Below are 54890 nucleotides of genomic sequence, written 5' to 3'. Positions count from 1 at the left end.
GCCCCCCCCGCCTTCGGCCCGGGGCCCCACCCCCCCGCCGCCGGGGGGGCCGGCGCCGCGGGGCCCGGCGCCCGCGCGGGCAAAGGGGGGGGCCCCCCCCCGGGGGGGGGCGCCCCCCCCGTCGTCCGCGCGTCCCCTACAGCGTGCCCAGCTTGATCAGGCCCAGGAGCGCCACCAGCTGGATCGCCGACGCGCCCAGGGCCTTCGGCCAGGGGAGGTCGTGGGAGCGGCTCACCATGGCGGTGAAGAGCACGCCCGCCGCCAGCCAGGTCAGCCAGCCGATGACCTGGACCAGGCCGTTCTCGCCGCCGAGGAAGAGCGCGAAGACCAGCCGGGGCGCGTCCGTGAGGGACATGATCAGCATGGACAGGCCGACGGTCGGCTGCCACATCCCGTCGCCGCCGAGCTGGCGGGCGAGGGTGTGGGTGACCGCGCCCAGGACGAGGCCGCCGACGACGAAGCCGAGGGCGACCATCAGGACGTACGGGATCACCGTCGACAGGGTGGCGTTGATCGCCTCCTCGCGGGCCGTGTCGAAGCCGAAGATCGCCAGCAGGCCGTAGAGGGAGGTGACGATCAGGGCCGGGCCCCAGACGGCGTGGTCCCGCATCCGCAGGAACGTGTCCGCCGGGCGCAGCACGATGCCGCTCAGGAGCGCCTTCCAGGGGAGCCGGGGGCCCATCGGGGCGGGCGCGGCGCCGGACGGGTGGCCCGCGGCCGGGCCGTACGGGTCGTCCACGCTGAACATCTGCGTGTGGCCCGGGTTGTTCGCCGCGGCCGCGTGCGGGTGCTGCGGCTGGTGCCCGTAGGGGTCGCCGAAGTACTCCGGCTCCTCGTGGGAGTGCTGTCCCTGCCGGCCCTGCTGTCCGTACCCCTGCTGCCCCGGCCCGTACCCCTGCTGCCCGTACGGCGCGGGGCCCCGGCCCTGCGGGGGCCACGGCTGCCGCGCGTGGGGCGGCGGCGGGGCCGCGTCGTACCCGTACGGCGCCTGCTGCGGTTGTTGTTGCGGGGGGCGGTTGTCCCGGCCGCGTCCGTTCCTGAATCCAGCCACGTCATTGAACGTACCCGCTCCCGCCGCCGGGGTGCTCCTTTGCGGCCGACCTGTGACATCCCCTAGGGGGCGGGGGCGGGAACGGCGACGGCCGCCCCGCACGACGTGTGCGGGGCGGCCGTTCTCCTACGGGTGCCGGGGGCGGGTCACGCGGCGGGCTCGGGCTCCGGCTCCGTCTCCTCCGCCGGCTCCGGGTCGACCGGGGTCTTCACCGAGTCGAGGAGCAGCTGGGCGACGTCCACGACCGTGACGGACTCCTTGGCCTTGCCCTCGTTCTTCTTGCCGTTGACCGAGTCGGTCAGCATGACGAGGCAGAAGGGGCAGGCGGTGGAGACGATGTCCGGGTTGAGGGACAGGGCCTCGTCGACGCGCTCGTTGTTGATGCGCTTGCCGATGCGCTCCTCCATCCACATCCGGGCGCCGCCGGCGCCGCAGCAGAAGCCGCGCTCCTTGTGGCGGTGCATCTCCTGCTGGCGCAGGCCGGGGACGGCGGACATGATCTCGCGCGGCGGCGTGTAGACCTTGTTGTGACGGCCCAGGTAGCAGGGGTCGTGGTAGGTGATCAGGCCGTCGACCGGGGTCACCGGGGTCAGCCTGCCCTCGTCGATGAGGTGCTGGAGCAGCTGGGTGTGGTGGATGACCTCGAACTCGCCGCCGAGCTGCGGGTACTCGTTGGCGATGGTGTTGAAGCAGTGCGGACAGGTGGCGACGATCTTCTTGGCCGACTTCGGCTTCTTCGTCGACTCGTCCTCGTCGTCCTCACCGAACGCCATGTTCAGCATCGCGACGTTCTCCTGGCCGAGCTGCTGGAACAGCGGCTCGTTGCCCAGGCGGCGGGGGGAGTCACCGGTGCACTTCTCCTCGCCGCCCATGATCGCGAACTTGACGCCCGCGATGTGGAGGAGTTCGGCGAAGGCCTTGGTGGTCTTCTTGGCCCGGTCCTCCAGGGCACCCGCGCAGCCGACCCAGTACAGGTAGTCGACCTCGGTGAGGTCCTCGACGTCCTTCCCGACGATCGGGACCTCGAAGTCGACCTCCTTGGTCCACTCGACCCGCTGCTTCTTCGCCAGGCCCCAGGGGTTGCCCTTCTTCTCCAGGTTCTTGAGCATCGTGCCCGCCTCGGACGGGAACGCGGACTCGATCATCACCTGGTAGCGGCGCATGTCGACGATGTGGTCGATGTGCTCGATGTCGACCGGGCACTGCTCGACGCAGGCGCCGCAGGTGGTGCAGGACCACAGGACGTCGGGGTCGATGACGCCGTTCTCCTCGACGGTGCCGACGAGGGGGCGCTCGGCCTCGGCCAGGGCCGACGCCGGGACGTCCTTCAGCTGCTCCTCGGTCGCCTTCTCGTCGCCCTCCATCGTCTTGCCGCCGCCCGCGAGCAGGTACGGCGCCTTGGCGTGCGCGTGGTCGCGCAGCGACATGATGAGGAGCTTGGGGGAGAGGGGCTTGCCGGTGTTCCAGGCGGGGCACTGCGACTGGCAGCGGCCGCACTCGGTGCAGGTGGAGAAGTCCAGGAGGCCCTTCCAGGAGAACTGCTCGACCTGGGAGACGCCGAAGACGGCGTCCTCGGCCGGGTCCTCCCAGTCGATCTCCTTGCCGCCGGTGGTCATCGGCCGGAGCGCGCCGAGCGCGGTGGAGCCGTCGGCGTTGCGCTTGAACCAGATGTTGGGGAAGGCGAGGAAGCGGTGCCAGGCGACGCCCATGTTGGTGTTGAGCGAGACCACGATCATCCAGATCATGGTGGTGCTCAGCTTGATCATGGCGAAGAGGTAGACCAGGTTCTGCAGCGCGGCGACGCTCAGGCCCTTGAAGGCCAGGACGAGCGGGTACGAGGCGAAGTACGCGGCCTCGTAGTGCTCGACGTGGTGGATCGCGCCCTCCAGGCCGCGGAGCACGTAGATCGCGAGGCCGATGGTGAGGATGACGTACTCGACGAAGTACGCCTGGCCGGCCTTGGAGCCGGCGAAGCGCGACTTGCGGCCCGCCCGGCCCGGGAGGCTCAGGAGGCGGATCACGATGAGGGCCGCGATGCCGAGGATCGTCATCGAGCCGATGAACTCGATGTACAGCTCGTACGGCAGGAAGCCGCCGATGACCGGCAGTGTCCAGTCGGCCCGGAACAGCTGGCCGTAGGCGGTGACGATCGTCGGCGGCAGGGTCAGGAAGCCGACCGCGACGAACCAGTGGGCGAATCCGACGATGCCCCAGCGGTTCATGCGCGTGTGGCCGAGGAACTCCCTGACCAGGGTCACGCTCCGCTGGTACGGGTTGTCGGTCCGGGTCCCGGCCGGGACGGGCTGGCCGAGCTTGAAGTAGTGGACGAACCGGCCGATGGCGCGAGCGAGCAGGGCAACGCCGACCACGGTCAGCGTCAGCGACACAATGATCGCGGCGAGTTGCATGACGGGCTCCTCGAGCGGGCCCGCTCAGTGCCTGAGCTGAGCCTACTAAGCGGTAACTTATCTAGTCCGTGCTGAGATTACCCGTTCGGGGCCCGTGGCGCAGCGGTCCTCGCGGTGATCTGTGTCGCTCAGGCGACCCTTGCCACGCGCGCCCGCGCGGGACGCCGCGCGGCGTCGGCGGACTGCTGGAAGCGTACGCGCCAGGACGGCCAGATCCATCCCGAGCCAGTGGTGGTCCACGTAGTGGAGGTCGAGCAGCTCGCGCTCCTCCCACGGCAGGTCCGAGCGCCCGCTGATCTGCCACGGTCCGGTCAGCCCCGGGCGTACGGAGAGCCGGCGGCGCCCCTCGCCCGCGCACTCGCGGTGGCCCGGGGTCAGCGGGCACGGCCCGACCAGCGACATCCGGCCCGCCAGGACGTGCAGCAGCAGGGGCAGCGCGGCCAGCGGGCTCCTCGTGCGGAAGGTCAGCATCGTGAAGGGCCGCCCCTCCAGGCCCGCCACCGTCCGGCGGCGCAGCACCGCGCCGCCGGGGGACGCCGAGCCGAGGGCGACCGACAGGGCGACGGCGGCGAGCAGCGGGGAGAGGACGGCGAGGAGCGCGAGGGCGCCCAGGACGTCGAACGCGCGCTTGGCCGTCATGCGCCGCTCCCTTCCGCGCGGGACGAGCGTTCGCCGCACGCCTCCGGACGGGGCGGGTGCTGCCCGCCCTCTCCGGGGGACGAACGGGAATCGTCGGATATTCATGGAATATGCCTGCTATGCCCGGGAAGGGGCCCCCGGACTCTCTCACGGGGCACCCCGCCAGGGCGGGGAATGACGCGCGCCCTCCCGTCGTAGCGGCTCTTTGAGCGAATGAAGGGGCGAAGAGTTGAGTCGACCAGACTCACGTCTGTTGACTCGACGCCGGGTGTGGTGCATCCTTGAGTCCGTACCACTCAAGTCAGGCAGCTGGAGGAATCGAAATGGCACGTGCGGTCGGCATCGACCTGGGCACGACTAACTCCGTCGTCAGCGTTCTGGAAGGCGGCGAGCCCACCGTCATCACCAACGCCGAGGGCGCCAGGACCACGCCGTCCGTCGTCGCCTTCGCGAAGAACGGCGAGGTGCTCGTCGGCGAGGTCGCCAAGCGCCAGGCGGTCACCAACGTCGACAGGACCATCCGGTCGGTCAAGCGCCACATGGGCACCGACTGGAAGATCGAGATCGACGGCAAGAACTTCAACCCGCAGCAGATGAGCGCCTTCATCCTGCAGAAGCTGAAGCGCGACGCCGAGGCGTACCTGGGCGAGAAGGTCGTCGACGCGGTCATCACCGTTCCGGCCTACTTCAACGACTCCGAGCGCCAGGCCACCAAGGAGGCCGGTGAGATCGCGGGCCTCAACGTCCTGCGCATCGTCAACGAGCCGACCGCGGCCGCCCTGGCCTACGGCCTCGACAAGGACGACCAGACGATCCTCGTCTTCGACCTCGGTGGCGGCACCTTCGACGTGTCCCTCCTGGAGATCGGCGACGGCGTCGTCGAGGTGAAGGCCACCAACGGTGACAACCACCTCGGTGGTGACGACTGGGACCAGCGCGTCGTCGACTACCTGGTGACGCAGTTCCAGAACGGCCACGGCGTGGACCTGTCCAAGGACAAGATGGCGCTCCAGCGCCTGCGCGAGGCGGCCGAGAAGGCCAAGATCGAGCTCTCGTCCTCGACCGAGACCACGATCAACCTGCCCTACATCACGGCCTCCGCCGAGGGCCCGCTCCACCTGGACGAGAAGCTCACGCGCGCCCAGTTCCAGCAGCTCACCCAGGACCTCCTGGAGCGCTGCAAGGTGCCGTTCCACAACGTCATCAAGGACGCGGGCATCCAGCTCTCCGAGATCGACCACGTCGTCCTCGTCGGCGGCTCGACCCGCATGCCGGCCGTCGCCGAGCTGGTCAAGGAGCTGACCGGCGGCCGCGAGGCCAACAAGGGCGTGAACCCGGACGAGGTCGTCGCCATCGGCGCCGCCCTCCAGGCCGGTGTCCTCAAGGGCGAGGTCAAGGACGTCCTGCTCCTCGACGTCACCCCGCTGTCCCTCGGCATCGAGACCAAGGGCGGCATCATGACCAAGCTCATCGAGCGCAACACCACGATCCCGACCAAGCGGTCCGAGATCTTCACGACGGCCGAGGACAACCAGCCGTCCGTGCAGATCCAGGTCTACCAGGGCGAGCGCGAGATCGCGGCGTACAACAAGAAGCTCGGGATGTTCGAGCTGACCGGTCTGCCGCCGGCGCCGCGCGGCGTCCCGCAGATCGAGGTCGCCTTCGACATCGACGCCAACGGCATCATGCACGTGACCGCGAAGGACCTGGGCACGGGCAAGGAGCAGAAGATGACCGTCACCGGCGGCTCCTCGCTGCCGAAGGACGAGGTCGACCGGATGCGCCAGGAGGCCGAGCAGTACGCGGAGGAGGACCACCGCCGCCGCGAGGCCGCCGAGTCCCGCAACCAGGGCGAGCAGCTCGTCTACCAGACCGAGAAGTTCCTCAAGGACAACGAGGACAAGGTCCCCGGTGACGTCAAGACCGAGGTCGAGGGCGCTCTCGCCGAGCTGAAGGAGAAGCTCAAGGGCGAGGACACCGCCGAGATCCGCACCGCCACCGAGAAGGTCGCGGCCGTCTCGCAGAAGCTCGGCCAGGCGCTGTACGCCGACGCGCAGGGCGCGCAGGCCGCCGGCGGCGACGCCGGTGCCGGCCAGGCGAAGGCGGACGACGACGTCGTCGACGCCGAGATCGTCGACGACGAGCCCAAGAAGGGCGGCCAGGCGTGACCGAGGAGACCCCGGGCTTCGAGGAGAAGCCCGACGTCCCCTCCGGCGCCACCCCTGACGACGCCGCCGAGGCCGTCGAGAACTCCGCCCAGGAGGACGCGACGGCCCCGGCCGGGGACGCAAGCAGCCAGAAGCCGGCCGGTGACGCGGGTCTCGTGGCCCAGCTGGACCAGGCCCGTTCCGCGCTCGACGAGCGCACCGCGGACCTCCAGCGGCTCCAGGCCGAGTACCAGAACTACCGCCGCCGCGTGGAGCGGGACCGGGTCGCGGTCAAGGAGGTCGCCGTCGCGACCCTCCTGTCCGAGCTCCTTCCCGTGCTCGACGACGTCGGCCGGGCCCGGGACCACGGAGAACTCGTGGGCGGGTTCAAGTCGGTGGCCGAATCGCTGGAGACCGTCGTCGCCAAGATGGGCCTGCAGCAGTTCGGCAAGGAGGGCGAGCCCTTCGACCCGACGATCCACGAGGCCCTGATGCACTCGTACGCGCCGGACGTCACCGAGACGACCTGCGTGGCGATCCTGCAGCCCGGGTACCGGATCGGCGAGCGGACCATCAGGCCCGCCCGCGTGGCCGTCGCCGAGCCCCAGCCGGGCGCGGCCCCGGCCAAGGACGAGAAGAAGTCGGCCGACGAGGAGAGCGGTGCCCCCGAAGAGGGGTGACGCAACGATCGTCCGGAAGGAGGGACGTCGATGAGCACGAAGGACTTCGTCGAGAAGGACTACTACAAGGTTCTCGGCGTCCCCAAGGACGCCACCGAGGCCGAGATCAAGAAGGCGTACCGGAAGCTCGCCCGCGAGAACCACCCGGACGCCAACAAGGGCGACACCAGGGCCGAGGAGCGCTTCAAGGAGATCTCCGAGGCGAACGACGTCCTCGGTGACCCCAAGCGGCGCAAGGAGTACGACGAGGCCCGCGCGCTCTTCGGGAACGGCGGCCTCAGGGCCGGCGGTCCCGGGGGCGGCTCGTTCAACTTCGACCTGGGCGACCTCTTCGGAGGCGCCCAGGGCGGGCCCGGCGGGTTCGGCGGTGGCGGCATCGGGGACGTGTTCGGCGGACTGTTCAACCGGGGCGGGGGCGGCGCGCGCACCCAGCCGCGGCGCGGCCAGGACATCGAGTCCGAGGTGACGCTCAGCTTCACCGAGGCCATCGAGGGCGCGACCGTACCGCTGCGGATGTCCAGCCAGCAGCCGTGCGCGGCCTGTTCGGGCACCGGCGACAAGAACGGCACGCCCCGGGTGTGCCCGACCTGCGTCGGCACCGGGCAGGTGTCGCGCGGCAGCGGCGGCGGCTTCTCCCTCACCGACCCCTGCGTGGACTGCAAGGGGCGCGGCCTCATCGCCGAGGACCCGTGCGAGGTCTGCAAGGGCAGCGGCCGGGCCAAGTCCTCCCGCACCATGCAGGTCCGCATCCCGGCGGGCGTCTCCGACGGGCAGCGGATCAGGCTGCGCGGCAAGGGGACGCCGGGCGAGCGCGGCGGGCCCAACGGCGACCTGTACGTCGTCGTGCACGTCGACGCCCACCCGGTCTTCGGCCGCAAGGACGACAACCTCACCGTCACGGTGCCGGTCTCCTTCACGGAGGCGGCGCTCGGCGGCGAGATCAGGGTGCCGACCCTCGGCGGTCCCGCGGTCACGCTCAAGCTGCCCGCGGGCACGCCGAACGGCCGGACCATGCGCGCCCGGGGCAAGGGCGCGGTCCGCAAGGACGGTACGCGCGGCGACCTCCTCGTCACGGTCGAGGTCGCCGTGCCGAAGGAGCTGGACGAGAAGGCACGCGAGGCCCTGGAGTCCTACCGCGAGGCGACCGCCTCCGAGGACCCGCGGGCCGAGCTGTTCCAGGCCGCGAAGGGAGCGTGACCCGGTGGAAGGGCGCCGACGCAATCCGTACGAACTGACCGACGAGTCGCCGGTGTACGTCATCTCGGTGGCGGCCCAGCTCTCCGGTCTGCATCCCCAGACCCTCCGTCAGTACGACCGGCTCGGCCTGGTCTCCCCGGACCGCACGGCCGGCCGGGGACGGCGCTACTCGGCCCGTGACATCGAACTGCTCCGCCAGGTGCAGCAGTTGTCGCAGGACGAGGGGATCAACTTGGCCGGGATCAAGCGCATCATCGAGCTGGAGAACCAGGTCGCGGCGCTCCAGAGCCGGGTCGCCGAGCTGTCGGCGGCCCTCGACGGCGCGGCGGCGGCGATGCGGCAGCGCGAGGCCCAGGTGCACGCCTCGTACCGGCGCGACCTCGTGCCGTACCAGGACGTGCAGCAGGCGAGCGCGCTGGTGGTCTGGCGCCCCAAGCGCGGCGAGTAGTCCCCGCGGTACGCGTGAGGCCCCCTCCACGACGGTGGAGGGGGCCTCACGCGCGTCCGGGTCAGGGGATCAGTCCGGAGACGATCTCGCCGACCGTCTCGAACCAGGGCGCGGCCCCCGTGCCGAACGCGGCGGCCAGGGCGGTGCCGAGGGCGATGTCGAGGGGGGTCGCGCCGGGCTCCCACGCGTCGATGACCCGGCCGTCGCCCGAGGAGGTCAGGGTGCCGGTCCGCCGCCCGTTCCGGAGGAACCGGCTGTCCTGGTGGCCGCAGGGGACCAGCCGGTGGCGGACGCCGCCGGTCCGTACGTCCACCCGGTAGGAGCGCCGCAGCAGCCGTCCCCGGGCGGGCCGGATCGCGGCGGGCTCCCCGTCCACCGTCAGGGTCAGCAGGGCCGCGCTGCGGGTCCCTATCGGGGTGTGGGCGTCGGGCCGGGTTCCGGGGGCCCGCACGAGTTCCACGGTGGGCATCCCGTGTCCGGAGACCCGCAGGGTGCCGGCGGGGCCGTCGAGTTCGGTGTGCGCGTACACGGCGGTCAGCCCTCCCGTTCGAGGAGGCCGGACTGGGCGATGAGGTAGCCGAGCTGGGCCCGGCTCCCGCTGCCGAGGGCGGTGGCGAGCTTGGCGATGTGGGCCCGGCAGGTGCGCACGTTCATCCCGAGCCGGCGGGCGATGGCCTCGTCCACGTGGCCCTCGACGAGGAGTTTGGCGATGGAGCGCTGGACGCCGCCGATGCCGTCCACGGACGGGCTGTAGGGGATCTCCTCCTCCCAGGGCACGCCGTGCAGCCAGAACTGGTCGAAGACGCCGACGAGGTACTGCACGAGCCCTTCGTGGCGCAGCTCCAGGGCGACCTGGCGGTCGCTGCGCGCCGGGACGAAGGCGACCTTGCGGTCGACGATGATCAGGCGGTCGATGATCTCCTCGAGGGTGCGGACCTCCAGGCCGTGGGGGCTGATGCGCTCCACGTACCCCATGGTCGCGGAGTGGTGGCGGGCGGTGTGCTGGTAGAGGGTCCGCATGCGTATGCCGCGCTCCACGAGCGGTTCCACGCGGCGCAGTCCCGCCTGGACGACCTCGGGCTTGCGTCCGCTGCCGGGCTGGATGGTGAGGAGTTCCTCGGCGCACTCGTTGATGACCCGGTCGAGGGTCGCGTTGATGAGGCTGAGGCCTTCGAGGACGGTGATGACCTGGGTGGCGGCCGGGTCGGGGGCGTGGATCGTCATGAACGGTTCGAACGTGTCGGCCAGGGATATGGCCTCCTGGCGCCGTCGCTGTATCTCCTGCTCGATGGGGTGGATCAGCTTGTTGAGCGCGATGGAGGGCGGGACGGGCCGCAGCCACTGGCTCTCGTCCGGGTCCGGGTGCAGCAGGGCGAGGTCGACCAGGCAGGGCGCCCGTTCGGCGTCCGTCCGGGAGACGCGGCCCGCTCTCAGCGCGGCGGCATAGAGGAGCCTTCCCGCGTCGCACAGCTCTTCCGGGCCGTGTTCGCTGCCCTTTTCGCAGCGTTTGGGCTCCATTTGCGCCCCCCTCAGGGTCCTGAATTACAGGAACATGATGCCTGGCGCTTCTGGTGGAAGGGTTCGGAGTGAGCCATCGTCTTATCTGCGGGGGAGGTAATGATCAAAAGAGGTGGAGATCGGCCATGACCAGGATGGTTCGTGCACTTGGCGGCATAGCTTTCGCGGCCGCGGCTACTCTCGGAATCTTCGCCGTGGGGGAGCCGACGTGGGACACGCCGCCCGCGGGCACCGTCGTCGCTCTTCCGGGTGAGCCGACCTGGGACGTCGCGCCGGCCAGGGGCTCGGAGCCGACGTGGGACGTCGTCGCCGCCGGTTACCCGGAGCCGACGTGGGACGCCCCGCCGGCCAGGGGTTCCGAGCCGACGTGGGACGTCGTCGCCGCCGGTTACCCGGAGCCGACGTGGGACGCCCCGCCGGCCAGGGGCACCGAGCCGACCTGGGACTCCGTCCGGGCGGGTGCGGAAGCGTGACCGTCCCACCGGACGACCGCAGGTTCCGCCGGGAGATGGCGTCGGCCTACCGCTCCGGCTGGCACTTCGTCGATCTCGCCACGGCCATCCCCCACCGCGGCGACTCGCTGAGGATCACCCTGTTCGGGGAGCCTGTCGTGGTCGCGCGGGAGCAGGACGAGGACGTCCGCGCGTACCGGTGCCTGCGCCGCCCGCGCGGCGCGCCGCAGCCCATCCGCTGTGCCGTCCGGTACGGCATGATCTTCGTCAACCTCGACCAGCGGGACCACCAGCTGATCGAACCCGAGACCATCACCGCCACCCCCCGCAGTGCCTGAGCGATCCCCCCGTCGTCATAGGTCGCCCAGGCACTTCCCCCACACAGCGGCGCCATCGCGGACCTGAAACGCGATGGCGCCGCTGTGCTGCGCGCGCCCGCCGGGGCGCCCTCCCGTTCGCGCGGCCCCGGCCCGTACGTCCGCCGCGTCCGGGGCCGCCCTGTCCCTATCCCCGTCCCCGCGCCCCGTCCCGCCGGATCAGGCGCGGCCCATCGCGCGGGTGAGGGCGATCTCGAGGACGACCCGGTCCGGGTTCGGGGACGGCGTGCGCCCGTACCGCTCGGCATAGCGGGCGACGGCGTCCGCCACCGCCTCCGGCTCCGTGCGGACGCGGGCGACGCCCTCCAGGGTGGCCCAGCGCCTCCGGTCGACCTGGCAGACCGCGACCCGCGCGCCCTCCGCGCCCGCCTCCAGGACGTGGGCGACCTTCCGGCTGTTCCTGTTGGTGATCACGCGCGCGTACCCGTTCTCGGGGTCGTACGTGACGCCGACCGCCACCACGTGCGGCGTGCCGTCCGGGCGGGGGGTGGTCAGGGTGCACATGTGGTGCTCGCGCCAGAAGGCGAGGTACGAGTCGGTGGGGTTCCTGGGGTCCGTTGCCATGACTGGAAACTACCCGGGCGGAATTCCCTCCTCCGACTTGAGCGAGCCTGACTCAAGTTTGTGTACTCTGTAAGGGTCATGGAAGTCGTGGATCCGTCACGGAGACCACGGAGGGGCCCGCACGCCGAGGAGGAGCACCGCACATGGACGCCGAACTGACCAACAGGAGCCGGGACGCGCTCAACGCGGCCGGCGGCCGTGCCGTGTCCGAGGGGCACTCGGACCTGACCCCGGCCCACCTGCTGCTCGCCCTCCTCGCCGGCCGGGACAACGAGAACATCACCGACCTGCTCGCCGCCGTCGACGCCGACCAGGCGGCCGTGCGCTCGGGCGCCGAGCGGCTGCTCGCCGCCCGGCCGAGCGTCACCGGCTCCACGGTCGCGCCCCCGCAGCCCGACCGCGAACTGCTCGCGGTCGTCGCGGACGCCACGCGGCGGGCCGGGGAACTCGGAGACGAGTACGTCTCCACCGAACACCTGCTCATCGGCATCGCCGCCAAGGGCGGCCGGGCCGGTGAGCTCCTCGCAGAACAGGGCGCGAGCGCCGAGAAGCTGCTCGCCGCCTTCGAGACGAACAGGGGAGGACGCCGGGTGACCACACCCGACCCGGAAGGGCAGTACAAGGCGCTGGAGAAGTTCGGCACGGACTTCACCGCCGCCGCGCGCGAGGGCAGGCTGGACCCGGTCATCGGCCGCGACCACGAGATCCGGCGCGTGGTCCAGGTGCTCTCCCGCCGCACCAAGAACAACCCGGTCCTCATCGGGGAGCCCGGCGTCGGCAAGACCGCCGTCGTCGAGGGGCTCGCCCAGCGGATCGTGAAGGGCGACGTCCCCGAGTCCCTGAAGGACAAGCGGCTGGTCTCGCTCGACCTCGGCGCGATGGTCGCCGGCGCGAAGTACCGGGGCGAGTTCGAGGAGCGCCTGAAGACCGTCCTCTCCGAGATCAAGGAGAGCGACGGCCGGATCATCACCTTCATCGACGAGCTGCACACGGTCGTCGGCGCGGGCGCGGGCGGCGACTCCGCCATGGACGCGGGCAACATGCTCAAGCCGATGCTGGCCCGCGGCGAGCTGCGCATGGTCGGCGCGACCACCCTGGACGAGTACCGCGAGCGGATCGAGAAGGACCCCGCCCTGGAGCGCCGCTTCCAGCAGGTCCTGGTCGCCGAGCCCACGGTCGAGGACACCATCGCGATCCTGCGCGGGCTCAAGGGCCGCTACGAGGCCCACCACAAGGTGCAGATCAACGACTCCGCCCTGGTGGCCGCCGCGACCCTCTCCGACCGGTACATCACCTCCCGCTTCCTCCCCGACAAGGCCATCGACCTCGTCGACGAGGCGGCCTCCCGGCTCCGCATGGAGATCGACTCCTCCCCCGTCGAGATCGACGAGCTCCAGCGCTCGGTGGACCGGCTCCGCATGGAGGAGCTGGCCCTGAAGAACGAGACGGACGCGGCGAGCAGGCAGCGCCTGGAGAAGCTGCGCCGGGACCTCGCGGACCGCGAGGAGGAGCTGCGCGGCCTCACCGCCCGCTGGGAGAAGGAGAAGCAGTCCCTCAACCGGGTCGGCGAGCTGAAGGAGCGCCTGGACGAGGCCCGGGGCCGCGCCGAGCGCGCCCAGCGGGACGGCGACTTCGACACCGCCTCCAAGCTGCTGTACGGGGAGATCCCGGCCCTGGAGCGGGAGCTGGAGGAGGCGTCCGAGGCCGAGGCCCGGCAGGAGTCCGCGAAGGACACCATGGTCAAGGAGGAGGTCGGCCCCGACGACATCGCGGACGTGGTCGGCTCCTGGACCGGCATCCCCGCCGGCCGCCTCCTGGAGGGCGAGACGCAGAAGCTGCTCCGTATGGAGGACGAGCTGGGCAAGCGGCTCATCGGCCAGAGCGAGGCCGTGCGGGCCGTCTCCGACGCCGTGCGCCGCACCCGCGCCGGGATCGCGGACCCCGACCGGCCCACCGGCTCCTTCCTCTTCCTCGGCCCGACCGGCGTCGGCAAGACCGAGCTGGCGAAGGCGCTCGCGGACTTCCTCTTCGACGACGAGCGGGCCATGATCCGCATCGACATGTCGGAGTACGGCGAGAAGCACTCCGTCGCCCGGCTCGTCGGCGCGCCCCCCGGCTACGTCGGCTACGAGGAGGGCGGCCAGCTCACGGAGGCGGTCCGCCGCCGCCCGTACAGCGTGGTCCTCCTGGACGAGGTGGAGAAGGCGCACCCGGAGGTCTTCGACATCCTGCTCCAGGTCCTGGACGACGGACGGCTCACCGACGGGCAGGGCCGGACGGTGGACTTCCGCAACACCATCCTGATCCTGACCTCGAACCTGGGCAGCCAGTACCTGGTCGAGCCGACGACCTCGGAGGAGGTCAAGAAGCAGCAGGTCATGGACGTGGTGCGGGCCAGCTTCAAGCCGGAGTTCCTCAACCGGCTGGACGACCTGGTGGTCTTCTCGGCCCTCGACCGGGCCGAGCTGGGCCGGATCGCACGGCTCCAGGTCGACCGGCTCGCCGGACGGCTCGCGGAGCGGCGCCTCACCCTGGACGTCACCCCGGAGGCCCTGGAGTGGCTGGCCGAGGAGGGCAACGACCCCGCGTACGGCGCCCGGCCGCTGCGCCGCCTGATCCAGACGGCGATCGGCGACCGGCTCGCCAGGGAGATCCTGGCGGGCGAGATCCGGGACGGCGACACGGTCCGGGTGGACCGCTCCGGGGACGGTCTGGCCGTGGGCCCGGCCCGCTGACCCCGCCGGGTCAGGTGTCGAACGCCTCGACGCGTACGAGGGCGGTCTCCCCGTCCTCGTACGCGATCCGGACGTGGACGTACAGCTCCTGGCCGTACGCCACGTCCACGCACACGTCCTGCTCGCAGGAGGGCGCGGGCTTCCCGGCCGGGTAGGTCGCGGCCAGCCAGGCCCCGGCCACGGCCCGCCCCGTACGGAATTCGGCCACGGCCCGCGTGTCCTGCCAGTGGGCCGCCGTGCACCGGGCGTCCCGGGCGTCCGCCGGGAGCCTCCCCCGGGCGAAGGTCATCACTTCGGAGCAGTCGGCCGGCTCCGGCTTCCCGATGTCGTCCCAGGCCATGGCGCCCCACACCAGCAGGGCCAGCGGCCCGCCGCAGACCACCGTCGCCAGCGCCGACGCCCCGATCCAGATCCGCCGGCGCCGCTTCGCCGGCTTCCGTCCCGCCCCCGTGTCGTCCCCCATGGGCACCGGATCCTGTCAGCTCGCAGCGGATCGCGGTAGGCGGGGGTTGCCACGGACCGCCCGGGATGGGGGAGGATGGCGGGCATCCGTACGAAGGGAAATACACGGTGAGCATCGACCCGTCCTCGATTCCGAATTTCGGGGGTCAGCCCCAGCCTCAGGCCGCAGGACCGGCGGGCCCCGTCGTCCCCGACCAGGACCTCGTCAAGCAGCTCCTCGACCAGATGGAACTGAAGTACGTCGTCGACGACGAGGGCGACCTCGCGGCTCCGTGGGAGGAGTTCCGCACCTACTTCATGTTCCGCGGCGAGGACGAGCAGCAGGTCTTCTCGGTCCGGACGTTCTACGACCGCCCCCACTCGGCCGACGACCGCGTGAAGATCCTCGACGCGATCGACGACTGGAACCGCCGCACCCTGTGGCCCAAGGTCTACACCCACCTGCACGAGGAGGAGGACGGTTCCGCCACCCTCCGCCTCATCGGTGAGGCCCAGATGCTGATCGGCACCGGCGTCGCCCTGGAGCACTTCGTGTCCTCCACGGTGAGCTGGGTCCGCGCCTCCATCGAGTTCGACAAGTGGATCGTGGAGCAGTTCGGCCTGGAGACTCCGGAGGACAAGGCCGGGGACGACGAGGCCTGAGCCTCCGGCACCCGGCACGGGAGCCCGGTCCCCCTCCCGCCGGGAGGGGGACCGGGCTCCTTCGCGTTCCGGTACGGCCGGACGGCGCTTCCCGGGCGCGGGTTCAGCCCGCCAGGCGCCGCAGCCGGCCGACGGCCTCGTGGAGGACGTCGTCCCGCTGGCAGAGGGTGAAGGCATGCGGCTCAAGGTCCGCCGATCACTGGAAATCAGACTGTGGTCTGAGTACAGTCTGAGTATGAGCGTTACGCAGCTGGGAGCTGAGCCGGAGTCCGTCTCCTTCACCGATCTGTCCCGGAACCCGAAAGCTGTGGCTGCCCGGGCCGCTGCCCTCGGCTGCCTCCGCGTCACCCATCGGGACGCGCCAGACATGGTGCTGACCACGGCGATACACGCTGAGCGCACGGAGGAGAACCTGACGACCGCGTCGCGGCTCTTCCTTGCGCTGATGAAGCACGACGACGGGGCCCGATCACTGCTGCTCGCGCTGCCGGAGGTCTTCCCCTGGGTGCGGCATCTGGACGACGAGGAGATGCGCGCGTTCACGGTGGAGTTGCTCGAAGCGCTTTCCGACGCCGCCGAACTCGGGGCCAGGGAGGCCGTGCACCGCACGCTTGTGTCCTGGAGGGCGACAGCCCGCGTCAATGCCGATCCGGCGCAGCTCAGGGAAGCGCTACGCCCCCTTGACGGCGACGACCTGGGCCCGGTCGAGGTGCGCGGGTGAGCCCGAAGAAGGGCGATCGGGTCAGCGTTCCGCCCTTGAGTGGATGGAACGTGGTCTTCGGGACGACCGAGGCCGTGACGGGCTGGGAAGAGCTGTGCCGAGCCGCGCTGCCGAACGCACACCGCTGCCTGGAGGCGTTGCGCACCGACCCGCTGTCGCGTGACAACTGGAATCGTCAGCATCAACTTCGGGGAAGGCACGCGACCAAGGAGTGGAAGGGTTCCGCCCTGGAACAGTGGGAGTACGAGATCACCAGCGGTGGCCGGGTGCGATACCTGGTCAGCCCGGAGACCTCGACCGTCATCCTCGTCCATGCCTCGACCAGGCATCCTAAGGACACCGAGTAATTCGCCGTTCGGTACACGGCCCGGCTTCCCTCAGCGAGCGGATGCCGGGCCCTTCGTCCGCGGGAGCCGTCCGGCTCGCTTTCAGAGAGCGAGCCGCTGGAGGCGGGCTACTGCCTCGTCCAAAACCTCCTTCCGCTTGCAGAAGGTGAAGCGGACCTGGCCGCGGCCGGTGGCGGGGTCGTCGTAGAAGACGGAGTTGGGGATGGCGACGACGCCGCAGCGTTCGGGGAGGGAGCGGCAGAAGGCGTGGGCGTCCTCCTCCCCGAGCGGGGTGATGTCGGTGGTGATGAAGTACGTGCCCCGGGGCACGTAGACCTCGAACCCGGCCGCCCGCAGGCCGTCGCCGAGCAGGTCGCGCCTGCGCCGCAGGTCGGCGCGGAATCCGTCGAAGTACGCGTCCGGCAGCCGCAGCGCCTCGGCGATCGCGTACTGGAAGGGGCCCGCGCTCACGTACGTCAGGTACTGCTTGGCGGTGCGGACGGCGGCGATCAGCGGGGCGTCCGCGACGGCCCAGCCGACCTTCCAGCCGGTGAACGAGAACGTCTTGCCGGACGACGAGAGGGTGACCGTGCGCTCCCGCATGCCGGGGAACGTCGCGAGCGGCACGTGCTCGGCGCCGTCGAAGACCAGGTGCTCGTAGACCTCGTCCGTGACCACGAGCAGGTCCCGCTCGACCGCCAGCTCCGCGACGGCGGCCAGCTCGGCCCGGGTGAGGACGGTGCCGGTGGGGTTGTGCGGGGTGTTGAGCAGGATCAGCCGGGTCCGGTCGGTGACGGCGGCCCGCAGCTCGTCCAGGTCGAGGACGTAGGAGCCCTCGTGGGGGCGGAGGGTGACGGGAACGCGGGTGCCGCCGGCCATCGCGACGCAGGCCGCGTACGAGTCGTAGTACGGCTCCAGGGCGATGACCTCGTCGCCCGGCTCGACCAGGGCGAGCAGCGCCGCCGCGATGCCCTCGGTGGCGCCCGCCGTGACCAGGACCTCCGTGTCGGGGTCGTACTCCAGGCCGTACCGCCTCCGCTGGTGGTCCGCGATCGCCGTCCGCAGCTCGGGGACGCCCGGACCGGGCGGGTACTGGTTGCCCCGGCCGTCCCGCAGGGCGCGCACCGCCGCCTCCCGGATCTCCTCCGGGCCGTCGGTGTCGGGGAACCCCTGGCCGAGGTTGATCGCCCCGGTCCTGGCGGCGAGCGCGGACATCTCGGCGAAGATCGTCGTGCCGAACCCGGCGAGGCGGCGGTTGAGCGGCGGTCGTGTCATGCCCGTCATCCTGGGGCCAAGCTCTGGACTTGCTCAAGTGCGCTTTGGCGCCCCGGCGGCATGGGAATCTCCCTCGCACAGAAGAACGGGGGACACACACATGGGAATCGTCATCGGCATCGTCGTCGTGGGGGCCCTGGCCGTCATCGGCCTCGTCGCCACCGCCGAGAAGCGCCGGGAGGCCGCCGCCCGGCGCGCCGAGATCCGCCGCGCCCTCGCCGCCTACCGCACCGCGTCCGCCCGGGGGCCCGCCCCCCGGCGCGGGGGACGGCGCGGGAAGCGGAACCGCGGGAGCTGGGCCGACGGGGGCGGGGGTTCCGGCGGGAGCTGCGCATCCGCCAGTTCCTGCGGTTCCGGATGCGGGTCCGGCTGCGGCGGCAGCTGAGCACACGGATGGGCCGGCCGGCGGGCGCGCAGGTCGATTCCGATTGAACAAGTGAACTGTGGGGACCCCGAAGGGGTTGGAAACCACGGCAAGTTGGGTAAAACCGCTGCGACTCTTCCGATGAGCGTGGTTCTCTCGCTCCTGACAGAGACAGCCCTCGGACCGTGTGTGGACCCGAGCCGGCGATTCCCCACCCCCGTTGAACCCTTCACCGGGGCGCCCCGGCCCACCCGCCAAACCGTGTTTGCGGAGCCGACCCATGCTCACCACCCTGAAAACCTCCTACACCGACACGCGCGCGGCCGACCTGGCCTGGGCCCTCGGGCGGGAACCACTGCCCTCGCTCGCCGTGCTCGACCTCGAACTCACCGGCGCGAAGATTCAGTTGAGGCTCCTGGGAGCCTCCCATCAGGTCCTCCTGGAGGAGGAGGGGCGCACCTGTTCGGAGACCGTGGCGTGCATGCCCGGCAGCAGCACCCCGCTCCCGCTCGGCGTCTCCAAGCGCGTCAACGGGTGGGAGTACGAGTTCGCCGCGCGCGTCGAGACGCTCTCCAGCGGCTCCTTCGCGGGCCGCGCCCAGGAGTTGCTCGCCCTCGTCTCCGATCACCCCCACGGGCTCGCGGGCACCTTCCCCGGTTCCCCGCACGCCTTCACCGCGATGCTGGCCCACCGCCACGAGGGCCAGGTGCGCTGGCGCACCTGGCACGCCTATCCGCAGGAGGGGCAGTTGGTGGTGACCAGGACCAGGGTCGGCGCGCGGATGCCGTCGGTCGTGTCCTGAGCGGGGGCGCCACCGGCCGCGCCGTGGGCGAGGCGCTGCCGGTCGTGTCCTGAGCGGAGACGTCATCGGCGGTGTCCCGGAGCGGGGGCGCCGCCGGCCGTGTCCCGGACGAGGCGCCGCCGGCCGTGTCCCGGACGAGGCGCGGCCGGTGGTGCCCCGGTCGGAGGCGCCGCCGGCCGTGTCCCGGCATCCGCGTACGCCGTTCTCCGGCGCGTATGCGTGGCGCACTCCGATGCGCCCCCCGATGCGCCCGGTGCACACGCGTGGGTGACAAGGAGCGTACGGGGTGTGACGTAGCGTTACCCGCATGATCGAGCCGACCACGACCATGCCGCCCGGGCGGGTGGGGCGGCCGCCCACCCGCCCGCCCGCCCGGAGGCCCGCACGACCCCGTGGGACGGCGCGGTTCCCGGTCCTCGCGGTGGTCTTCGTCTGCGCGGCCTGCGGCCTGGTCTACGAACTCGAACTGGTGGCGCTCGCCTCCTATCTGATCGGGGACTCGGTCACCCAGGCGTCCGTCGTGCTCTCCGTGATGGTCTTCGCGATGGGAGTGGGTTCGCTCCTCGCCAAACGGCTGCGCTGCCGCGCCGCCGTCGGCTTCGGCCTGGTCGAGGCCGGGCTCGCGCTCGTCGGCGGCTGCTCGGCGATGGCGCTGTACGCGGCCTTCGCCTGGCTCGGCGAATCGCGGTACGTGGTCGTGGCGTTCTCGCTCGCCATCGGGGTGCTCATCGGCGCGGAGATCCCGCTCCTGATGTCGCTGATGCAGCGGACCGGGCGGCGGGCGGGACCGGGGGAGCCGGACGACGCCGCCGGGACGGTCGCCGACCTCTTCGCCGCCGACTACGTCGGCGCGCTGGCCGGCGGCCTCGCCTTCCCGTTCCTGCTGCTGCCCTGGCTCGGCCAGCTCACCGGCGCGCTCGTCACCGGAGCGGTGAACGCGGTCGCGGGCGGCGGCCTCGTCCTCCGGGTGTTCCGCCACGACCTGACCGCCCGCTCCCGGACCCTGCTCCTGGCCGTGAACCTGTGCGTCCTGGCCCTCCTCGCCACCGCGACCGTGCTCGTGGACGACTTCGAACAGGCCGCGCGCCGGGCCGTGTACGGGGACCACGTGCGGGTCGCCGTCCACACCGACGTCCAGGAGGTCGTGGTGACGGGGGGCCCGGAGGGGCCGCCCGACCTGTTCCTCGACGGCCGGCTCCGGGTGGCCGGCCAGGACGAGTACCGCTACCACGAGGCGCTCGTCCATCCCGCGATGAACGGCCCGCACGCGCGCGTGCTGATCGTCGGCGGCGGGGACGGGATGGCCGTCCGCGAGGTGCTGCGCCACTCCGGGGTCCGCTCCGTGACCGTCGTGGAGCTCGACCCCGGAGTCGTGCGCCTGGCCAGGACCGACCCGGCGCTCGCCCGGCTCAACGGGAGGGCGTTCCGGGATCCCCGCGTCCGGGTGGTCCACGCGGACGCCTTCCACTGGCTGCGCGGCGCCGCCGACCGGGCGCGGGAACGGTACGACGTGGTGGTCTCCGACCTGCCGGACCCGGGGATCACCCCCAGCACCAAGCTGTACTCGCAGGAGTTCTACGGACTCGTCGCCCGGGTCCTGTCCGGCTCCGGGCGGCTCTCCGTCCACGCCGGCTCGGTCACCGACCGCCCCCGCACCTACTGGACGGTCGACGCCACCCTGCGCGCCGCCGGCTTCGCCACCCGCCCTTACAGCGCGAGCGGCCGCGCCCCCGGTTTCGCCGCCGGCCCCGACCGCGCCGACCGGCGCAGCGGCACGGGCGGCCCCGGCGACTGGGGCTTCCTCCTGGCGGCCCCGGGCACCCGTCCGCCCGTCCTCGGCCTCGCCCCCGACGCGCCCCGGCCGCGTTCGCTCGACGCGGACGTCCTGGAGGCCGCCGCGCTCCGCGCCGAACGGACCCGGGGCGCCGGACAGCCGCCCTCGACCCTCGTCCATCCGCGCTACGGCGACTGAGCGGCCGGGGCACGCGCGTCCCGGTGCGGGTCGAACGGGCGACGCGGCGCCCCGGTCTGAGTAGGCTCGGCTCCCATGGAGCATGAGGTGTTCGTCCCGGTCCCGGCCGAGGCCCTGCGCGCGGCGCTCACGGACCCGGCCCGCGTGGTGCGCTGCGTCCCCGGCTTCCAGCGGGACGCCGACGCGGAGGCGGACCCCCTCACGGGCCGCCTCCGGGTCAGGGTCGGCGGCAGCACCATTACCTACCGGGGCGCGCTGCGGATCGTCGAGCGGGACGGTGCCATCACCTACGAGGGCGAAGGCGTCGAGGTCCGGGGCAAGGGCGGGTCGGAGCTGTCGCTCACCGTCGTCCTCACCCCGGTGGCCGGGGGCACGAGCATGGGCTTCACGGGCGCCCTGACGGCGACCGGCCGGCTCGCCGACACGACGGACGAGGTCCGGTCCGCGACGGGCGCCCGGCTCCTCGGCCGGTTCGTGGAGGCGGTGGCGGGGCTCGCGGGAGAGCCCGGCGAGGTCCTCCCGGAGGCGCGGGAGGAGACGGCCGCCCCGGACGGCGGCGCGGAGGAGCCCCCGGGTCCCGGCGCCGGGACCGGTGCCGCCGCCGACGGCGTGGACGACGGGGTGGAGGAGCCCGGTGTCCTCTTCGACGTGCCGGTGTCGCCCCCCGTCCCCGGCCCCCTTCCCGACGACGGGGACCTCGACGGCACGCCGCTCGCGTTCCCCGCCCCGCAGCCCGCCGCCGAGGCCGCCCACGCCCGCCGGACCATGATCGGGAGAAGCGCCGAGGAGGTCGACCACGCCCCGCCGCGCGGCCGGTACGCCCCCGTTCCCGCGCCCGAGGCGGCCGGCGCCGGTGCCGCCCTGCGCTGGCTCGCGCCGGCGGCGGCCCTCGCGCTCGCCTCCGCCGTCGTCGTCGGCCGGGCCCTGCGGCGACGCCGCTGAGGCGGCCGGCCGCGTTCCGCGCCTCGCGGGATTAGGGTCGGGGGGGTGAGCATGCAGACACGATTGACGGCGGGCGACGCCGAGTTGACCATCAGCCCCGAGAACGGCTGCCGGATCGAGAGCCTGCGCATCGGCGGCACCGAGGTGCTGCGCCAGGGCGAGCGGTACGGGTGCTTCCCGATGGCGCCCTGGTGCGGGCGGACCGAGAACGGACGCTTCCGCAACGGCGCGACCGTCCACCAACTGCCGGTCGACGCACCCCCGCACGCCATCCACGGCACCGTCCGCCACCGTGCCTGGAAGACCGTCCGGTCCTCCGCCACCGAGGCCGTCCTCGTCTGCGAACTCGGCGACCCGTGGCCGTACGGGGGCAGGGTCACCCAGGTCTTCGAGCTGGCCGAGGACTCCCTCACCCTGCGCTTCGGCGTCGAGGCGTACGACGACTCCTTCCCGGCCCAGGCCGGCTGGCACCCGTGGTTCCTGCGCAACCTCGGGCAGGGCGGCCAGGACGTGCGGCTCGACTTCGCCCCCGCCTGGCAGGAGGAGCGCGGCGAGGACCACCTCCCCACCGGCCGCCGGATCACCCCCCTCCCCGGCCCCTGGGACGACTGCTTCGGCATGCCCGGCGGCGTCGACGCCACCCTCACCTGGCCGGAGGAGCTGGAGCTGAGGATCACCTCCCGCTCCGAGTGGGTCGTGGTCTACGACGAGCAGGCCGAGGCGGTCTGCGTCGAGCCGCAGTCCGGTCCCCCGAACGGCCTCAACACCCACCCGCGCCTGGTCACCCCGATCGACCCCCTGGAGATCGAGAGCACCTGGAGCTGGCGGCGTCCGTGATCCGGCGTCCGCGCGCGGCGGCGCCCCGCCCGGGAGGAGCCGGCGGACGGGCGGCCCCTTAAGCTCGGGGCCATGACTGACGTACGCGCTGACCTGCTCCAGCAGATCAAGGACAAGGCCGTGGTGCACGGCAAGGTGACCCTCTCCTCGGGTCGGGAAGCCGACTACTACATCGACCTGCGCCGGATCACGCTGGACGGTCGCGCCGCGCCGCTGGTGGGCCAGGTCATGCTCGACCTCACGGCCGACCTGGACTTCGACTGCGTCGGCGGTCTGACGCTGGGCGCCGACCCGGTCGCCACCTCGATGCTGCACGCCTCCGCCGCGCGCGGACAGCGTCTGGACGCCTTCGTCGTGCGGAAGGCGCAGAAGGCGCACGGCATGCAGCGCCGCATCGAGGGGACGGACGTCAAGGGCCGTCGCTGCCTCGTCGTGGAGGACACCTCGACCACCGGCGGTTCGCCGCTGACCGCCGTCGAGGCCGTCCGCGAGGCGGGCGGCGAGGTCGTCGCCGTGGCCACGATCGTGGACCGGGGCGCCGCCGACGCCGTCGCGGAGGCGGGACTTCCGTACCTCACCGCCTACCGGCTCGCGGACCTCGGCCTGGCGTAACCGCCGCGAAGCCGTGACGCGGGTCGGCGGCCGGACCGGATTCGGCTCTGACCTGCTGCTTTGTCCTGGGGCGGGGTGTTTCACGTGAAACACCCCGCCCCTCGGCGTACCGGGCCCGTGGGAGCCCGGGGAAGAGTCTGGAAGGATGGGGGTGACGATGACGTCGCCCCCAGGTCAGGGACAGCAACAGCACACACCCCGCACATCACAAGGAGCGGACGAATGCCCATCGCAACCCCCGAGGTCTACAACGAGATGCTCGACCGGGCGAAGGCAGGCAAGTTCGCCTACCCGGCCATCAACGTGACCTCGTCCCAGACCCTGCACGCCGCGCTGCGCGGTTTCGCGGAGGCCGAGAGCGACGGCATCATCCAGATCTCGACCGGCGGTGCCGAGTTCCTGGGCGGTCAGTACAACAAGGACATGGTCACGGGCGCCGTCGCCCTGGCCGAGTTCGCGCACATCGTCGCCGCGAAGTACGACATCACGGTCGCCCTGCACACCGACCACTGCCCGAAGGACAAGCTGGACGGCTACGTCCGTCCGCTGCTCGACATCTCCGCCGAGCGCGTCAAGGCCGGCGGCGACCCGCTGTTCCAGTCGCACATGTGGGACGGCTCCGCCGAGACCCTCGCGGACAACCTGGCCATCGGCCAGGAGCTGCTCGCGAAGGCCGCCGCCGCCAAGATCATCCTCGAGGTCGAGATCACCCCGACCGGTGGCGAGGAGGACGGCGTCAGCCACGAGATCAACGACGAGCTGTACACCACCGTGGACGACGCGATCCGCACCGCCGAGGCCCTGGGCCTGGGCGAGAAGGGCCGCTACCTGCTCGCCGCCTCCTTCGGCAACGTGCACGGCGTCTACAAGCCGGGCAACGTCGTGCTCCGTCCCGAGCTGCTCAAGGACCTCCAGGCCGGCGTGGCCGCGAAGTTCGGCAAGGCCGACCCGTTCGACTTCGTCTTCCACGGCGGTTCGGGCTCGACGGCCGAGGAGATCGCCACCGCCCTGGAGAACGGCGTCGTGAAGATGAACCTCGACACCGACACCCAGTACGCCTTCACCCGCCCGGTCGTGGACCACATGTTCCGCAACTACGACGGCGTCCTGAAGGTCGACGGCGAGGTCGGCAAGAAGTCCACCTACGACCCGCGCACCTGGGGCAAGCTGGCCGAGGCCGGCATGGCCACCCGCGTGACCGAGGCGTGCGCCGCGCTGCGCTCGACCGGTACGAAGCTGAAGTAACGAAGCGACCGTGCGGACGGAGGGTCCGGTGCCTCGCGGGGTGCCGGACCCTTCGCGCGTCGGCGAGGGGGACCGATGTACGACTTCGACCGGGAGATCGACCGGCGTGGCACCTGGTCGGTCCAGTGGGACGGGACGGCGGCCCGCTTCGGCGTGTCCGACCTGCTGCCCTTCACCATCTCCGACATGGACTTCGCCTCCCCGCCGGACGTCCTCGCCGCCCTCCGCGAGCGCGTCGACCACGGGGTCCTCGGCTACACGGACTGGCGGCTCGGCGGCTTCCGCGAGGCGGTGCGCCACTGGTACGCGAGCCGGCACGGCACCGGGATCGATCCGGACTCCCTGGTGTACGCGCCCTCCGTCCTCAGCCAGCTCTCGCAGCTCCTCCGGATGTGGACCGGCCCCGGTGACGGCGTGGTCGTCCACACCCCCACGTACGACGGCTTCCGCAAGGCCGTCACCGGTCTCGGGCGCGAGCTGCGCGGGGTCCCGGTCGGGGACGCGGAGGCCCTGGAGCGCGAGCTGGCCCGGCCGGACAGCCGGATGCTGCTGCTCTGCTCCCCCCACAACCCGACCGGCCGGGTGTGGACGGAGGAGGAGCTGACCTCCTTCGCCGCCCTCGCCGAACGCCACGGGGTGAGCGTCGTCAGCGACGAGATCCACGCGGACCTGACCGCCGACGGACACCGCCACGTGCCGTGGGCCCGGATCGCGGAACCGGGCCGGGGCCGCCGCTGGGCGGTGGTCACCTCGGCCACGAAGGCGTTCAACTTCCCCGCCCTCTCCGGCTCGTACGGGATCATCGGCGATCCCGCCGAGCGGGAGGCCTTCGTCCGGCGCGTGGAGACCGGGGAGGGGCTCGCCTCGCCCGCCGTGCTCTCGCTGACCGCCCACATCGCCGCGTACCGGCACGGCGCGGCCTGGCTGGACGAGCTGCGCGGCTACGTCGCGGGCACGATGGAACTGCTCCGGGAGCGGCTGTCGGAGGGGCTTCCCGGGGTGGTCTGGGAGCCCCCGCAGGCCGGCTACCTGGCCTGGATCGACCTGCGGCCCCTGGGGATCGAGGAGACCCGGCTCCAGGAGGAGCTGGTGACGGTGGAGAAGGTCGCGATCATGCCGGGCGGGACGTACGGCACCCCGGGCTTCGTCCGGCTGAACGTGGGCTGCCCCCGCGCCAAGGCGGAACGGGGCGTGGACGCGCTGGTCAGGGCGGCGGGACGGCTGCGGACGGCCTGAGACCGGCCCGTCCCGGGGCGGGGCCCGGGGGAGCGGGCGGAGGCGCGGGCGGAGAGCCCGTCCGGGAGGCCGGACCGGGGGAGGCCGCCGGGCGCCGGGTCCGGGTCCGCACTGAGGCAGACTGGCCCCATGGCCATCCACGAGAACCTGCTGGGGGGACCGGCCCCCACCCACCTGCCCGACGAGCCGGGACCGCGCGAACTGCTCGCGAACGGTACCGATCCGGCGGAGGTCGCCGCGAAGTACCCGACCTCCTCGCTCGCCTGGGCGCGCCTCGCCGACGACGCCTACGAGGGCGGACGGGTCGTCGAGTCGTACGCCTACGCCCGCACCGGCTACCACCGGGGACTGGACGCGCTGCGCCGCAACGGCTGGAAGGGCCACGGCCCGGTGCCGTGGGAGCACGAGCCGAACCGGGGCTTCCTGCGCGCGCTGCACGCCCTGGCGCGGGCGGCCGGCGAGATCGGGGAGAAGGAGGAGTACGAGCGCTGCACGACGTTCCTGCGGGACTCCTCGGAGACGGCGGCGGAGACGCTGGGCTGACGTCCGCGAAAACGGCGCGCGCGGGAGCGGCGTCCGCGAAAACGACCACGTGAAAGCGGCGTCCGTGAAAGCGGCGTGCGCGGGAGCCCGGGGCGGTCGCCCCGGGCTCCCGCGTGTTTCGTTCCGGGCGCGTGTGCGACGCGTTCCGGACTCCTGGGCGTTCCGTCCCGGACTCGCGCGCGTCGCACTCCGGGCTTCCGCGTGTCGCGTCCCGGGCTCGCGCGCGTTTCGGCACGGACTCGCGCACGGGGCACGCTGGGCTTTCGCGGGGCGCGCCGCCGGGGCCCGCGCGTCCCGCGCCCGGGGAACGGACCCGTACAAACCGCCCCGCGTCATTCGAGCGTATTCGAACGGGCCGGTACGATCCCCGGGACCGCAGCAAAGAAAAAGCCGGTACCGAGGCCCCACTTCCTCTTCCCCCACACCGGCCGAGCAGGGGAGAAGTCTGTCGTGGGCAAGCGCTCCGTATCCGCAGGACAGCGACGAACACAGAGCCGGCGGCGGGGCGGGGCCAGACGCGGTCCCGTACGCCGGCTCGTCCTCCCCGCCCTGATCCTGGCGTCCCTCGCGCTCGGCGGCGGCGCCGCCCTCGCCCACTTCCACGGCACGGAGACCGGTGCCACGGCGGCTCCGCCCGCGCCCGGCCCCATGGCGGGGGAGGCGGACCCGACGACCGCCGCGCCCGCCACCACCCCGCCGGAGCCGAAGGCGAAGCCCACGCCGACGACGCCCCCGGCGACGACCGCCCCGAAGAAGCCCACCGTGCCGAAGTCCGGCCCCGGGACCTTCACCACCGCGCGGGCCGCCGGCGCCGTCACCGGCGACCGCGGGGTCCTGCGCCGCTACCGGGTCCAGGTCGAGGACGGCATCGACCTCTCGGCACGCCAGGCGGCCGACGAGATCCAGCGCATCCTGGCCCATCCGCGCAGCTGGGCGGCGCACGGCCGGGGCCGCTTCCAGCTGGTCTCGGAGAACGCCGACTTCGTCATCCGGATCGCCACCCCCGACACGGCGGACGCCCTCTGCCTCCGCCAGGGACTTGACACCCACGGCGAGCTGAACTGCGAGACCACCGACGGCGTCGTCGTGAACCTCAGGCGGTGGATGCTGGGCTCGCCGACCTTCGCGGGCGGGGCCGCCGAGTACCGCCACCTGATCATCAACCACGAGGTCGGGCACGAGATCGGCATCCGGACGCACATGGCCTGCCCGGGTCCGGGCAAGCTCGCCCCCGCGATGATGCAGCAGATCAAGGGCCTGAACGGCTGCCGGTCGAACGCCTATCCGTACGACGAAGACGGGAACTACATCACGGGCCCGACCGTGTCATGATGCGTCTGGGACGGCACGCGACGGAGCGGGCCTCCCGAGGGGACCGGAGCTCCCGTGTCGCACGCGGTGCCGCACGGAAGGAGCGGACCGCTACCCGGTAGAACGTTTCGAGGAGACAGAAATGTCCACCTTCCCGGGTTCTCCCGATGCCTCCGCAGACGACCGGGCCGACCGGGCCGAGCAGGCCGACCAGGCCGTCGAGGATCCCAACCTCGACTTCGCGGGCACGACGCCGTACGAGGACTACGTCCAGGCGGACGTCCTCACCCACCTCCAGCACCTCCGCTCGGACGATCCCGGCGAGATGGTCTTCCTGGTCACCACCCAGGTGATGGAGCTGTGGTTCACGGTGATCGTCCACGAGTGGGAGACCGCGAGCCGTGCCCTGCGCGAGGACCGCGTGCCGGTCGCGATGGACGCGCTCAAGCGCTCCGTGCGCGAGCTGGAGGCGCTGAACCACTCCTGGCGGCCGCTCGCCCAGCTCACCCCCGCCCAGTTCAACGCCTACCGGGGCGCCCTGGGCGAGGGGTCCGGATTCCAGTCCGCGATGTACCGGCGGATGGAGTTCCTGCTCGGCGACAAGTCCGCGTCCATGCTCGTGCCGCACCGGGGCGCGCCCCGTGTCCACGCCGAGCTGGAGAAGGCCCTGCACGAGCCGAGCCTGTACGACGAGGTCCTCGGCCTGCTCGCCCGGCGCGGCCTGCCCGTGCCCGCCGCCGTCCTCGGCCGCGACCTCTCGCAGCGGTACGAGCCCTCGCCCGAGGTCGAGGCGGTCTGGGCCGGGATCTACGCGGACCCCGACCAGAACGCCGAACTGGTCCGGCTCGGCGAGGCCCTGAGCGACGTGGCCGAGCTCGTCTGGCGCTGGCGCAACGACCACCTGGTGGCGACCCGGCGCGCGATGGGCGCCAAGACCGGCACCGGCGGTTCGGCGGGCGTGGCCTGGCTGGAGAAGCGGGCCCGGAAGAACGTGTTCCCCGAGCTCTGGACGGCCCGCAGCCATGTCTGACCCGCTGGAGGGCAAGGCCCTCGCCCTCGACGCGGCCGACGAACTGGCCGGGCACCGGAAGAGGTTCGTCCTCGACGAGGACACCGTCTACCTCGACGGCAACTCGCTCGGCGCGCTGCCCGCCCACGTTCCCGCCCGCATGGCCGACGTCGTCGCCCGCGAGTGGGGTGAGCTGCGCATCCGCTCCTGGGAGGAGTCCGGCTGGTGGACCGCGCCCGAGCGGATCGGCGAGCGGATCGCGCCGCTCGTCGGCGCCGGCCCCGGGCAGGTCGTGGTCGGCGACTCGACCAGCGTGAACGTCTTCAAGGCGGTCGTCGCCGCCGCCCGCCTGGCCGGCCCGGGACGCGACGAGATCCTGGTGGACGCGACGACCTTCCCCACGGACGGGTACGTCGCGGAGTCGGCGGCGCGGATGACGGGCCACCGGATCGTGCCCGTCGCCCCCGCCGGGATGGCGGAGGCGGCCGGTCCGCGCACGGCCGCCGCCCTCGTCAACCACGTCGACTTCCGCAGCGGCAGGCTCCACGACCTGCCGGGCACCACCGCCGCCCTGCACGCGGCGGGCGCGCTCGCCGTCTGGGACCTGTGCCACAGCGCGGGCGCCCTGCCGGTCGGCCTGGACGCCCACGGGGTCGACCTGGCGGTCGGCTGCACGTACAAGTACCTGAACGGCGGCCCCGGTTCGCCCGCGTACCTGTACGTCGCGGAGCGCCACCAGGCCGCCTTCGACTCGCCGCTGCCCGGCTGGAACTCGCACGCCGACCCGTTCGCCATGGCCCCCGGGTACGAGGCGGCCCCGGGCGCCGCGCGGGGCCGGGTCGGCACCCCCGACATCCTCTCCATGCTGGCGCTCGAAGCGGCGCTCGACGTGTGGGACGGGGTCGCGATCGAGGACGTGCGGGCCAAGTCCCTCGCGCTGACGGACTTCTTCTTGGAGTGCGTCCGGGCGTACGCCCCCGGGGGCCGGGTCGAGCCGGTCACGCCGGAGGCGCACGCCGAGCGCGGCAGCCAGGTCGCGCTGCGCTGCGCCGAGGCCCCGGCGGTGATGGCCGAGCTGATCCGGCGCGGTGTCGTGGGCGACCTGCGCCGCCCGGACGTGCTGCGGTTCGGCTTCACGCCGCTGTACGTCGGGTTCGCGGACACCGCGCGGGCGGCGCGGGTCCTCGCGGAGGTCCTGGCGGACGTACCGGCGGGGACGGGCGCTCCGGGGGCGTAGCTCCCCGGGCCCCCGGGACCTGCCGGACCCCGCCGGGGCCCGCCGGAACCATCAGGTCCCGGCGGGCCCCGGACGGGCCGTCCGCCCCGGCGGCCCCCCGTGCACCCGGACCCTCCCCGGGGCCCGAAGGCCACCCGCTCGCGCGGTCCCGATCCTGGTACCGTCCCCGCAGGTCAGGCCAGTTCGGCCCCGTACCGGAGAGGTTGGAGCAGCCCATGGACCCCGCCGCGCGCGACGCCGCCGAAGAGGCGTCGGCCTTCTCGCACCCGGCCGTCGCCCCGGACGCCTCCGCCGCGTACGGCGACCACCCGGACCAGGTGGTCGACTTCTACGCCCCGCGCGACGGGCGCGTCCGGGCCCCGCTCGTCGTCGCCCTGCACGGCGGCGCCTGGCGGGCTCCGTACGACCGGCGGCACCTCTCCCCGTTCGCGGACTTCCTGGCCCGGCGCGGCTTCGCCGTCGCCAGCGTCGAGTACCGGCGCGGCGGCACCCTCCCCCGCCAGGGGGGTGCGGCCCCGGTCGCCGGGCGCTGGCCCGAGACCTTCGACGACGTGGCCGCCGCCCTGGACGCCGTGCCGGAACTCGCCGCCGCGCACCTGCCGGGGGCCGATCCGGGCCGGACGGTGCTCACCGGGCACTCGGCCGGCGGCCACCTCGCCCTGTGGGCCGCGGCCCGGCACGTCCTGCCCGCCGGTTCCCCCTGGCGGCTCCCGGCCCCGCCCCCGCTGCGCGGTGTCGTCGCCCTCGCCCCGATCGCCCACTTCGGGCGGGCGGTCGAGCTGGGGGTGTGCGGCGGCGCGGTCACCGAACTCCTCGGCGGACCCGGCGCGTACGAGGAGCGGGCGGCCCGCGCCGACCCCGCCCGCCTCCTCCCGACCGGGATCGCCACCACCGTCGTCCAGGGCCGTGAGGACGTCGTCGTGCCGCACGCCGTCGCCGACGCGTTCGCGGAGGCGGCCGCGGAGGCGGGCGAGACGGTCGGCCTGACGCTCCTGGAGGAGGCCGGCCACTTCCCGCTGATCGACCCGTCGGCGGACGCGTGCGCGGTGGTCGCGGAGGAGATCGCCCAGCTGGCCTGGTGACGGGACCGGCGCCGCGTCCGGGAGGCCCGGCGCCGGCGCGGGGGACTCCGTAGTACTCAGGGGGGACGGGGAAGGATCCGTACGCGGTGGGACGACCCGTTTCCCCCGCCCCCGTACCGTGATCCGCGTGACTCAGACACAGACCCCCGGGACGAGCCGCGCCCCCGAGTTCCACCTGGTACAGGTCGTCCTCGGCGGGCTGCGGCAGGAACTCTTCCACGACGCCCTCGCCTACCGGCCGATGCCTCCCGTGGAGGTCACCAGCCGGCTGGCGCGCCTCCTGCCGCGGCGGATACGGGCGCACGCGGGGTTCTTCCCGCACGCGGTCGTCGCGTTCCTCGCCGCGATCGCCTTCGCCGCGGGGTACGAGACCACCGACACCCGCTTCCCCCCGCTGACGCTGGTGATCTCCTGCGCGCCGCCCGCGCTCGTGCTGCTCACCCTGGTCCGGCCGGTCCTCGCCTTCTGGGCCTCGCTCGGTTCGGCCCCCTTCATCGGCTACCTCACCGACTACGACGCCGGCTGGCCCTGGTCGCACACGACGTTCTTCTCCCACCTGGTGGTCCTCGCCGTGGTCGCCGCCCGCACCCGGCCCCGCGCGGCGGTGTGGATGTGGCTGGTGACGGGGGCCTTCAGCCTCTTCACCGGGATGTTCCTCGGCACGGGGAACGACTCCGAGGCCGTCGCGATGATCTTCGTCTCGGCCCTGGTCCTGCTCACCGTCACCGTCTTCCAGGTCCGCCGCGAGGCCGACCGCGAGGTCACCGCTCAGCAGACCGTCACCGAGCGGGAGCGGTCGAAGCGGACCCTCCTGGAGGAGCGCACCACCATCGCCCGCGAGCTGCACGACGTCGTCGCCCACCACATGTCGGTGGTGGCCATCCAGGCGGAGGCCGCGCCGTACCGGGTCGAGAACCCGCCGCCGGAGCTGGAGCAGGCGTTCCTCACCATCCGCGAGAACGCGGTCGCCGCGCTGACCGAGCTGCGCCGCATCCTCGGCGTCGTCCGGGCCGAGGACTACGAGGCGCCCGACGCCCCGCAGCCGACCCTCGCCGACCTGGACGCCCTCGTCGCCAACGTGCGCGAGGCCGGGCTCGACGTGGAGAAGACGGTGACCGGCGCGGTGCGCGAGCTGCCGCAGGGCGTGGAGCTCTCCGCGTACCGGATCGTCCAGGAGGCCCTGTCGAACGTGCTGCGGCACGCGCCGGGCGCGGCGGCGAAGGTCGAGGTCAGCTATGTGCTCGGCGGCCTCGGCCTGCGCGTCGCCAACGGGCCCGCGCGCGGTCTCGTGAAGCCCTCCCCGGGCGCCGGGCACGGCATCACCGGCATGCGGGAGCGCGTGGCGATGCTGAGCGGCGAGATGACGGCGGAGGCGACCGGCGACGGCGGCTACGAAGTGACGGCCTTCGTCCCCGTGAGCCGTGAGGAGGCGGCGGAATGAGCATCAGGGTGCTGATCGTCGACGACCAGATGATGGTCCGGGAGGGCTTCTCGGTGCTGCTCGGCGCGATGCCGGACATCGAGGTCGTCGGGGAGGCCGTCAACGGCCGGGAGGCGATCGCCCAGGTCGCCGCCCTCCGCCCCGACGTGGTCCTCATGGACATCCGGATGCCCGAGCTGAACGGCATCGAGGCCACCCGGGAGATCGTCGCCGCCGACGCGGACGCGAAGGTACTGGTCCTGACCACCTTCGACCTGGACGAGTACGTGTACCAGGCGCTGCGCGCCGGGGCCTCCGGCTTCCTTCTCAAGGACGCCTCGGCCCGGCAGCTCGCGGAGGGCGTGCGGGTCGTCGCGGCCGGCGAGGCGCTGCTCGCGCCGACCGTCACCAAGCGCCTGATCACCGAGTTCGCGAAGGCACCGGGCTCCTCCCCGCGCCCGCCCGCGACGGCGAGGGTCGGGGAGCTGACCGAGCGCGAGACGGAGGTCCTCGTCCTCATCGCGCAGGGTCTGTCGAACGCCGAGATCGCGGACCACCTCGTCGTCGCGGAGTCCACGATCAAGACCCACGTGAGCCGCGTCCTGGTGAAACTGGGCCTCCGCGACCGGACGCAGGCGGCGGTCTTCGCGTACGAGGCGGGCCTGGTGCGGGCCGGAGGTTGAGGCGGGGCGGGGGCTGAGGCGGGGCCGGCCGGTACGGCTCCGGCCCGTACGGGCCCGGCCCGGCGGTCGAAATCCGGCCGGGAAGCGGTCCGGCGGCTGGAGGAAGTCGCGGGCGGGTAGCGTCCGTCCATGGACGCCACCGACACCGCGTACGACCCCTGGTCCGCCGAGTTCGTCGCGGATCCGTACCCCGCCTACGCCGAGCTGCGGGCGGCGGGCCGCGCCCACTGGTACGGACCGGCCCGCCAGTGGCTGATCCCGCGCCACGAGGACGTCTCGGCGCTCCTGCGCGACCGGCGGCTCGGCCGGACGTACACCCACCGGTTCACCCACGAGGAGTTCGGCCGGGAGGCCCCGGACCCGGCGCACGAGCCCTTCCACACGCTCAACGACCACGGGCTGCTCGACCTGGAGGGGGCCGACCACACCCGCATCCGGCGGCTCGTCTCGAAGGCGTTCACGCCGAGGACGGTGGAGGGCCTGGTCCCGACGGTGCGGCGGCTCGCCGCCGATCTGGTCGGGGGGCTGGTGGCGGAGGGCGGCGGCGACCTCCAGGCCGCGGTCGCGGAACCGCTGCCGGTGGCGGTGATCGCGGAGATGCTGGGCATCCCGGAGGAGGACGAGGAGCGGGCGCGGCTGCGGCCCTGGTCGGCGGCGATCTGCGGGATGTACGAGCTGAACCCCTCGGAGGAGACGGCCCGGCGGGCCGTCGAGGCGTCGGTGGAGTTCTCGGACTACCTGCGGGAGCTGATCGCGAGGCGCCGCGCGCACCCCGGGGACGACCTGCTCTCGGCGCTGGTCGGGGTCCCGGAGCTGACCGAGCAGGAGACGGTCTCCACCTGCGTCCTGCTCCTGAACGCGGGCCACGAGGCCACCGTGAACACCACGGTCAACGGCTGGTACACCCTCCTGCGCGAAGGGCTCCGCCCGGACCCGGGGAACCTGTCCGCGGCCGTGGAGGAACTCCTGCGCCACGACACCCCGCTCCAGCTCTTCGAACGCTGGGTCCTGGACGACATCGAGATCGGCGGAGTGACCGTCCCGCGCGGCTCGGAGGTCGCCCTCCTCTTCGGCTCGGCCAACCGCGACCCGTCCCGCTTCGGCCCCACCGCCGACGCCCTCGACCTCACCCGCGCCGACAACCCCCACGTCACCTTCGGCGCGGGCATCCACTACTGCCTGGGCGCCCCCCTGGCCCGCCTCGAACTGACGGCGGTCTTCGGCGAACTCCTCAGACAGGCCCCGGGCATGCGCCTGGTGGCGGAACCGGTGCGGAAACCGGGGTTCGTGATCAGGGGGTACGAGGAGCTGCTGGTGGAGGTGTGAGGACCGGCCCGCGCGATACGGGAGGCCGGCCGTCCCCCCGTACGGGATTCCCTTCGCGCTTCCGGCGGCGTCGTCCCCTCCGACGTCACACCCCCGGCAGCGTCAGCCCCCACGCCCCCTCCCGCACCGTCCACGTCCGCCGCCGCACCGGTCCCGTCAGACGGCCGTCCGCGCGGTAGCGGAAGTCCGGGCCCGAGACCGTGAGGGTGTGGGCGGTGGTGTGGTGGGGCGGCGCCGAGGGGGGACGGACGGTGACCTCGGCCGTGCCCGCGACCGAGCGGGCCGTCAGGCCCTCCAGGGGGGTGTCGACGTCCGAGAGGAGTATCCCGTCCGCCTCCACCCGCAGCCGGTGGGTGCGGACCGCCAGGGCCGTCGGGGCCGGCCGGACCAGGGTGCGGACGAGGGAGCGGCAGGTGTCCCAGACCGACGGGACCGCCGGGTCCGGGAGGGGCGCGGCCGGGACCAGGAGGTCCCCGAGGACGATGCCGTCGCTGTCGTCGACCAGGAGGTCCAGGCGGCGGACGGTCCCGTCCAGGGCCGCCCGCGCCGCGGCCGGCGTGGAGCGCGGCACGCCGAGCGCGTGGGCCACCTCCAGGGCCTCCGGGGACCCGATCGGGACCAGGGAGAGTGACCTCCCGGCGAGGGCGCGCTCCCGGTGCAGCAGCGCCACCGTGCGCAGCAGCGCCCGGTCGTCGCCGAGCACCACCGGGCGCCGGGAGCCCCGCCGGGCCAGGACCCGGGAGAATTCCTCCGGACCGTCCGGCAGGCAGATCTTCGCTTCCGCGCCCGCGCACAGCACATCTTTCGCGATCCGTACGGACTCGCCGTCGCTTCGGCGGGCGACCGGGTCGACGATGACCAGCAGCTGGTCGTGATCCGACACCTCGGTCCTTCCTCGGGTAGCATCTTTGTGCAAGAGCCCCTTGCGCTATTGCGCCAGGGGCTTCGTCTATTCCGGGGCACACCGGTGAGGCGGCGTACGCCCCCTGACCTTGGACATGCCCCACCCGGAAGGGGTGTACGCCTGTGCCCGCACTTGTGCTGCTCGGTGCTCAGTGGGGTGACGAGGGCAAGGGAAAGGCCACCGACCTGCTCGGTGGGTCCGTCGACTATGTAGTGCGTTACCAGGGCGGCAACAACGCCGGCCACACGGTCGTCGTGGGCGACCAGAAGTACGCGCTGCATCTTCTCCCTTCCGGAATCCTCTCGCCGGGGTGCACCCCGGTGATCGGAAACGGTGTCGTCGTCGACCCGGCGGTCCTGCTCTCCGAGCTGAGCGGACTGAACGAACGCGGCGTGGACACGTCGAAGCTCCTGATCAGCGGCAACGCCCACCTGATCACCCCGTACAACGTCACCCTCGACAAGGTGACGGAACGGTTCCTCGGCAAGCGCAAGATCGGCACCACCGGCCGGGGCATCGGCCCGACCTACGCCGACAAGATCAACCGCGTCGGCATCCGGGTCCAGGACCTGTACGACGAGTCGATCCTCACCCAGAAGGTCGAGGCGGCGCTGGAGGGCAAGAACCAGCTCCTCGCCAAGCTCTACAACCGGCGGGCCATCGACGCCGGGCAGATCGTCGAGGAGATGCTCCAGTACGCGGAGCAGATCCGGCCGTTCGTCGCGGACACCACCCTGATCCTCAACAACGCGCTGGACGAGGACAAGGTCGTGCTCTTCGAGGGCGGCCAGGGCACGCTCCTGGACGTCGACCACGGCACGTACCCCTTCGTCACCTCCTCGAACCCGACCGCGGGCGGCGCCTGCACGGGTACGGGCGTCGGCCCGACGAAGATCTCGCGGGTCATCGGCATCCTCAAGGCGTACACCACGCGCGTGGGCGCCGGCCCGTTCCCGACCGAGCTGTTCGACCAGGACGGCGAGGACCTGCGCCGCATCGGCGGCGAGCGGGGCGTCACCACCGGCCGCGACCGCCGCTGCGGCTGGTTCGACGCGGTCATCGCCCGTTACGCGACCCGCGTCAACGGCCTGACCGACTTCTTCCTCACCAAGCTCGACGTGCTCACCGGCTGGGAGCAGATCCCGGTCTGCGTCGCGTACGAGATCGACGGCAAGCGCGTCGAGGAGCTGCCGTACTCGCAGTCCGACTTCCACCACGCGAAGCCGGTCTACGAGATGCTGCCGGGCTGGTCCGAGGACATCACCAAGGCCAAGACCTTCGCCGACCTGCCGAAGAACGCGCAGGCGTACGTGAAGGCCCTGGAGGAGATGTCGGGCGCCCCGATCTCCGCCATCGGCGTCGGCCCCGGCCGCACCGAGACGATCGAGATCAACTCGTTCCTCTGACGGGGACGCGCGCGAGGACCCGCTGAAGGGCGGTCGGGGCCCGCGGACCGGAGACACCTCCGGGACGCGGGCCCCCGTGCGTGCCGGAGGAACTTCCGGCCGGCGGGCCCCCGCGTGTGCCGGAACGCGTCACGAACGCCGGTACTCGGCCGGCTCCGCGTCCGCCATCGGGTAGAGCAGGAGCATGTCCTTGCCCTTCCACGTGCCGACCGTCAGGTAGCCGGATTCGCTCTCGGCGCACTCCGAGCTCCAGCGGGCCGGGTCACGGACCTGCGGGCCGATCACCAGGAGGCCCCCCACTCCCGCGAGGACGGCCGTGGAGCCGCAGGTGACCGTCTCCGGGGTGAGGTCGCCCGACTCGTCCGTGCGCGGGAAGGAGTCGTGGAACTCGATCAGCCGGGTGCCGACCGGACCCTGGGCGATCGTCATCGTCGAGGTGTAGCGCCGCTCGACCTCCTTGTCCATCCCCGACAGGGGGACCTGCTCCCACCGGCCGAGGAAGCGGGCGGGGACGACGGCGGTGCCGGTGGGCGCCTTGCGGAAGGTGGCCCGCACGGCGCCCGAGGACCACTCCAGGACGTCGGGGGAGCGCAGGGCGAGGGTCTGGTGGGCGGCGGGGGTGCAGCGTCCGGCGGGCACGCCGGACGTCACGTCGGACTCGCCGTAGACGACCTTGTCCTCGTCGGCCGAGACGAGCCGGGAGCGGCCCGTGCACAGGCGGCTCGGGGTGACGTGCGTGTAGACGGCGTTCTTGGCGCCGGCCGGGCCCTGGCTGATCTCGATCCGGAACGTCTCCCGGGGGGAGTCCACCCCGCCCTGGAGCACGCCCTCCCAGGCGCCGAGGAAACCGGCCGGGACGACCCCGGCGGAGCGGGCGGGGGAGCTGCTCGTCACCCCCTTCCCCCGGTCCTTCCGCCCGTCGGTGCCGCTCCCGGCGGTCTGACCGGGCCGGAGGACGTACGTGACGGTGGCCGCGGCCGCCACCGCGAGGACCGCGAGGGCCGCGAGGACGACGGCCGGGGTCCGCCGCCGGGGGCGCGGGGCGGTGGCCGTGGGCCGGGGCTCCTCCCCGGTCCCGCCGGCCGCCGCTCCCGTACCGGAGCCGGGTCCCGACGCCTCCGCCTCCAGGACCCGGGCGGCGTGGCGGCCGAGGCGGGTCAGGACGTCCGCCGGGAGCCAGGGGTCGGAGACCGGCAGGGTTCCGGCGATCTCCCCGGGCGAGGGGCGGGCCGCCGGGTCCTTGGCGAGGCAGGCGCGGACCAGACCGGAGAGTTCGGGCGGGAGGCCGGTCAGGTCGGGCTCGTCGTGGGCGATGCGGAACATGGCGGCGTGGACGCCGCTGTCCGCCGGGCCGAAGGGGGCGCGGCCGGTCGCCGCGTAGGCGAGGACCGAGCCGAGGCAGAAGACGTCCGACGCGGGCGTGAGGCGTTCGCCGCGCACCTGCTCCGGGGACATGAAGCCGGGCGAGCCGACGAGGGCCCCGGTGGTGGTCAGGCCGCCGCCCTCGGTGACCGTGTCGACGGCGCGGGCGATGCCGAAGTCGATGAGCTGCGGCCCGTCGACGGTCAGCAGGACGTTGGAGGGCTTGAGGTCGCGGTGGACGAGCCCGGCGGCGTGGATGTGGCCGAGGGCGCGGGCGAGTCCGGACGCCAGGGTCCGTACGGTGCCGGTCGGCAGCGGGCCGTACTCGTCGCCCACGACGGTCCGCAGCGACGGCCCCGGTACGTAGCCGACGGCGACCCACGGGGGGTCGGCGGAGGTGTCCGAGCCGAGCAGGGGCGCCGTGCCCGTGCCGCCGACCCGCTCCAGGGCGGCGACCTCGCGGGCGAACCGGCGCCGGAACTCGTCCCGGTCGGCCAGTTCGGCGTGCACCACCTTCACGGCGACCGTCCGGCCGCCGGCCGAACGCGCCAGGAACACCCGGCCCATCCCCCCGGCCCCCAGCCGGCCGATCAGACGGAACGGGCCGATGGTGACGGGGTCTTCCGCGGTCAATGGCTCCACGCCGTCAGAGCATGCCAGACCCGTCGTCGCGCGTCTCCATGTCACCGGTCCGTCCCCGCGGGCTCCTCACTCCTCCCCGCAGGCCCGCAGCCCCTTCGGGGTCGCGCAGGGCAGGTGGCCGTGGCGGCGGACGAGGTCCTGGCCGCCGCCCCGGGTGAGGTAGGCGAGGAAGGCGGCGGCAGGGGAGTCGGCCGGCGGTTCGTCCCAGGTGTAGGCGTACTCGACCTCCCGGTACGGGTAGCCGGTCCCGCCCGGCGCGCCCGGCCCGTCCACGTCGGCGTCGCGTCCGTCGATCGCCACCCGGTGCACGCCCTCCAGGGCGCTGCCCGCGCGCAGCTCGCTGTAGCCGAGGGCGCCGGGGGTCCGGGCGACGGTGGCCAGGAGCTGCTCGGTGGAGTCGACCTCGCAGAGGGTGACCTTCGCGTCGGGGTCGGTGCGGTGGACGCAGTCGAGGGAGGAGCTGCCCGGTTCGTTCCGGCCGAGGACCCGGCGCTGGAAGACCTCCCTGGTGCCGGAGCCGGCGTTCCGGCTCACCAGGCGGATCGGCAGGTCCGGGCCGCCGAGCGCGCTCCAGTTGGTGATCCTCCCCCGGTAGATGTCCCGGAGGTGTGCCCGGCCGAGGTTGTCGACGGGCACTCCGTCGTGGACGACGAGGGTGAAGAGGGAGACGGCGACCGGGCTCTCCCGCAGCCGGGGGAAGCCGTTCGGCTTGTGCCCGTCGGAGAAGACGACCACGGAGGGCGGGTCCCCGGCCGCCTTCTCCCCGGTGAGGGCCAGTTCCCGTATCCCGGTGGTCGAGCCGCGCGCCTCCACGGTCACCCGCGCGCCCGGACAGTCCTTCTCGTACTTCTTCGCGACGTCCCGCACGACGGGGGCGAAGGCCGTCGAACCGGTGACCGTGAGGGCGCCCCGGACGCAGCCGATCGGCGGCGGGGTCTCCTCCCGGACGATGATCGCGGCGAGGGCGACGACGCACGCGGTGAGGAGGACCGTGACGGTCAGCGCGGCCCGGCTGAAGACGGGGAGCTTGTCGTCGGGGGTGATGCTGCGGTTGGGGTGGACGCGGCCCTCGGCGATGCTGCCGTCGACCGTGACGGGGCCCCCGGTGGGGCCGCCGCCGAGCAGGACGAGCAGTTTGTAGGAGGCGCCCCGGTTGAGCGGGACCTTCGGCAGCAGGATGCTGGTGGCGCCCTCCGCCGGTCCCGTCCAGTTCGCGGGGAAGTGGCTCAGGAGGCGGGGGTGGTCGGGGGCGGTGACGACGACCGCCTTCACGTGCCGGTTCCCGAACTCCACCGTGAGCCCGTGGTCGTCCCCGTCCGTGTAGTGGTCGGCGGTGACGGACACGGCCCCGTCGTTCTCGATCCTGAGCAGGACGAGGGTGGCGTCCTCCAGGTCGGGGCTGGTGTCGAAGTAACCGCGCCGCACGGCCGAGCCGGAGGCGGAACCGTCGGCTCCGGCCGTCGCGCCGTCGCCGATGTACGTGTCGAGCTGGACGCGGTAGCCGATCCGCCGCTGGCGCAGCACCCACCACTGGTACCAGGCGACGCCGATCGAGACGAGGACGCCGAGGAGCGCGGTGACCACGGCGATGAGGTTCTCGGCGGTGAACCATTCCATGCGCGTGACGGTACGGACACGCGTGCGAGCGCGGGGGATACGTCGCGGCCCGCCACCTGGAGTTCTTCCTTCCGCAAGCGGGACGGCACCGGGCTTCCGCGAGGCGGGCAGGGGCGGGTGCGGACGGGTGCGGTCCGTCGCCGGGCGGCACGGACCGTGTGGGGTCCGGGCCGCACCGGAGGCGTCGTGCGGGCGGGACGGGGGGCGTCGCGCGGGCGGGCCGGGGCCGTCGCGCGGGCGGGCCAACAGCGGTTGCCGGGGTCGGGGAGCCTGGGTGTAATGGCCACGAGGGGGCCTTCGTCCGGGGCCGCGAGGGGGCCTTCCGTCCGAGGAGCTGCACCCATGCGCGTCATCGAAGTGACCTCCTACGGAGGACCCGAGGTCCTCCGGATCGCCAACCGCCCCGAACCGAAGGCAGGGGACGTGCCCGGCCGCGTGCGCGTACGGCTCAAGGCCGCCGCCGTGCACCAGGCGGACCTGAGGATCCGGTCCGGCCGGTGGGCCGCCCTCCTGGGCGAGCTGGCCCCGCCCTTCGTCCTCGGCTTCGACTTCGCGGGCGTCCTCCTCGACGACGCGCCCGGCCTCCCCGAGGGCACCCGCGTGGCCGGTTTCGTGCCCTGGGTGACGGAGGGGACGGGCGAGGGCACCTACGCGGAGGTGATCCGCGCCGACCCGTCCTGGCTGGCGCCGGTCCCGGAGGACATGGACTTCACGACGGCCGCCTCGGTGCCGCTCTCCTCGATGGCGGCGGCCCAGGCCGTCGACCTCCTGGACCTGCCGAAGGGTTCCCCGGTGCTGGTCAGCGGGGCCGGCGGGGTGGTGGGCCGGTTCGCCGTCCAGCACGCCGCCGCCGTGGGCCTCCGGGCGATCGCCCTGGCCGACGAGGGCGACCGGCACGAACTGCGTTCCCTCGGCGCCGAGGAGCTGATCCCGCGCAGCGACCCGGCCGAGGTCGTCGCCGGAGTGCTCGGCCACGTCCCGGAGGGGGTCGCGGCCGTCCTGGACGCCGCGCTCATCGGCGCCCCGCTGCTGCCCGCCGTACGGGACGGCGGGGTCTTCGTCTCGGCCTCGGGCGAGCAGTTGCCGTCCGCCGACCGGGACATCACCGTCACCGCGATCCGGCCGCGCCCGGACGCCCCGCGCCTGAAGCAGATGCTGGAGAGCGTCGCCGCCCGCGAACTGGCCACCCGCACGGCGGACGTCCTCCCCCTCACCTCCGCCGCCGAGGCCCACCGCCGCGCGGAGGCGGGACACCGGCCGGGACGGATCGTGCTGCTGGTCTGAGGAGGACCGACCTGGCCGGGCCCGGTCCGCTCCGCCTCGCTCCTGTCCCGTCCCACCCCGGTCCGAGCCGCGACGGCGGCCGCCCGTGTCAGTGGATGTCGTGGCCGGGGTGGGCCAGGTCGTACGCGTGCCGTGCCTCGGCGATGACGCCACGGTGCGCGAGGGACCAGTCGGCGAGCGCCTTGACCAGGTGGGTCAGGCCCGCCCCGGTCTCGGTCAGGCGGTAGTCGACCTGGGCCGGGACGGTCGGGTACACGGTGCGCAGCACGAGGCCGTCGCGTTCGAGCCTGCGCACGGTGAGGGTGAGCATGCGCTGGGAGATGCCTTCGACGGCGCGCTGGAGTTCGCGGAAGCGACGCGGCCCGCCGGCGAGTTCGACGACCACGAGCACGGACCACTTGTCCCCGATGCGGTCCAGGACGTCGCGGATGCCGCAGTCGGGGTGGTCCTCGCGTCCGCACGGGTCGAGGTCGGCGGGGGTGGTGGTTACCCCGGTGTGCGTGAGTGACATCGGAATGCCTTCTTGTGGGCGGTGGGCGCGCGGTCGAGGATCAAGCGTAGTTACTGATGAGAACCACTGCGGAAGACTGCGATTGATCATGATTCTGGTGACCGGAGCGAACGGGAATCTCGGCTCGACCACTCTTGCGGCCCTGCGGGCCCGTGGGGCCGCCGCGACGGGCGGCAGCCGCACGCCGGACGAGGGGATGCGGCGCCTCGACTTCGACGACCGCGCGAGCCTCGACCTCACCGGCGTGTCCACCCTGGTGCTCGTCTCCGCCGGCTACGCCGAGGACGACCGGGTCGTCGCCCGGCACGCGGCGGTCCTGGACGCCGCCGTCCGCGACGGCGTCGGCCACGTCGTCTACACGAGCCTGACCACCGCCGGCGATCACCTCGGTTTCGCCCTGGCGCACCGTGCGACCGAGCGCCTGGTGCGGGCGAGCGGGCTGCCGTGGACGATCCTGCGCAACGGCCTGTACGCCGAACTCTTCGGCGGTCTGCTGATGTGGGGCCGCGACGGTGTGGAGTCCGCGTTCGGGGACGGCGCCCTGGCCGCGGTGCGGCGGGAGGACCTGGCCGAGGCCGCGGCGGCGGTGGCGTCGCGTCCCGCGCCTCATCGCGGGCGCGTCTACGACCTCGTCGGCACGCCGATCACGGCGGCGCAGGTGGCCGGCGAACTCGGCGTCGCGCACCATCCCATCAGCCTCGGCGAGTACCGGCGCCGGCTCCTCGACGAGACGGCGGGGCTGCTGCCGTTCCAGCCGCCGATGCTCGCCTCGATGGCCACGGGCGTTCGGCACGGCTTCCTGGACGGAACCACACCCGACCTCACCGGTCTTCTCGGCCGGGCAGCCCGTGACCCGCTGGCCACGGCCGTCGAGGCCGCTGCCGCCGCCAGGCCGAAGGTGGGTGTTTGACGGCGGCGACACCCTGGGGTCGGACCATGCTGATCTGGCTCAACGGACCCTTCGGCGGGGGCAAGACGCAGACCGCGTACGAGCTGCGGCGGCGGCTTCCGGGCAGTGTCGTCTGCGATCCCGAGCACCTGGGCTTCGGCCTGCACCGCATGATGCCTCCGGAGCTCCGCGGCGACTTCCAGGATCTCCCGGCCTGGCGGCGCGGCGTCCACGACGTGCTGGACCTGGTCCTCCGGAAGCATCCGGGCACGGTGATCGTGCCGATGACGGTCGTGGAGCCGGAGTACTTCGCCGAGACCGTCGGCCGCCTGCGCGAACAGGGACACGACGTACGGCACTTCGCGCTCCTCGCCGAGCGCGGGACGGTGCTGCGCCGGTTGCGCGAGCGCGGCTTCGGCCGCGTGGTGCGGTACGTCGCGGGGAAGGACGCCCCGCTGCGGCGGGAGAGCTTCGCCGTGTCCCGGCTCGACCTGTGCCTGGAGCGCCTGAGCGGCGCGGAGTTCGCGGAGCACGTCCGTACCGACCACCTGTCGGTCCCGCAGGTGGCGGACCGCGTCGCCGCCTCGGCCGGGTTGCGCCTCGCGCCCGGCGCCGACGGCCCGCTCCGGGGGCGGCTGCGCCGTGCGGCGGTCGGGGTCCGGCACATCCGGTTCGACTGAGCCGCCCCGCACCGGAGGGACGGACGGCTTCCCGACGCAAGGGCGCGATTCCTGGTCCAGACCTTGACAGGTCCAGACCAACCGCGCTTCGCTGGCCCTTCCCGTACCCGGCCCCACCCGGAAGGACGAGCGATGCCCCGCACGTTGCTCACGCTGTTCGCCGCACTCTGTACGGCCCTCGGCCTGGCCGTACTCCTCCCCGCCGCCTCCGCCGGAGCGGCCCCCGCCTGCGCGGCCGCCTGGAGCCCCGCCACGGTCTACACCGGCGGCAAGACCGCCTCGTACAACGGGCACAACTGGTACGCGAAGTGGTGGACCCAGAACGAGACGCCCGGCGGTGCCTCCGGCGTCTGGCGCGACGAGGGCGTCTGCGGCACGGGCGGCGGAGGTGACGGCGGCCAGAACACCGGATTCGTCGTCTCCGAGGCCCAGTTCAACCAGATGTTCCCGAACAGGAACCCGTTCTACACGTACGCCGGTCTGGTCAACGCCCTCAAGTCGTACCCCGCCTTCGCCACCACCGGCAGCGACACGGTGAAGAAGCAGGAGGCCGCGGCCTTCCTCGCCAACGTCTCCCACGAGACCGCCGGGCTCTACTACATCGTCGAGCAGAACACGGCCAACTACCCCCACTACTGCGACGCCGGCAAGCCCTACGGCTGCCCCGCCGGCCAGGCCGCCTACTACGGCCGCGGCCCCATCCAGCTCTCCTGGAACTACAACTACAAGGCCGCCGGTGACGCCCTCGGCATCGACCTCCTGAACAACCCCTGGCGCGTCGAGCAGGACCCGGCCGTCGCCATGGCCACCGGCCTCTGGTACTGGAACACCCAGAACGGCCCCGGCACCATGACCCCGCACAACGCCATGGTCAACGGCGTGGGCTTCGGCGAGACGATCCGCTCGATCAACGGCACCCTGGAGTGCAACGGCGGCAACCCGGCCCAGGTGCAGAGCCGGGTCACCAAGTACCAGCAGTTCACCCAGATCCTGGGCGTCCCGACCGGCGCGAACCTGTACTGCTGACGCTCAGCTCTGCCACGCGACGAAGGCGGACCAGACGGCGGGCTCCACGGCGAACGTGGGCCCGCCGTCGTGCTGCTTGGAGTCGCGCAGGTGGACGGCGTGGGGGCAGGCGGCGACCTCGACGCAGTTGCCGCCGTTGTCATTGCTGTACGAGGACTTGCGCCAGTCGAAGGCGACCTCGACGCAGTCGCCGCCGTTGGAGTTGCTGTGGCTGGACTTGAACCAGTGCAGGGTCTTGCTCATGTTCCCTCTCCCGCCAACCGCTCGATGAGGCCCAGTGAGGCACGAGGGTCCAGGGCCTGTGCCCGGATCTTCGCATAACGCTGGGCGTACGTACTCACCTTCACGGGATCGGTGAGTAGCACGCTTTCGTCCTGGATCTCCAGGTAGACGATCCGGGCGTGCTCGTCGGTCTCGACCAGGTTCATCATGCCTTGGTCACCCGCATTCTCCCCGCTCAGGCCCACGTTCAGGGGCAGGATCTGAAGCGTGACGTTCTTGCGCCGCGCGCACTCCGCCAAGTGGCGGTACTGCTCCCGCATGGCCTCCTCGCTTCCGTATTTCCGCAGCAGCGCCGCCTCGTCCAGGAACAGTTCGATCAACCACTGTGGTTCCTTGTCGAAGATCGCCTTGCGGTCCATCCGGGCCTTGACGAGTTCCTCGACCCGTTCCTCTGTGGATGTCGGATACCCGCCAGCGATCTGCGCCCGCGCGTACGACTCCGTCTGGAACAGCCCTTGGATGTTGGGGGTCGAGTACAGGCACAAGCTCCGTGCCGTCTGCTCGATCTGCGCGTAGTCACGGAAGAGTTCCGGCAGCTTCTCCAGCCGTACGAGCGGGCGCAGTTCCTCGAAGATGCCCGTCCCCTCCCCGAGCACCGCCTCCAGCCGCACCAGCATGCCGTCGCTCACCGGCTGGGCCAGGGTCTCCATGGCGCTGATCGCCGCTCCCGTGTATCCCATCATCGAACCCAGTTGCGGTTGGGTGAGTCCCTTCCGTACCCGCATTTTCTTCGCCACCGCCGCGACCGTCCGCGCCGCCGGACCCGCCGTTTCCTTGTTCTCCGCCCGCGCCATCGTGTTCCCCAATCGAGTTCAACCGGACTCAACCGGTCTCAACTGATCCCCGCCGAATTCAACTACCCACAGGGCGAGTTGGCGCAGGTCAAGCGATTGCCGACGCACCCTCAGCAGTCCTGGAAAACGCTAGCGCCGACGCGGGAGCATGTCCCCGTGAACGAAGAGAACCGGGAAGTAAACGCGGGCTGGATTCCGGTTTCCGGATTTCAGCTCCGTAAGGCGGGCGTGCAATTCGACGCCGTTCGGGTCGACGGCGACGACGGGCGCAGGCTCGCCGACTGGATGGAGGAGCTCACGGACGGCGATCCGGGGCCGGTGGTCATCGAGGCGAACGGACGGCGCGGGGTGTACTTCCTGGTGCCGCCGGGGTCCACCTCGCACAAGTCGTGGCCGCGCGGCGTGACCCGGTTCAACTCCGGGCCGGCCCACGTGAGCTACGTGCCGGTGCCCGCCCTGACCGGCCGGACCTGGCCGCTCGCGTGGCGGTGCCCCCCGACCGGGCCCGACCGGTTCGTGCACCCGCTGCTCCTGCGGAGCGCCGTCACGGAGCTGCTGGAGCGGCGTCCGCTGCTCCCGGCTCAAACCCCTCCAGAGCCGTGAGGGCCCGGGAGAGGCGCTCCAGGACCCTCACGGTCTCCTCGAAGGCTTCCGGGCCGCCCAGTTCGCGCTGGAGCAGGGCGGCGAACTCCGCGTGGCCCGGGTCGATGCGGCGGACCGCCGCCCGGCCCGCGTCGGTGGGGGCGAGGAGCTTGGCGCGGCGGTGGGCCGGGTTCGGCTCGTAGGACGCGAGGCCCTCCCGTACGAGGAGGTCAGCCACCCGCTGGACGCTCTGGCGGGTGATGCCCATGACGCGGGCGATCCCGGCGACCGGCAGGGGCCCGGGGAGGACGGCGCCGAGGACCTGCCACCAGGCGGCGGTCAGGGCCGCCGGTTCGGCCAGCTTCTCCGAGACGGCGAGGAACTGGCCGTTCAGGCGGAAGACGCCCAGGGCCGTACGGGACAGGGCGTCCCGCTCCTCGCGGCTCATCCGTTCAGTTCGGCGAAGGCCGCCGGGTCCGAGTCGTGGAAGAGGCGGAACCAGGCGTCCCGCTTCCCCTCGTACGCCCCGAGCCGGGCGAAGATCTCGCGGGCGAAGGCGACCGGCTCGGTCGGGCCCGCCGTGATGAGGTCGCCGTCCCGCACCGCGTCCGCCTCGACGTAGTGCCCGGCGCCCCCGTAACCGGTGGCGGCCAGGTAGAAGGAGGCCGCGCTCGTGTGGCGGCGGTCGTCGAGCAGGCCCTCGCGGGCCAGCCCCGCCGTGGCGCCGCAGATCGCGGCGACCGGCACCCCGGCGTCGAGGAAGGCGCGGGCCTTCGCGGAGAACGGGGCCAGCTCGTCGCCCTCGTCGTACGTCTCGGCCCCCGGCAGGATCAGCAGGGCGCTGTCCTCGGGGCGCAGGTCGTCGAGCGTGAGGTCGGGGACGATCCGGATTCCGGCGAGCGTGGTGACGGGCTCTCCGGCGACCGGGCCGACGGTCCGGACGGTGTGGCCCGCGCGGGCGAGCCAGGCCGTGGCGTGGCCGGTCTCCCAGTCCGCGAGGGTGTCGTAGACGGCGAGGTGGACGGTCGTGGTGTCGCTCCCGTGTGTCATGACAGCAACCTGTCATTTCGACAGGGTGCTGTCAATGGGAAAGGCCGGGGTGGCGGAGAACAACGTGTCGCGTCCCTCCCGTCCCCGGTGGACAGGATGGCCATGGTCCCCCTCGCCCGCGCGTCCGTACCCTCGGGCGCATGACCCCTCACGCCGCACCCGACCCGCAGGCCGGTGCCGCCGTCAAGGCCGCCGACCGCGCGCACGTGTTCCACTCCTGGTCCGCCCAGGGACTGATCGACCCGCTCGCCGTCGCCGGCGCCGGGGGCTCGTACTTCTGGGACTACGACGGCAACCGTTACCTCGACTTCACCAGCGGCCTCGTCTTCACCAACATCGGCTACCAGCACCCCCGGGTCGTCGCCGCGATCCAGGAGCAGGCCGGGAAGCTCGCCACCTTCGCGCCCGCCTTCGCCGTGGACGTCCGCTCCGAGGCCGCACGCCTCATCGCCGAGCGCACCCCCGGCGACCTGGACAAGATCTTCTTCACCAACGGCGGCGCCGAGGCCGTCGAGAACGCCGTCCGCATGGCCCGGCTGCACACCGGCCGCACCAAGGTGCTCTCCGCCTACCGCTCGTACCACGGCGCCACCTCCACCGCCATCAACCTGACCGGCGACCCGCGCCGCTGGCCCTCCGACACCGCCTCCGCCGGCGTCGTGCGCTTCTGGGCGCCCTTCCTCTACCGCTCGCCCTTCCACGCCACCACCGAGGCGGAGGAGTGCGCGCGGGCCCTCCAGCACCTGGAGGACACGATCGCCTTCGAGGGCCCGGCGACGATCGCCGCGATCGTCCTGGAGACGATCCCCGGCACCGCCGGGATCATGACCCCGCCGCCCGGCTACCTCCCCGGCGTGCGCGAGATCTGCGACCGGTACGGCATCGTCTTCGTCCTCGACGAGGTCATGGCCGGATTCGGCCGCACCGGCGCGTGGTTCGCCGCCGACCACTTCGGCGTCGTGCCCGACCTGATGACCTTCGCCAAGGGCGTGAACTCCGGCTACGTGCCGCTCGGCGGCGTCGCCATCAGCGCCGAGATCGCCGCCACCTTCGACAAGCGCCCCTACCCCGGCGGCCTCACCTACTCCGGCCATCCGCTGGCCTGTGCCGCCGCCGTCGCCACCCTCCGGGTGATGGAGGAGGAGAAGGTCGTGGAGCACGCCGCGCACATCGGCGAGACCGTCCTCGGCCCCGGTCTGCGCGAACTGGCCGAACGCCACCCCTCCGTCGGCGAGGTGCGCGGCACCGGCGTCTTCTGGGCGCTCGACCTGGTGAAGAACAAGGAGACGCGCGAGCCGCTCGTCCCGTACAACGCCGCCGGCGAGGCCAACGCGCCCATGGCCGCCTTCGCCGCCGCCGCGAAGAAGCACGGCCTGTGGCCCTTCGTGAACATGAACCGCACCCACGCCGTCCCCGCCTGCAACGTCTCCGAGGCGGAGGCCCGGGAGGGACTGGCGGCCCTGGACGCGGCCCTCTCGGTGGCCGACGAGCACACCGTCTGACCGGGTACCGCCCCGCCGCGTACCGGAGAGGTCTCCTCCGTCTGGACTAGGGTGTCCGCAGCCGGACGGAGGGGACCGACCACCATGCCCGCGAGCGGAGCCGTCACCCGCAGCACCCTGCGCCAGCAGATCGCGGACGCGCTGCGTGACGAAGTGCTCGCGGGCCGTCTCCAGGCCGGGCGGGAGTTCACGGTCAAGCAGATCGCGGAGCAGTACGGAGTCTCGGCCACGCCCGTGCGGGAGGCCCTCGTGGACCTCTGCGCGCAGGGGCTCCTCGACTCCGACCAGCACCGCGGCTTCCGCGTCCACGCGTACTCGGTGGACGACTACCGGCGGATGGTCGAGGCCCGGATGCTCGTGGTCGAGGGCGTCCTCCGCCGCCGCGCCGGCCCGCCACCGCCCCGCACGGGCCCGGAACCCGCCCCCGGCATCGGGGTCGCGCTCGTCTCCGTGCGGCGCCGGGGCGAGGCGGCCGCGCGCGCGGCCCGCGCCGGTGACCTGGACGTCCTCGTCGGGTACGACATCCGCTACTGGCGCGAGCTGGGGCACCTGATCGCCGCCAACGACCACCTCGTGGACTTCCTGCACCGGCTCCGCGTCCAGGCGTGGGCCTTCTCCGTGCCGTACCTGCGCTCCGAGCGGGACCTCCTGGGGTGGCTGTGGAGCGGCCACGTGGACCTGGTCGACGCGGTGACGCGCGGCGACGCGGAAGGTGCCGCTGAGGTCGTACGGGCGTACGACGCGCACGCGCTGGAGTGGGCGGACCGGCTGGAGCGGCGGTCCGGATGACGGCTCCCCGCACGGCGGGCCGGGACCCGCGCGGGTTGAGGCCCCGCCTCCGGGGGCAGATCCCCGGGCAGGTGCCCGGAGGGCGGGCCCCGCCCTCCGCGCCCCACCACCCCGGCCGTCCCCGCGACGGCCGTCCCCCGACCACCGTCCCTGCAACCGCCGTCCCCGTGACTGACGGAGAGCGAGTCTCCCTTGGCCTGTGACCTGTGGCTGGTCCCCCTCGTCGACGTGCTGTGCCACAGCCCCGACAACCCCTTCGCCGAAGAGATAGCCGCCTACGACGCCGTCCTCAGCGCCTCCGGCCTGCCGACCGTGCCGGTCTACGCGTACATGCCGGGACTCTCCGGCGACGTGGCCCCGGTCGCCGGCTTCGACTACGAGGCCCTGCACTTCCTGCGCCGCGCCTACCTGCTCCAGGTGTGCGGCCTGCCCGTCGAACCGGTCGGGGAGCTGGGCGGGGACTACGAACAGCTCCTGGAGATGTTCGAGACGACCGCCCAGCAGTCGCACCTGGTGTGGCACTACGACTACGCGGGCGCGTACGTGCCGGTGGACTTCCCGGTGCCGCTCGCCAGCGACGAGCTCCTGGAGGGCGGCGGGCCGCTCGGCTCCTCGTACGGGCTGCTGCGGGAGCTGCAGTTCGTGGCGCCCTCGATCGGCATCGACCCGATGAACCCGCCCCCGGCCCCGCTGCCCCCGGAGCGGCCGACCACCCTGGAGGAGCCGGCCGGGACCGTCCCGTACGACGACGGCCCCTTCGCCCGGGAGCGGCACGTGTGGCTGGGGCTGCACGCGGCGGCGACCCGGAGCCTGGCCCAGGGGTCGATGATCATCCTGAGCTGATCCCGGCCGCGTCCCCGGCCCCCGGTTCCGGCTTCCGGCCCTCGGCCCCCGGCCCCCGGCCTTCCGGGTCTTTCCGGATCCTTCGGGCCCCGGGCGGGGCCCGGCGGACCGGGGCGGGTCCCGGGCGGACCCCGCCCGGCCCCTACCGGGCCTCCGGGGGCCGCTGGCGCGGCATGTTCGGCCGGGTCACCGGCGGCATCGGGAAGCGCCCCGCCGGGTGGACGGGCTCCGTGCGGGGCGGCGTCACGCCCACCGACTGGAGGGCGAGCGGGGCCGGGCCCGAACGGAACTCGACCATCCAGTCGGCGGTCTCCGCCCGCACCAGCTCCGTCACGTCCTCCGAGAAGCGCCGCAGCACGCCGAGGCAGCGCTCGGCCGCCTCGCTCGCGGTGCCCTCCGTGGGTCCCAGGACCTCCCGGACGCTCTCCGAGGCCCAGTCGAACTGGAGGGCCTGGAGCCGCCGCTGCACCGCCTGCGCCGTCGCCACGTCCCGCATCCAGCCGGACGTCAGCCCGAAGTACCGGTCGCAGGCGATGCAGGCCGCGCCCAGCAGCAGCGAGAGGTACCCCCAGCCGGCGGTGCCCGCCACCGCCCCGGTCAGGTCGAGCAGGGGCAGGGCGGCGCCCGCGATCACGCCGGCGGCCGTGCCGGTCCGCAGGATCCGGGCGGCGCGGCGCTTCCGGACGCGGTCGGTCAGGTACCACTCGGCGGTGCGGAGGGCTTGCGCCTCCATCCAGCGGTACAGCTCGTCGAGCCGTTCGGCCGGCTCGCCCCAGTCGCCCAGGGGGAAGGGCTTGCCGGTCAGGTCGCGCTGGACGTCTTCCCCGGGACGCCCCGGCGGCTGCATCTCCGGCTGCTGGCTCACCGGGGGACTCCTCTGTTCAGCTCAGCGCCTCTGGTTTCGTCCCGGCGCTCGTGTCGCTCGTGTCGCTCATGTCACTCGTGTCCTGCTGTGCCGTGCGGTGCACGTGGTGCCCGCCCTTCCTACCGCCGAATGGTGGGCGACGGGCGCGGAATCCCAGGATTTCCGCCCGCAAGGAGGCGTTGATCAGGTAGGGGAGCCCCAGCTCTCTCACCCGAAAGAGTGGTGGAGGCGGGGCGGCCGGGGAACACGTAGGCTCGGCGTACCGACCTATGCGGACGACGCGGACGTGACCGTGCGGACGCGACGACGCACCGACCCTCAGGAGTGACCGTGATTCCCGGTGGTGGCCAGCCCAACATGCAGCAGCTTCTCCAGCAGGCCCAGAAGATGCAGCAGGATCTCGCCCGCGCCCAGGAGGAGCTGGCCGCCACCGAGGTCGAGGGCCAGGCGGGCGGCGGTCTGGTCAGGGCGACCGTCACCGGCTCCGGCGACCTGCGCGGCCTGGTGATCGACCCCAAGGCGGTCGACCCGGAGGACACCGAGACGCTGGCCGACCTGATCGTCGCCGCCGTGCAGGCCGCCAACGACAACGCGCAGCAGATCCAGCAGGCCAAGCTCGGCCCGCTGGCGCAGGGCATGGGCGGCATGCCGGGCCTGGGCTTCTGAGCCCCGGCACCCGGCGGGCTTACCAAGGCCCGCCCCTGCCACTACCGTAAGAATCAAGCACCGCCGAGAAGGGCGTTCCGTTGTACGAAGGCGTGGTTCAGGACCTCATCGACGAACTGGGCAGGCTGCCCGGCGTCGGTCCCAAGAGCGCGCAGCGGATCGCCTTCCACGTCCTCCAGGCCGAGCCGACGGACGTCCGCCGGCTCGCGCACGCCCTCCTGGAGGTCAAGGAGAAGGTCAGGTTCTGCGCCGTCTGCGGCAACGTGGCGCAGCAGGAGCAGTGCAACATCTGCCGGGACGCCCGCCGCGACCTGACCGTCATCTGCGTGGTCGAGGAGCCGAAGGACGTCGTGGCGATCGAGCGGACGCGCGAGTTCCGCGGCCGCTACCACGTCCTCGGCGGGGCGATCAGTCCCATCGAGGGCGTCGGCCCGGACGACCTGCGCATCCGCGAGCTGCTGGCGCGGCTCGCGGACGGCACGGTCACCGAGCTGATCCTCGCGACCGACCCGAACCTGGAGGGCGAGGCCACCGCGACGTACCTGGCGCGGATGCTCAAGCCCATGGGCCTGAGGGTGACCCGGCTCGCGAGCGGGCTTCCGGTCGGCGGCGACCTGGAGTACGCGGACGAGGTGACGCTCGGCCGCGCCTTCGAGGGGCGCAGGCTGCTGGATGTATGACGACGAACCAGCCCACGCGTGGGTGCTCCGAGGAAGGCGGCTCGATGTCTGACCCCACACTGCACTCCGTCGCGCAGGACCCGGACGACTTCGCGGTCCAGATCGCCGACTCCGTCGAGAGCTTCATCGTCGCGACCACCGAGGTCGCCAGGGGCGACGAACCGGACAGCGCGGTGCCCTTCCTGCTCCTGGAGGTCTCCCAGCTCCTCCTGGCGGGCGGCCGGCTCGGCGCGCACGAGGACATCCTCCCGGAGGAGCAGTACGAGACGGACATCGGCCCGGAGCCGGACGTGGACGACCTGCGCGAGCGGTTCGCCGCCCTCCTGGACCCGGTCGACGTCTTCTCGGAGGTCTTCGACCCGTACGAGCCCCGCAAGGCGCCGATCCCGGCCCGGATCTCGGACAACCTGGCCGACATCGTCGCCGACCTGCGCCACGGCCTGGCCCACTACCGGGCGGGCCGGACCAGCGAGGCCCTGTGGTGGTGGCAGTTCTCGTACTTCTCCAACTGGGGACCCACCGCCTCCGCCACCCTCCGCGCCCTCCAGTCCCTCGTCGCCCACGTCCGCCTCGACCAGCCGCTGGCAGCCCTGGACGGCCTCGACACGGACGAGGACCTGACCGAGGACGACCTCGCGGAGGAGGCGGGCCGGGTGATGATCCAGGAGATCGCGGGGCCGCTGGGGCTGAAGTCGCTGCGGAGCTGAGGGCCGCCCGACGGGGCCTTTCGCACGGGTGATCACGTACTGGGCGCCTTGTCTCAGCATGCGATACCTCGTAGGCGTTTTCGAGTCCCTCGATAGACTGAGCCGATCGCAGCACCGGCTGCGGCACAGACCGAGCGAGGAGCGCACGTGGGCCTTGTCGTGCAGAAGTACGGAGGCTCCTCCGTTGCCGATGCCGAAGGCATCAAGCGCGTCGCCAAGCGGATCGTGGACGCCAAGAAGAACGGCCACCAGGTGGTCGTCGTGGTTTCCGCGATGGGCGACACGACGGACGAGCTGATCGATCTCGCCGAGCAGGTATCCCCGATCCCTGCCGGGCGCGAGTTCGACATGCTGCTGACCGCCGGAGAGCGGATCGCCATGGCCCTGCTGGCCATGGCGATCAAAAACCTGGGGCACGAGGCCCAGTCGTTCACCGGCAGCCAGGCCGGTGTCATCACCGACTCGGTCCACAACAAGGCGCGCATCATCGATGTCACGCCGGGCCGCATCCGCACCGCCCTCGACGAGGGCAACATCGCCATCGTCGCCGGCTTCCAGGGCGTGTCCCAGGACAAGAAGGACATCACCACCCTGGGCCGCGGCGGCTCCGACACCACGGCCGTGGCGCTCGCCGCCGCGCTCGACGCCGAGGTCTGCGAGATCTACACCGACGTCGACGGCGTGTTCACCGCCGACCCGCGCGTGGTGAAGAAGGCGAAGAAGATCGACTGGATCTCCTTCGAGGACATGCTGGAGCTCGCCGCCTCCGGCTCCAAGGTGCTGCTGCACCGCTGCGTCGAGTACGCGCGTCGCTACAACATCCCGATCCACGTCCGTTCGTCCTTCTCGGGACTCCGGGGCACATGGGTCAGCAACGAACCGCAAGGAGCCCAGAAGGTGGAGCAGGCCATCATCTCGGGTGTCGCCCACGACACCTCCGAGGCGAAGATCACCGTCGTCGGCGTGCCGGACAAGCCGGGCGAGGCCGCGGCCATCTTCCGGGCCGTCGCGGACGCCGAGATCAACATCGACATGATCGTGCAGAACGTGTCCGCCGCCGCCACCGGCCTCACCGACATCTCCTTCACCCTCCCCAAGGCCGAGGGCCACAAGGCCATCGACGCCCTGGAGAAGGCGAAGGGCTCGATCGGCTTCGACTCGCTGCGCTACGACGACCAGATCGGCAAGATCTCCCTGGTCGGCGCCGGCATGAAGACCAACCCGGGCGTCACCGCGGACTTCTTCCGCGCGCTCTCCGACGCGGGCGTGAACATCGAGCTGATCTCGACCTCCGAGATCCGCATCTCGGTCGTCACCCGCGCCGACGACGTCAACGAGGCCGTGCGCGCCGTGCACACCGCCTTCGGCCTGGACAGCGACTCGGACGAGGCCGTCGTCTACGGGGGCACCGGGCGGTGACCCGGAAGCCGGGGGGGGGGGGGGGGGGGGGGGGGGGGCCGGCGCCGCGCGCGCGGGGGGGGGGGGGGGGGGGGGGGGGCCCGCCGCGGGGGGGGGGGGGCCGGGGGGGGGGGGGGCCGGGGCGCGG

General features: G+C 72.8%; 56 protein-coding genes. 39 read left to right on the top strand and 17 right to left on the bottom strand.

Features of this window, described 5'->3' with window-relative positions; translation table 11 throughout:
* Positions 1 to 136 precede the first annotated feature (136 nt).
* The 3 genes from ACFYZY_RS09380 to ACFYZY_RS09370 form a co-directional block, all read right to left on the bottom strand.
* Positions 137 to 1051, bottom strand: coding sequence for a Yip1 family protein (locus tag ACFYZY_RS09380; RefSeq protein ID WP_388691317.1), 915 nt, complete (start codon positions 1049 to 1051; stop codon positions 137 to 139).
* A gap of 146 nt (positions 1052 to 1197) precedes the next feature.
* The gene (locus ACFYZY_RS09375; RefSeq protein ID WP_388691314.1) at positions 1198 to 3459 is read right to left on the bottom strand and encodes a (Fe-S)-binding protein; all 2262 of its coding nucleotides are present in this window, start codon (positions 3457 to 3459) and stop codon (positions 1198 to 1200) included.
* A 57-nt stretch (positions 3460 to 3516) separates the two neighbouring features.
* Positions 3517 to 4098, bottom strand: coding sequence for a sugar transferase (locus tag ACFYZY_RS09370; RefSeq protein ID WP_388691311.1), 582 nt, complete (start codon positions 4096 to 4098; stop codon positions 3517 to 3519).
* 323 nt (positions 4099 to 4421) lie between these two features.
* On the opposite strand from ACFYZY_RS09370, the gene dnaK reads away from it, so the two are divergent.
* The 4 genes from dnaK to ACFYZY_RS09350 are packed head-to-tail and all read left to right on the top strand — an operon-like array spanning position 4422 to position 8570.
* Positions 4422 to 6266 (top strand): molecular chaperone DnaK, encoded by a 1845-nt coding sequence (gene dnaK, locus ACFYZY_RS09365; protein ID WP_388691308.1) that lies wholly within the window; start codon positions 4422 to 4424, stop codon positions 6264 to 6266.
* On the top strand, positions 6263 to 6925 hold the full coding sequence (grpE, locus tag ACFYZY_RS09360; protein WP_388691305.1) for a nucleotide exchange factor GrpE: 663 nt from the start codon (positions 6263 to 6265) through the stop codon (positions 6923 to 6925). The genes dnaK and grpE overlap by 4 nt, the downstream gene beginning before the upstream one ends.
* A gap of 30 nt (positions 6926 to 6955) precedes the next feature.
* A complete protein-coding gene (gene dnaJ / locus ACFYZY_RS09355) occupies positions 6956 to 8122 on the top strand; it encodes a molecular chaperone DnaJ (RefSeq protein ID WP_388691302.1) in 1167 nt (388 codons plus the stop codon).
* A 4-nt stretch (positions 8123 to 8126) separates the two neighbouring features.
* A complete protein-coding gene (locus tag ACFYZY_RS09350) occupies positions 8127 to 8570 on the top strand; it encodes a heat shock protein transcriptional repressor HspR (protein WP_388691299.1) in 444 nt (147 codons plus the stop codon).
* A gap of 61 nt (positions 8571 to 8631) precedes the next feature.
* On the opposite strand, the gene ACFYZY_RS09345 is transcribed toward ACFYZY_RS09350, so the two are convergent.
* Both ACFYZY_RS09345 and ACFYZY_RS09340 read right to left on the bottom strand, forming a co-directional pair.
* Positions 8632 to 9099, bottom strand: a complete 468-nt coding sequence (locus ACFYZY_RS09345; protein WP_388691297.1) for a hypothetical protein — start codon at positions 9097 to 9099, stop codon at positions 8632 to 8634.
* A gap of 5 nt (positions 9100 to 9104) precedes the next feature.
* Positions 9105 to 10088: a helix-turn-helix transcriptional regulator gene (locus tag ACFYZY_RS09340; protein WP_388691294.1), complete on the bottom strand. Its 984-nt coding sequence runs from the start codon at positions 10086 to 10088 to the stop codon at positions 9105 to 9107.
* 194 nt (positions 10089 to 10282) lie between these two features.
* Here ACFYZY_RS09340 and ACFYZY_RS09335 point away from each other — a divergent pair, with 194 nt between their 5' ends.
* Both ACFYZY_RS09335 and ACFYZY_RS09330 read left to right on the top strand, forming a co-directional pair.
* Positions 10283 to 10561: a hypothetical protein gene (locus tag ACFYZY_RS09335; protein WP_388691291.1), complete on the top strand. Its 279-nt coding sequence runs from the start codon at positions 10283 to 10285 to the stop codon at positions 10559 to 10561.
* Entirely contained in the window at positions 10558 to 10878 is a 321-nt protein-coding gene (locus ACFYZY_RS09330; protein ID WP_388691288.1) for a (2Fe-2S)-binding protein, read from the top strand. The genes ACFYZY_RS09335 and ACFYZY_RS09330 overlap by 4 nt, the downstream gene beginning before the upstream one ends.
* 198 nt (positions 10879 to 11076) lie before the next feature.
* Here ACFYZY_RS09330 and ACFYZY_RS09325 read toward each other — a convergent pair whose 3' ends face one another.
* Positions 11077 to 11481: a pyridoxamine 5'-phosphate oxidase family protein gene (locus ACFYZY_RS09325; protein WP_388691285.1), complete on the bottom strand. Its 405-nt coding sequence runs from the start codon at positions 11479 to 11481 to the stop codon at positions 11077 to 11079.
* A gap of 143 nt (positions 11482 to 11624) precedes the next feature.
* Here ACFYZY_RS09325 and clpB point away from each other — a divergent pair, with 143 nt between their 5' ends.
* Positions 11625 to 14216 carry an ATP-dependent chaperone ClpB gene (gene clpB / locus ACFYZY_RS09320; protein WP_388691282.1) on the top strand — a complete coding sequence of 864 codons (2592 nt, stop codon included), beginning with the start codon at positions 11625 to 11627 and terminating at the stop codon, positions 14214 to 14216.
* Between the two features lie 10 nt (positions 14217 to 14226).
* Here the strand turns inward: clpB and ACFYZY_RS09315 are convergent, their stop codons facing one another.
* Positions 14227 to 14679 (bottom strand): hypothetical protein, encoded by a 453-nt coding sequence (locus tag ACFYZY_RS09315; protein WP_388691279.1) that lies wholly within the window; start codon positions 14677 to 14679, stop codon positions 14227 to 14229.
* Between the two features lie 107 nt (positions 14680 to 14786).
* Between ACFYZY_RS09315 and ACFYZY_RS09310 the strand changes: the two genes are divergently transcribed.
* From ACFYZY_RS09310 to ACFYZY_RS09300, 3 genes are all read left to right on the top strand, one after another.
* Positions 14787 to 15320 (top strand): YbjN domain-containing protein, encoded by a 534-nt coding sequence (locus tag ACFYZY_RS09310; RefSeq protein WP_388691276.1) that lies wholly within the window; start codon positions 14787 to 14789, stop codon positions 15318 to 15320.
* Between the two features lie 235 nt (positions 15321 to 15555).
* Complete coding sequence (locus ACFYZY_RS09305) at positions 15556 to 16041, top strand: prevent-host-death family protein (RefSeq protein WP_388691273.1); 486 nt, start codon at positions 15556 to 15558, stop codon at positions 16039 to 16041.
* Between the two features lie 35 nt (positions 16042 to 16076).
* Positions 16077 to 16388 carry a hypothetical protein gene (locus tag ACFYZY_RS09300; protein WP_388691270.1) on the top strand — a complete coding sequence of 104 codons (312 nt, stop codon included), beginning with the start codon at positions 16077 to 16079 and terminating at the stop codon, positions 16386 to 16388.
* An 81-nt stretch (positions 16389 to 16469) separates the two neighbouring features.
* Here ACFYZY_RS09300 and ACFYZY_RS09295 read toward each other — a convergent pair whose 3' ends face one another.
* A complete protein-coding gene (locus ACFYZY_RS09295) occupies positions 16470 to 17651 on the bottom strand; it encodes a pyridoxal phosphate-dependent aminotransferase (RefSeq protein ID WP_388691267.1) in 1182 nt (393 codons plus the stop codon).
* Positions 17652 to 17742: 91 nt separating this feature from the next.
* On the opposite strand from ACFYZY_RS09295, the gene ACFYZY_RS09290 reads away from it, so the two are divergent.
* From ACFYZY_RS09290 to ACFYZY_RS09215, 16 genes are all read left to right on the top strand, one after another.
* The gene (locus tag ACFYZY_RS09290; protein ID WP_388691265.1) at positions 17743 to 18027 is read left to right on the top strand and encodes a hypothetical protein; all 285 of its coding nucleotides are present in this window, start codon (positions 17743 to 17745) and stop codon (positions 18025 to 18027) included.
* A 259-nt stretch (positions 18028 to 18286) separates the two neighbouring features.
* On the top strand, positions 18287 to 18808 hold the full coding sequence (locus ACFYZY_RS09285) for a DUF2617 family protein (protein WP_388691262.1): 522 nt from the start codon (positions 18287 to 18289) through the stop codon (positions 18806 to 18808).
* Positions 18809 to 19136: 328 nt separating this feature from the next.
* Entirely contained in the window at positions 19137 to 20780 is a 1644-nt protein-coding gene (locus ACFYZY_RS09280; protein WP_388691355.1) for a polyamine aminopropyltransferase, read from the top strand.
* Between the two features lie 75 nt (positions 20781 to 20855).
* Positions 20856 to 21722 carry an SRPBCC family protein gene (locus tag ACFYZY_RS09275; protein ID WP_388691259.1) on the top strand — a complete coding sequence of 289 codons (867 nt, stop codon included), beginning with the start codon at positions 20856 to 20858 and terminating at the stop codon, positions 21720 to 21722.
* A gap of 51 nt (positions 21723 to 21773) precedes the next feature.
* The gene (locus tag ACFYZY_RS09270) at positions 21774 to 22559 is read left to right on the top strand and encodes an aldose 1-epimerase (protein WP_388691352.1); all 786 of its coding nucleotides are present in this window, start codon (positions 21774 to 21776) and stop codon (positions 22557 to 22559) included.
* A gap of 72 nt (positions 22560 to 22631) precedes the next feature.
* Positions 22632 to 23171: an orotate phosphoribosyltransferase gene (gene pyrE, locus ACFYZY_RS09265; protein WP_388691257.1), complete on the top strand. Its 540-nt coding sequence runs from the start codon at positions 22632 to 22634 to the stop codon at positions 23169 to 23171.
* Between the two features lie 222 nt (positions 23172 to 23393).
* Positions 23394 to 24416: a class II fructose-bisphosphate aldolase gene (gene fbaA / locus ACFYZY_RS09260; protein WP_388691254.1), complete on the top strand. Its 1023-nt coding sequence runs from the start codon at positions 23394 to 23396 to the stop codon at positions 24414 to 24416.
* Between the two features lie 75 nt (positions 24417 to 24491).
* The gene (locus ACFYZY_RS09255) at positions 24492 to 25652 is read left to right on the top strand and encodes a MalY/PatB family protein (protein WP_388691252.1); all 1161 of its coding nucleotides are present in this window, start codon (positions 24492 to 24494) and stop codon (positions 25650 to 25652) included.
* 129 nt (positions 25653 to 25781) lie between these two features.
* Complete coding sequence (locus ACFYZY_RS09250; protein ID WP_388691247.1) at positions 25782 to 26195, top strand: DUF3151 domain-containing protein; 414 nt, start codon at positions 25782 to 25784, stop codon at positions 26193 to 26195.
* A 450-nt stretch (positions 26196 to 26645) separates the two neighbouring features.
* Positions 26646 to 27527, top strand: coding sequence for a DUF3152 domain-containing protein (locus ACFYZY_RS09245; protein WP_388691244.1), 882 nt, complete (start codon positions 26646 to 26648; stop codon positions 27525 to 27527).
* Between the two features lie 121 nt (positions 27528 to 27648).
* Positions 27649 to 28536: a tryptophan 2,3-dioxygenase gene (locus ACFYZY_RS09240; RefSeq protein WP_388691241.1), complete on the top strand. Its 888-nt coding sequence runs from the start codon at positions 27649 to 27651 to the stop codon at positions 28534 to 28536.
* On the top strand, positions 28529 to 29752 hold the full coding sequence (kynU, locus tag ACFYZY_RS09235; protein WP_388691238.1) for a kynureninase: 1224 nt from the start codon (positions 28529 to 28531) through the stop codon (positions 29750 to 29752). Before ACFYZY_RS09240 ends, kynU begins: the two co-directional genes overlap by 8 nt.
* A 215-nt stretch (positions 29753 to 29967) precedes the next feature.
* Complete coding sequence (locus ACFYZY_RS09230) at positions 29968 to 30834, top strand: alpha/beta hydrolase family protein (RefSeq protein ID WP_388691236.1); 867 nt, start codon at positions 29968 to 29970, stop codon at positions 30832 to 30834.
* Between the two features lie 118 nt (positions 30835 to 30952).
* Positions 30953 to 32275, top strand: coding sequence for a sensor histidine kinase (locus tag ACFYZY_RS09225; RefSeq protein WP_388691233.1), 1323 nt, complete (start codon positions 30953 to 30955; stop codon positions 32273 to 32275).
* Complete coding sequence (locus ACFYZY_RS09220) at positions 32272 to 32937, top strand: response regulator (RefSeq protein ID WP_388691230.1); 666 nt, start codon at positions 32272 to 32274, stop codon at positions 32935 to 32937. The genes ACFYZY_RS09225 and ACFYZY_RS09220 overlap by 4 nt, the downstream gene beginning before the upstream one ends.
* Before the next feature lie 129 nt (positions 32938 to 33066).
* Positions 33067 to 34263: a cytochrome P450 gene (locus ACFYZY_RS09215; protein WP_388691228.1), complete on the top strand. Its 1197-nt coding sequence runs from the start codon at positions 33067 to 33069 to the stop codon at positions 34261 to 34263.
* A gap of 85 nt (positions 34264 to 34348) precedes the next feature.
* Here the strand turns inward: ACFYZY_RS09215 and ACFYZY_RS09210 are convergent, their stop codons facing one another.
* Positions 34349 to 35146, bottom strand: a complete 798-nt coding sequence (locus ACFYZY_RS09210) for a diacylglycerol kinase (RefSeq protein ID WP_388691225.1) — start codon at positions 35144 to 35146, stop codon at positions 34349 to 34351.
* 143 nt (positions 35147 to 35289) lie between these two features.
* Here ACFYZY_RS09210 and ACFYZY_RS09205 point away from each other — a divergent pair, with 143 nt between their 5' ends.
* Complete coding sequence (locus ACFYZY_RS09205; protein WP_388691222.1) at positions 35290 to 36573, top strand: adenylosuccinate synthase; 1284 nt, start codon at positions 35290 to 35292, stop codon at positions 36571 to 36573.
* A 129-nt stretch (positions 36574 to 36702) separates the two neighbouring features.
* Here ACFYZY_RS09205 and ACFYZY_RS09200 read toward each other — a convergent pair whose 3' ends face one another.
* Positions 36703 to 38577 (bottom strand): serine/threonine-protein kinase, encoded by a 1875-nt coding sequence (locus ACFYZY_RS09200; RefSeq protein WP_388691219.1) that lies wholly within the window; start codon positions 38575 to 38577, stop codon positions 36703 to 36705.
* 66 nt (positions 38578 to 38643) lie between these two features.
* A complete protein-coding gene (locus ACFYZY_RS09195) occupies positions 38644 to 40194 on the bottom strand; it encodes a PstS family phosphate ABC transporter substrate-binding protein (RefSeq protein WP_388691216.1) in 1551 nt (516 codons plus the stop codon).
* A gap of 342 nt (positions 40195 to 40536) precedes the next feature.
* Between ACFYZY_RS09195 and ACFYZY_RS09190 the strand changes: the two genes are divergently transcribed.
* A complete protein-coding gene (locus tag ACFYZY_RS09190) occupies positions 40537 to 41478 on the top strand; it encodes an NADP-dependent oxidoreductase (protein ID WP_388691213.1) in 942 nt (313 codons plus the stop codon).
* 88 nt (positions 41479 to 41566) lie between these two features.
* Here ACFYZY_RS09190 and ACFYZY_RS09185 read toward each other — a convergent pair whose 3' ends face one another.
* Positions 41567 to 41989 carry a winged helix-turn-helix transcriptional regulator gene (locus tag ACFYZY_RS09185; protein ID WP_388691211.1) on the bottom strand — a complete coding sequence of 141 codons (423 nt, stop codon included), beginning with the start codon at positions 41987 to 41989 and terminating at the stop codon, positions 41567 to 41569.
* 88 nt (positions 41990 to 42077) lie between these two features.
* Between ACFYZY_RS09185 and ACFYZY_RS09180 the strand changes: the two genes are divergently transcribed.
* The 3 genes from ACFYZY_RS09180 to ACFYZY_RS09170 all read left to right on the top strand — a co-directional run bounded on the left by ACFYZY_RS09180 (position 42078) and on the right by ACFYZY_RS09170 (position 44584).
* Positions 42078 to 42899 carry an NAD(P)H-binding protein gene (locus tag ACFYZY_RS09180; protein WP_388691208.1) on the top strand — a complete coding sequence of 274 codons (822 nt, stop codon included), beginning with the start codon at positions 42078 to 42080 and terminating at the stop codon, positions 42897 to 42899.
* Positions 42900 to 42925: 26 nt separating this feature from the next.
* Positions 42926 to 43558 (top strand): AAA family ATPase, encoded by a 633-nt coding sequence (locus ACFYZY_RS09175; RefSeq protein ID WP_388691206.1) that lies wholly within the window; start codon positions 42926 to 42928, stop codon positions 43556 to 43558.
* A 132-nt stretch (positions 43559 to 43690) separates the two neighbouring features.
* Positions 43691 to 44584 carry a glycoside hydrolase family 19 protein gene (locus ACFYZY_RS09170; RefSeq protein WP_388691203.1) on the top strand — a complete coding sequence of 298 codons (894 nt, stop codon included), beginning with the start codon at positions 43691 to 43693 and terminating at the stop codon, positions 44582 to 44584.
* Between the two features lie 3 nt (positions 44585 to 44587).
* Here the strand turns inward: ACFYZY_RS09170 and ACFYZY_RS09165 are convergent, their stop codons facing one another.
* Entirely contained in the window at positions 44588 to 44827 is a 240-nt protein-coding gene (locus ACFYZY_RS09165) for a DUF397 domain-containing protein (protein ID WP_388691201.1), read from the bottom strand.
* Positions 44824 to 45660: a helix-turn-helix transcriptional regulator gene (locus tag ACFYZY_RS09160; protein WP_388691198.1), complete on the bottom strand. Its 837-nt coding sequence runs from the start codon at positions 45658 to 45660 to the stop codon at positions 44824 to 44826. The genes ACFYZY_RS09165 and ACFYZY_RS09160 overlap by 4 nt, the downstream gene beginning before the upstream one ends.
* A gap of 156 nt (positions 45661 to 45816) precedes the next feature.
* Between ACFYZY_RS09160 and ACFYZY_RS09155 the strand changes: the two genes are divergently transcribed.
* Entirely contained in the window at positions 45817 to 46263 is a 447-nt protein-coding gene (locus ACFYZY_RS09155; RefSeq protein ID WP_388691195.1) for a hypothetical protein, read from the top strand.
* On the opposite strand, the gene ACFYZY_RS09150 is transcribed toward ACFYZY_RS09155, so the two are convergent.
* Together ACFYZY_RS09150 and ACFYZY_RS09145 are read right to left on the bottom strand one after the other, a co-directional pair.
* Positions 46205 to 46690, bottom strand: coding sequence for a MarR family winged helix-turn-helix transcriptional regulator (locus ACFYZY_RS09150; protein ID WP_388691192.1), 486 nt, complete (start codon positions 46688 to 46690; stop codon positions 46205 to 46207). The two genes, ACFYZY_RS09155 and ACFYZY_RS09150, sit on opposite strands and share 59 nt — an antisense overlap.
* A complete protein-coding gene (locus ACFYZY_RS09145; protein ID WP_388691189.1) occupies positions 46687 to 47292 on the bottom strand; it encodes a DJ-1/PfpI family protein in 606 nt (201 codons plus the stop codon). Before ACFYZY_RS09145 ends, ACFYZY_RS09150 begins: the two co-directional genes overlap by 4 nt.
* Positions 47293 to 47432: 140 nt before the next feature.
* On the opposite strand from ACFYZY_RS09145, the gene ACFYZY_RS09140 reads away from it, so the two are divergent.
* The 3 genes from ACFYZY_RS09140 (at position 47433) to ACFYZY_RS09130 (ending at position 50426) form a co-directional block, all read left to right on the top strand.
* The gene (locus ACFYZY_RS09140) at positions 47433 to 48794 is read left to right on the top strand and encodes an aspartate aminotransferase family protein (protein WP_388691186.1); all 1362 of its coding nucleotides are present in this window, start codon (positions 47433 to 47435) and stop codon (positions 48792 to 48794) included.
* 84 nt (positions 48795 to 48878) lie between these two features.
* On the top strand, positions 48879 to 49583 hold the full coding sequence (locus ACFYZY_RS09135) for a GntR family transcriptional regulator (RefSeq protein ID WP_388691183.1): 705 nt from the start codon (positions 48879 to 48881) through the stop codon (positions 49581 to 49583).
* Positions 49584 to 49775: 192 nt separating this feature from the next.
* On the top strand, positions 49776 to 50426 hold the full coding sequence (locus ACFYZY_RS09130) for a hypothetical protein (protein ID WP_388691180.1): 651 nt from the start codon (positions 49776 to 49778) through the stop codon (positions 50424 to 50426).
* Positions 50427 to 50568: 142 nt separating this feature from the next.
* Here the strand turns inward: ACFYZY_RS09130 and ACFYZY_RS09125 are convergent, their stop codons facing one another.
* The gene (locus tag ACFYZY_RS09125) at positions 50569 to 51273 is read right to left on the bottom strand and encodes an SLATT domain-containing protein (protein WP_388691349.1); all 705 of its coding nucleotides are present in this window, start codon (positions 51271 to 51273) and stop codon (positions 50569 to 50571) included.
* Between the two features lie 348 nt (positions 51274 to 51621).
* Here ACFYZY_RS09125 and ACFYZY_RS09120 point away from each other — a divergent pair, with 348 nt between their 5' ends.
* The 4 genes from ACFYZY_RS09120 to ACFYZY_RS09105 all read left to right on the top strand — a co-directional run bounded on the left by ACFYZY_RS09120 (position 51622) and on the right by ACFYZY_RS09105 (position 54763).
* Complete coding sequence (locus ACFYZY_RS09120; RefSeq protein WP_388691177.1) at positions 51622 to 51957, top strand: YbaB/EbfC family nucleoid-associated protein; 336 nt, start codon at positions 51622 to 51624, stop codon at positions 51955 to 51957.
* Positions 51958 to 52037: 80 nt separating this feature from the next.
* The gene (gene recR, locus ACFYZY_RS09115; RefSeq protein WP_388691174.1) at positions 52038 to 52637 is read left to right on the top strand and encodes a recombination mediator RecR; all 600 of its coding nucleotides are present in this window, start codon (positions 52038 to 52040) and stop codon (positions 52635 to 52637) included.
* 44 nt (positions 52638 to 52681) lie between these two features.
* Positions 52682 to 53344, top strand: coding sequence for a DUF5063 domain-containing protein (locus ACFYZY_RS09110; protein ID WP_388691171.1), 663 nt, complete (start codon positions 52682 to 52684; stop codon positions 53342 to 53344).
* Between the two features lie 147 nt (positions 53345 to 53491).
* Complete coding sequence (locus ACFYZY_RS09105) at positions 53492 to 54763, top strand: aspartate kinase (protein ID WP_388691169.1); 1272 nt, start codon at positions 53492 to 53494, stop codon at positions 54761 to 54763.
* The last annotated feature ends 127 nt before the right edge of the window (positions 54764 to 54890 follow it).

Source organism: Streptomyces sp. NPDC001744, from assembly GCF_042892575.1.
Classification (GTDB): domain Bacteria; phylum Actinomycetota; class Actinomycetes; order Streptomycetales; family Streptomycetaceae; genus Streptomyces.
Note: the sequence above shows the minus strand (reverse complement) of the source record. Positions and strands in the feature narration are given on the sequence as shown.

Excerpts from the sequence above, each read along its gene's own strand:
- ACFYZY_RS09125 (WP_388691349.1), bottom strand. The coding sequence starts at position 51,273 with ATGCAGCCGCCGGGGCGTCCCGGGGAAGACGTCCAGCGCGACCTGACC.
- pyrE (WP_388691257.1), top strand. The coding sequence starts at position 22,632 with ATGACTGACGTACGCGCTGACCTGCTCCAGCAGATCAAGGACAAGGCC.
- ACFYZY_RS09370 (WP_388691311.1), bottom strand. The coding sequence starts at position 4,098 with ATGACGGCCAAGCGCGCGTTCGACGTCCTGGGCGCCCTCGCGCTCCTC.
- ACFYZY_RS09250 (WP_388691247.1), top strand. The coding sequence starts at position 25,782 with ATGGCCATCCACGAGAACCTGCTGGGGGGACCGGCCCCCACCCACCTG.
- dnaK (WP_388691308.1), top strand. The coding sequence starts at position 4,422 with ATGGCACGTGCGGTCGGCATCGACCTGGGCACGACTAACTCCGTCGTC.
- ACFYZY_RS09110 (WP_388691171.1), top strand. The coding sequence starts at position 52,682 with ATGTCTGACCCCACACTGCACTCCGTCGCGCAGGACCCGGACGACTTC.
- ACFYZY_RS09185 (WP_388691211.1), bottom strand. The coding sequence starts at position 41,989 with ATGTCACTCACGCACACCGGGGTAACCACCACCCCCGCCGACCTCGAC.
- ACFYZY_RS09295 (WP_388691267.1), bottom strand. The coding sequence starts at position 17,651 with ATGACGGGCATGACACGACCGCCGCTCAACCGCCGCCTCGCCGGGTTC.
- ACFYZY_RS09160 (WP_388691198.1), bottom strand. The coding sequence starts at position 45,660 with ATGGCGCGGGCGGAGAACAAGGAAACGGCGGGTCCGGCGGCGCGGACG.
- ACFYZY_RS09255 (WP_388691252.1), top strand. The coding sequence starts at position 24,492 with ATGTACGACTTCGACCGGGAGATCGACCGGCGTGGCACCTGGTCGGTC.
- kynU (WP_388691238.1), top strand. The coding sequence starts at position 28,529 with ATGTCTGACCCGCTGGAGGGCAAGGCCCTCGCCCTCGACGCGGCCGAC.
- ACFYZY_RS09180 (WP_388691208.1), top strand. The coding sequence starts at position 42,078 with ATGATTCTGGTGACCGGAGCGAACGGGAATCTCGGCTCGACCACTCTT.
- ACFYZY_RS09145 (WP_388691189.1), bottom strand. The coding sequence starts at position 47,292 with ATGACACACGGGAGCGACACCACGACCGTCCACCTCGCCGTCTACGAC.
- ACFYZY_RS09170 (WP_388691203.1), top strand. The coding sequence starts at position 43,691 with ATGCCCCGCACGTTGCTCACGCTGTTCGCCGCACTCTGTACGGCCCTC.
- ACFYZY_RS09325 (WP_388691285.1), bottom strand. The coding sequence starts at position 11,481 with ATGGCAACGGACCCCAGGAACCCCACCGACTCGTACCTCGCCTTCTGG.
- ACFYZY_RS09290 (WP_388691265.1), top strand. The coding sequence starts at position 17,743 with ATGGGAATCGTCATCGGCATCGTCGTCGTGGGGGCCCTGGCCGTCATC.
- ACFYZY_RS09150 (WP_388691192.1), bottom strand. The coding sequence starts at position 46,690 with ATGAGCCGCGAGGAGCGGGACGCCCTGTCCCGTACGGCCCTGGGCGTC.
- ACFYZY_RS09190 (WP_388691213.1), top strand. The coding sequence starts at position 40,537 with ATGCGCGTCATCGAAGTGACCTCCTACGGAGGACCCGAGGTCCTCCGG.
- ACFYZY_RS09270 (WP_388691352.1), top strand. The coding sequence starts at position 21,774 with ATGCAGACACGATTGACGGCGGGCGACGCCGAGTTGACCATCAGCCCC.
- fbaA (WP_388691254.1), top strand. The coding sequence starts at position 23,394 with ATGCCCATCGCAACCCCCGAGGTCTACAACGAGATGCTCGACCGGGCG.
- ACFYZY_RS09375 (WP_388691314.1), bottom strand. The coding sequence starts at position 3,459 with ATGCAACTCGCCGCGATCATTGTGTCGCTGACGCTGACCGTGGTCGGC.
- ACFYZY_RS09165 (WP_388691201.1), bottom strand. The coding sequence starts at position 44,827 with ATGAGCAAGACCCTGCACTGGTTCAAGTCCAGCCACAGCAACTCCAAC.
- ACFYZY_RS09305 (WP_388691273.1), top strand. The coding sequence starts at position 15,556 with ATGAGCGTTACGCAGCTGGGAGCTGAGCCGGAGTCCGTCTCCTTCACC.
- ACFYZY_RS09195 (WP_388691216.1), bottom strand. The coding sequence starts at position 40,194 with ATGGAATGGTTCACCGCCGAGAACCTCATCGCCGTGGTCACCGCGCTC.
- ACFYZY_RS09135 (WP_388691183.1), top strand. The coding sequence starts at position 48,879 with ATGCCCGCGAGCGGAGCCGTCACCCGCAGCACCCTGCGCCAGCAGATC.
- ACFYZY_RS09275 (WP_388691259.1), top strand. The coding sequence starts at position 20,856 with ATGGAGCATGAGGTGTTCGTCCCGGTCCCGGCCGAGGCCCTGCGCGCG.
- ACFYZY_RS09340 (WP_388691294.1), bottom strand. The coding sequence starts at position 10,088 with ATGGAGCCCAAACGCTGCGAAAAGGGCAGCGAACACGGCCCGGAAGAG.
- ACFYZY_RS09280 (WP_388691355.1), top strand. The coding sequence starts at position 19,137 with ATGCCGCCCGGGCGGGTGGGGCGGCCGCCCACCCGCCCGCCCGCCCGG.
- clpB (WP_388691282.1), top strand. The coding sequence starts at position 11,625 with ATGGACGCCGAACTGACCAACAGGAGCCGGGACGCGCTCAACGCGGCC.
- ACFYZY_RS09140 (WP_388691186.1), top strand. The coding sequence starts at position 47,433 with ATGACCCCTCACGCCGCACCCGACCCGCAGGCCGGTGCCGCCGTCAAG.
- ACFYZY_RS09215 (WP_388691228.1), top strand. The coding sequence starts at position 33,067 with ATGGACGCCACCGACACCGCGTACGACCCCTGGTCCGCCGAGTTCGTC.
- ACFYZY_RS09220 (WP_388691230.1), top strand. The coding sequence starts at position 32,272 with ATGAGCATCAGGGTGCTGATCGTCGACGACCAGATGATGGTCCGGGAG.
- ACFYZY_RS09230 (WP_388691236.1), top strand. The coding sequence starts at position 29,968 with ATGGACCCCGCCGCGCGCGACGCCGCCGAAGAGGCGTCGGCCTTCTCG.
- ACFYZY_RS09315 (WP_388691279.1), bottom strand. The coding sequence starts at position 14,679 with ATGGGGGACGACACGGGGGCGGGACGGAAGCCGGCGAAGCGGCGCCGG.
- ACFYZY_RS09240 (WP_388691241.1), top strand. The coding sequence starts at position 27,649 with ATGTCCACCTTCCCGGGTTCTCCCGATGCCTCCGCAGACGACCGGGCC.
- ACFYZY_RS09175 (WP_388691206.1), top strand. The coding sequence starts at position 42,926 with ATGCTGATCTGGCTCAACGGACCCTTCGGCGGGGGCAAGACGCAGACC.
- dnaJ (WP_388691302.1), top strand. The coding sequence starts at position 6,956 with ATGAGCACGAAGGACTTCGTCGAGAAGGACTACTACAAGGTTCTCGGC.
- ACFYZY_RS09285 (WP_388691262.1), top strand. The coding sequence starts at position 18,287 with ATGCTCACCACCCTGAAAACCTCCTACACCGACACGCGCGCGGCCGAC.